Here is a 57,032-nt window from a genome sequence, read left to right on the forward strand (position 1 = left end):
GGCGTATCTCAAACACGCTGGAAGCAGAGTTTTGCGTCGATGCGCTGAACGAAGCCATCCATAAGTTCGGCCCGCCAGAAATTATGAACACCGACAGTCATACGATTGATACCAGTTCTCGGATGGTTTGACTCAAACACTGATCGACCATTCGCTGGGTTGGTGCCGCATGGCTTCTCGGTTTGGTTTGACCCAAACAGCGACCGACCTGACACGTGTCTTTCCCTGGACCTGTCGATCATCCGGGAACGCCTGCGGCGAGCTTGTCTCAAAGGTGCTGCCGTGACCCAAGAAGGGCCTGACCATCCGGTCTCATGACTGTCCTGTCCCTGCATTCATCGAGGCGATGCTCGTTCTCTTGCCGCAGAAAAGGATCGTCAAATGGCCAACAACCCAGAAACGTCTCACGTCGTCGGAGGCGTAGATACCCACAAGGATTTACATGTTGCAGCTGTCGTAGACCATTACGACCGGGTGCTCGGCACCGAGAGCTTTCCCACGACCCGTCATGGCTATCGCTTGATGTTGAACTGGATGCGGTCTTTCGGGGATCTGCAACGCGTCGGCATCGAATGTTCGGGCAGCTATGGCGCAGGGTTACTGCGCTATTTGCAGACAGCTGGCGTCGAAGTTCTGGAGGTGGTTACTGCCCCTGACAAAAATGAGCGCCGTCGCCGCGGCAAGAACGACGACTTCGACGCAGAAAGTGCGGCCCATGCCGCCTTCACCGAACGGCGCACTGTCACACCGAGAAGCCGTGACGGTATGGTCGAAAGCCTCCGTGTTCTAAGGGTTTGCCGAAAGACAGCCGTTCAGGCGCGCCGCATTGCTTTGCAAATGATCCAGACGACGATCGTCTGTGCCCCCGACAGATTGCGAGAACCCCTGCGTAAGATGACGCGAATGCAGTTAATCCGCACACTGGCAGCTTGGCGGCCCGATCTCACGGCCTTTCGGCAGATCGAAGAAGCCTATCGCATCGCGCTCAAATCCCTGGCGCGGCGTTACCTCGAACTGCATGACGAGATCGCCGATCTGGATGACATGATTGAAGCCATCGTCAAGGACCTTGCTCCTGAGCTGCTCAAACAGACCGCGATCGGCCTGAACAGCGCGGCGCAATTATTGCTGACGGCTGGCGACAATCCAGAGCGGTTGAAATCCGAAGCCAGCTTTGCCGCCCTTTGCGGCGTCAGTCCCGTGCCAGCGTCTTCTGGCAAAACTGTCAGGCACAGGTTGAACAGAGGCGGTGATCGCGCAGCCAATAGCGCGATCCACATTATCGCCATCGGACGTTTGCGACTGGACCCACGCACTCAAGCCTACGTTGCCAAACGGATCGCTGCCGGAAACTCAAAGCTGGAAGCCATTCGCAGCCTCAAACGTTACATCGCGCGCGAAGTCTTCGGCATCATCATGCGCCGCTACAAAGAGATCAACCAGACACAAATCGCCGCTTGACTCTTAGAAGGGCGTCCAGGGCAGCCAGTTCACGTCATTCGCCTGGACGGACCGGTTGCGCCGATCCGGCGTGCGTATCTCCATGGATGGCAAGGGGCGGTTCCTCGACAACATCTTCGTGGAACGGCTCTGGCGATCTCTGAAATACGAATGCGTTTATCTGCATGCATGGGAGACCGGATCAGAGGCCAAAGCTGGCGTCAGTAAGTGGATCGCGTTCTACAACCACAAGCGCCCTCATTCCGCCCTTGGCGGCCAACCACCCGCTGTGATCTATTGGCAGCGAAATGAAACAACCCAACCCGATCAGCAGGTGCAAAGAGTAGCTTAAACTACGCCAGATATTGTCCAATATATGGGGAGTAGCTCATTTTCTCTGGCCCTGATGAGTTTGAGTGGTACAATCCTGGCGTCGAGATCATTCCCACGGTTGCATCAAATGCGGAGGACTATGTTGGTGACGCTATGTTCTCCCTGCTCACGCATGGAGCAGCCGTTTTTGCCGATGGCCGCATCATTACTGTAGGTGATGTATTTGATTATGCCGATGGAATCAGTACATCCATTCCGTATCTCTTGGGTGATGGATATGACGGAGGAAGCGATTTCTCCAGCGCTTCAGATGTATTTGTGAATGAAAATGGGCTTTATAACAGTGGCCTCCTCATCAATGAGGCTGCGTATTTCATGACACCCCATTCCCAAATCCCGTTCATGTACCACTCGGGCCAGACCCTTTGGGAGGGCGTTTGGGTATGAAACCTGATTTGTTCCGCAATTGGAGCCAAATCGCAATCTGCGCATTCGGGCTCGCGCTCACGGATGTCGCTGCGCATGCAGAGCAGAATGAGACCTCGACTTTACCTGACGGGCTTATTGAGTCTCACATCCTCGCAGGCCCAAAAGCAGCCAGAGAACGACAAAGTGAGCCTCCCGAGGGATACCAACCCGCACACTCTGCGCTCAACATGAAAATGAGCACTCGTCAGCTTTCCGGCAAACCGCCGATGGTCGTTTCCGACGCCATCATCGAAAGCGGCGACAAGATATGGTTCCCGCATGGGGTATATCAGTTTGATAATCTGACCATTTCCATGGATGCGGATATCGCCTTCGACGGCACACTGACGATCTTTACCGATTACATTGACTTGAGCGAAGCACGTCGTGCCAAAAACGCTGTTTTCGAAAAGAATGGAGGGCGACTGGTAAGATATCACGCCTGTCGCTTAGATCCGAGAACCCATATTACCGTCGAGAACCTGAAAATTATCGGCACGGGAACATCTCCTTTCCGAATGAACCCCCAGATCAGTGGAGATGAACTTTCCAGGTGCGGACAAGTGGTGCCCATGTTTGTACTGATTGCCAAAAACGGGCGGGTCAGAATGCAGGATAACTATGGCCGCTATTTTGAAACCTATGTTTCCGAACTGAATACCGAGGCCCTCTCCTACATCGAATACACCATAGATCCCCTTTTGCCGGAGGGCGAATAAAGTCTTTCGCAGAAGGCGGAAAAGCTCTTCACGTGTTCATTTCCGGCCCGGGTTCTCGGGACACCTTTGGCTTTGTCAAAATACCCTGCCACCCGCGGCTTGCACCATTGCCTGGCTTCCTAAACGGGATCACGCCTTCGCAAAAGAAAAGGCTCCGCGTTTGCGGAGCCTCTCTATTCTCAACCGGAGTGGGTTCTCGTGATCTTTTGCGAGCAAAAGACACTGTCACCCACCGGTCAGAGTTTCTTACAGAAACTCGACCCGATTATTCGATGATTTTGGACACGACGCCCGAACCGACGGTGCGGCCACCTTCGCGGATGGCGAAGCGAAGACCTTCTTCCATCGCGATCGGGGCGATCAGCTCAACCGTGAATTTCAGGTTGTCGCCCGGCATCACCATCTCGGTGCCTTCCGGAAGAACGACCGTCCCGGTCACGTCCGTCGTGCGGAAGTAGAACTGCGGACGGTAGTTCGCGAAGAACGGGGTGTGACGGCCACCTTCTTCCTTGGTCAGAATGTAGACCTCGGATTCGAATTTGGTGTGCGGGTTCACCGAGCCCGGTTTACACAGAACCTGTCCACGCTCAACGCCTTCACGGTCCACACCGCGCAGCAGAGCGCCGATGTTGTCGCCGGCTTCACCGCGGTCGAGCAGTTTGCGGAACATTTCCACACCGGTACAGGTGGTTTTCTTGGTGTCGCGGATCCCGACGATTTCGATCTCGTCGCCCACGTTGATCACACCGCGCTCCACACGGCCGGTCACAACGGTACCGCGACCGGAGATCGAGAACACGTCTTCGATCGGCATCAGGAACGGCTGGTCGATCGCACGCTCGGGTTCCGGGATATAGGCGTCGACGGCTTCCATCAGCTCGCGGATTTTGTTTTCGCCGATTTCCGGGTCACGACCTTCCAACGCGGCCAGAGCGGAGCCCGCGATGATCGGAATATCGTCGCTCGAGAAGTCGAATTCGCTTAGCAATTCGCGAACTTCCATTTAGACGAGCTCCAGAAGCTCTTCGTCGTCCCCCTGATCGACATTGTTCAGGAACACCACCAGAGCCGGCACGCCGACCTGACGGGCCAACAGGATGTGCTCACGGGTCTGCGGCATCGGGCCATCAGCCGCGTTCACCACCAGAATGCCGCCGTCCATCTGGGCCGCACCGGTGATCATGTTCTTCACGTAGTCGGCGTGGCCGGGGCAGTCCACGTGCGCGTAGTGACGGTTCGGCGTCTCGTATTCAACGTGAGCGGTCGAAATCGTGATCCCGCGCGCTTTCTCTTCCGGTGCGCCGTCAATCTCGTCATACGCCTTGAAATCACCGAAATACTTCGTGATCGCCGCCGTCAGTGTCGTCTTCCCGTGGTCAACGTGCCCAATCGTACCGATGTTCACGTGCGGTTTGTTACGCTCAAACTTACCTTTAGCCATATCGTGGCCTCCTGTGTAATTCGTGGTGGGGACCGGATAATCCGGTCCCCGTGTTGGGCTTAGGCGTATTTCGCCTGGATTTCTTCCGAGATGTTGCTCGGCACCGGTTCGTAATGGTCGAACTGCATCGTAAACTGCGCGCGGCCCGAGGACATGGAGCGCAGGGTGTTGATGTAGCCGAACATGTTGGCGAGCGGCACGAAGGCGTTGATCGCCACCGCGTTGCCGCGCGGTTCCTGACCGGTCACCTGCCCACGACGGGAGGTGAGGTCACCAATGATGCCACCGGTGTATTCTTCCGGAGTGATCACTTCGACTTTCATCATCGGCTCGAGCAGTTTCGCGCCGGCCTTTTTGAGACCTTCACGCATGCACATACGAGACGCGATTTCGAACGCCAGAACCGAGGAGTCGACGTCGTGGAACTTACCATCGAGGAGCGCCACCTTGAAGTCGATCACCGGGAAGCCCGCGAGCGGACCGGAGTCCATCACGGATTTGATGCCTTTTTCGACACCCGGGATGTATTCCTTCGGCACGGCACCGCCGACGATACGGGACTCAAAAGAGTAGCCTTCGCCCGGCTCGGTCGGAACGATCTCCAGTTTCACCTCAGCGAACTGACCGGAACCACCGGACTGTTTCTTGTGGGTGTAGGAGTGCTCGATCTTGTGGGAGATGGTCTCACGGTAGGCCACCTGAGGCGCACCGATGTTGGCTTCCACTTTGAACTCGCGCTTCAGACGGTCCACGAGGATGTCGAGGTGAAGTTCGCCCATGCCCTTCATGATGGTCTGACCGGACTCGAGGTCGGTTTCGACGCGGAAGGACGGGTCTTCGGCGGCAAGACGCGCCAGACCTGCGGACATTTTCTCCTGGTCACCCTTGGTTTTCGGCTCGACCGCAATCTCGATCACCGGATCCGGGAAGGTCATGGTTTCGAGCACGACCGGATCCTTGGCGTCGCAAAGCGTGTCACCGGTGGTCGTGTCTTTCAGACCGGCCAGAGCGATGATGTCGCCGGCAAAGGCTTCCTCGATCTCCTCACGGTTGTTGGAGTGCATCATCATCATACGACCGATGCGCTCTTTCTTACCTTTGGTGGAGTTCAGGATGCTGTCGCCTTTGTTCATCACGCCGGAGTAGATCCGGGTAAAGGTCAGCGAACCCACGAACGGGTCGTTCATGATTTTGAACGCGAGACCGGCGAAGGGCATGTTGTCGTCCGCACGGCGGGCGATGTTGCGCACCTCTTCCTCGTCGCCCGGTTTGAAGCCCATGTAATCCGGGACATCCAGCGGGGACGGGAGGTAGTCGATCACGGCGTTCAGGAGCGGCTGCACGCCTTTATTCTTGAACGCGGACCCGCCGAGCATCGGCACGAAGGACATCGACAGGCAGCCCTTGCGGAGCAGCGCGCGGAGCGTCGGAACGTCCGGCTCTTCACCTTCGAGGTAGGCCATCATCGCGTCGTCGTCCATTTCGACGGCGGCTTCGATCATCTTGCCACGCCATTCGTCGGCCTGATCCTGAAGCTCCGGACGGATGTCTTCGAGAACCCAGGACGCGCCGAGGTCGTCGCCTTTCCAGAGCCATTCCTTCATCAGAACGAGGTCGAGGAGGCCCTCAAGCTCGGTCTCGGCACCGATCGGGATTGCAACCGGAACCGGACGGGCACCGGTGCGGTCTTCGATCATGCGCACGCAGTTGAAGAAGTCGGCACCGATCTTGTCCATCTTGTTGACGAACACGATACGCGGAACCTTGTAGCGGTCGGCCTGACGCCACACGGTTTCGGTTTGCGGCTCAACACCGGCGTTGGCGTCGAGCACGGCAACCGCACCGTCGAGCACGGCGAGCGAACGTTCCACCTCGATGGTGAAGTCCACGTGGCCGGGGGTGTCGATGATGTTGAAGCGGTGCTTCGGGGTCTGGGCGGTTTCACCGTCTTCGGTGCGCTCCCAGAAAGTGGTCGTCGCAGCCGAGGTGATGGTGATGCCGCGTTCCTGCTCCTGCTCCATCCAGTCCATGGTGGCTGCACCGTCGTGCACCTCACCGATGTTGTGGGACTTCCCGGTGTAGTAGAGGATGCGTTCCGACGTGGTGGTCTTGCCAGCGTCGATATGCGCCATGATACCGAAGTTGCGGTACCGGTCGAGGGGATAATCGCGTGCCATGGGGCTCGTGTCCTTCGGTTTTGTTACCAGCGGTAATGGCTGAACGCTTTGTTCGCGTCGGCCATCTTATGGGTGTCTTCGCGCTTTTTCACAGCAGCGCCACGGCCATTTACCGCGTCGAGCAGTTCACCGGCAAGACGTTCTTCCATCGTGTTTTCATTGCGGGCGCGGGACGCGTTGATCAGCCAACGGATGGCCAGAGCTTCGCGACGCTCGGTACGCACTTCGACGGGCACCTGATAGGTGGCACCGCCCACACGGCGGGAGCGCACTTCGACGGACGGTTTCACGTTGTCGAGGGCTTCGTGGAAGACTTCCACCGGAGCTTTTTTGAGTTTCGTCTCAACGCGATCGAGCGCGTTATAGACGATTTTCTCTGCGACCGACTTTTTGCCGTCGATCATCAGGTTGTTCATGAATTTGGTCAGCACGCGATCGCCATATTTGGCGTCGGGCAGAACTTCGCGCTTCTCAGCGGCGTGACGACGAGACATTCTGAGATCTCCTTACTTCGGACGCTTCGCGCCGTATTTCGAGCGACGCTGTTTACGGTCTTTGACGCCTTGGGTGTCGAGGACACCACGGAGGATGTGGTAACGCACACCCGGAAGGTCTTTTACACGGCCGCCGCGGATCAGAACCACGGAGTGTTCCTGAAGGTTGTGGCTTTCACCGGGGATGTAGGAGATGACCTCGAAACCGTTGGTCAGGCGGACCTTGGCAACTTTCCGCATAGCGGAGTTCGGTTTCTTCGGGGTGGTGGTGTAGACGCGCGTGCAGACGCCGCGCTTCTGGGGGCATTGTTCCAAGTGCTGCGACTTGGAAACCTTACGTTTGGGCTGACGCGGTTTGCGGATCAGCTGCTGAATCGTCGGCATAGGGCTCTTTCCCGTTTCCTAGACTTCTGTGAACCTCGGCTTTTGCCGGGGCGATTACGTTGGTTGTGTCACGCGACATGCGCATAACACGAAAACCCGCAATCGTTCCCATTCCGAGGCGAACGACGCGGTGAGTTCCCAGAGGATGAGAGCCTCAAAGTGGCTCGCATCTTGATCACTACGATTTGAGAGTCGGCAAACAGAGTCAGACCCTGAGCCGGATGGGGCGCGGTATAGGTAGAGTCGACAGGCTTGTCAACAGCCGCCGCCCTCTCTTCCTGCCCGGCGTTTCAACCGCGCCTCGCGTAGCACCGTGTAGATGCCCGTCGCTGCAATCGTGCCCGCGCCTGCCAGCGCCAGAAGGTTCGGCCATTCCCCGAAGGCGAAGAAGCCGATCACCAGCGCCCAGATCAGCGCGGTATAGCGAAACGGCGAAATGAAAGACATCTCCCCCACCCGCATCACCGCGACGGAAAGCACATAACCGACGAGGACAAAGGCGGCGGAGCCGAAGAGCTGCACGGAGGTTTTCACCGTCATCGGCGTCCAGTCGATGCCCAGAGACAAAAAGCCAGTGATAATCCCGACCGCCACGATCGCACCGAAGGTCACCGTGGAATTGGGTACGCTCTGATGCATCTTGCGCACGATGATATCGCGCAACGTGACACAGAGCATCGCCGCCACGGCCCAAAGCCCATAGGCGCTGAACCCGTCCGTTCCCGGTTGCACGATCATGAGCACCCCGAGGAACCCGATGAAGATCGCAATCATCCGCCGCCAACCCAAAGGATCGCGAAACAGCAACCAGCCCGCGATGGTGATCGACAGTGGCATGGTTTGCATGATCGCCGTGGCATTGGCCAGCGGCACATGTTTGAGCGCGGTGAGAAAACACATCGCCGCCCCCACTTCGGCCATAGAACGCAGGATGACCAACGCCCAGTCACGACGGGAGAGGTCAAACCGCACCGGCCCGATGATCAGCGTGAGCACAAGATAAAGCATCGCAAGGTTCAACACCGCGCGCAAAAACAGCGCCTGAAACAGCGGCACCTCGACAAGAACGCCCTTCATGAAACTGTCATTGGTGGTGAAGGCCGCCATGGAGAGCGACATGAGCACCGCACCGCGGGTGTTGTCGGGCAAGCGTGAGAGCAGGGTCATCATGAAGCGTCCTTTCCGCCCCCCGCTATCATCGACCGACAGGCCAGAAAAGAGGGATCGTCACAGAGCGAATACGCGCGGCTTGCTCTCCGCAGGAGGCCATGCATAGTGAGGCACGGAAGAGTGCGATTTCAGGTGGGGTAAATGGGCGAGCGTCTCGTCGTCACGACCATGCGCAACGAGGGACCGTTCATCCTTGAGTGGGTGGCCTGGTATCTCATGCTGGGCTTCGATCATCTGGTCGTGTTTTACAACGATTGCACCGATCATTCGCCGGAGTTGTTGCAGGCCCTCGACGCGGCCGGCGTCATCACCGCCGTGCCCTATGTCCCGAAGCCGGACCGCCCGGTGAAACAGACGACGCTGAAGCTGATGTCGGATCACCCGCGCATCCGGGCGGCGGAATGGGTGTTCAACATCGACGTGGACGAATTTCTGGTGGTACATGTGGGCGACGGGCTGCTCGACGATCTTCTGGCGACGTTCGATATGGCCGAGACCCATGCAATCGCCGTGCACTGGCGCTGTTTCGGCGACAGCGGTCAGGTGCGCTGGACAGACGATCTGACCCATCGCAGGTTCCTCCGGGCCTCGGAACGGCGCCACAAAGGCAATGTCTTTTTCAAATCACTGGTGCGCTGGCCGATGGATTTCTGGCGGCTCGGCGTGCATTCCCCAAAAGGCTGGCGGGGCAAGGGGGCCTGGGGCGCGCGGCCCAATCAGCTCAAACGCTGCGACGGGGCGACCATGCGGCGGTATCATCCGAAAGATAACCCGGTGATGATGACAAAATCCCGCTGGATCACCCATGATTACGCCCAGCTTAACCATTACGCCTCGCGCACATGGGAAAGCTTCGCGCTCAAGATGGGCACGCCCTCCTCCGTGGCAGGCAAGGATCGCTATACCGAGACGTTTTTCAAGGGCAAGAACCGCAACGAGGAACTGGACGAAAGTGCGCTGAAATACTCGGAGCGGTTCGATGCGGTTTATGGCGAGTTCACCCGCGAGCCGGAACTGATGCGGCTACACCATCTGTGCTGCATGGATTACGTCGAACGACTGGCCGAGGTACACGGGTTCGAGGCGGAGGAAGACCCGCGGTGGGTTCATCACCGGGACGAAGCAGTGCGGTTGGGGTGAACCAAGCTATCAAGCGATTAAAACCAGAAAGCAAACAATTCGAGCAATCGGGAAAGTCGAGATATGAGCGACAAAGACAGGCTTGAAGAACTCATTCATTTGACCAACGGCGGTGGATTGGGTGATACAGAAGTACGTGAGTAATACGAGCGCGAGAAATCAAGCATCTACAATTTAAGTTCGCTCAGCATAACAACATTAAAATCGGTATTTTTGCTGCGCTTATAGGTGCCGCAACGACAGTTATCTCATCTTTGCTGATTAAGCTTTTCTTTGGCTAATATCCTCCCGCCCTCACAAAGAAGGTGTATGCGTCAAATTGGAATTTACCCAAACCCAAAAGGCCCCGCGTTTCCGCAGGGCCTTTCGTTTTTCCATACCGGATCGACTTATTCGTCGGAACCTTCCGGGGTCTCGACGAAGAGCGTGTCTTCGGTGTCGTCGCCCATCACATCCATGACCGGGGCCGCCAGCTGTGCGGCGGCTTCGGCCTCTGCACGGGCTTCCTCGATCACCACGTTGTCGCGCTCGGCGGCAATACGGCGGACGCGTTGGGTGGCGCCACCGGTGCCGGCCGGGATCAGGCGACCCACGATGATGTTCTCCTTGAGACCGACAAGCTTGTCGCGTTTGCCCTGAACGGAGGCCTCGGTGAGAACACGGGTGGTCTCCTGGAACGATGCCGCCGAGATGAAGGAGCGCGTTTGCAGCGAGGCCTTGGTAATCCCGAGGAGGATCGGCTGACCTTTCGCCGGACGCCCGCCCTTGCTTTCCGCTTTCTCGTTGGCTTCGTCGAACTCGACCTTATCGACCGCTTCGCCCTTGAGCAGAGTAGTGTCCCCAGAGTCGAGGATTTCCCATTTCTGCAGCATCTGGCGCACGATGACTTCGATGTGCTTGTCGTTGATCTTAACGCCTTGCAGACGATAGACCTCCTGCACCTCGTTGATCATGTAATCGGCTAGAGCCTCGACACCCATGATCGCGAGGATGTCGTGCGGCGCCGGGTTGCCGTCCATGATATAGTCGCCCTTGTGCACGAAGTCGCCTTCGGCCACCGGGATGTGCTTGCCTTTCGGCACCATGTATTCGACGGGCTCCTTGGTGTCGTCCGACGGTTCGATGGTGATGCGGCGCTTGTTCTTGTAGTCCTTGCCGAAACGCACGTAGCCGTCGATCTCCGCGATGATCGCGTGATCTTTCGGACGACGGGCTTCGAAAAGCTCGGCCACACGCGGCAGACCCCCGGTGATGTCCTTGGTCTTCGCACCCTCGCGCGGGATACGAGCAACCACGTCACCGGCCTGGATGTCCTGACCGTCCTCAATGGAGAGGATGGCGTCCACGGACATCAGATAGGTCACAGGGTTGCCAGCTTCATTGCGCACCGGTTCGCCATCTTCGCCGAGGATCAGGATCTCCGGTTTCAGATCGCCGCCACGCGGCACGGAACGCCAGTCGGACACGATCTTCTGGGTCATGCCGGTCGCATCGTCGGTCTCGTCACGGACGGAAAGGCCCGTAATGAGGTCGACGAATTTCGCCTTACCGGATTTTTCAGCGATGATCGGAAGCGTGTACGGGTCCCATTCGAACAGTTTTTCGCCACGACCGACAGTCTGACCATCGGTGACGAAAACCTTGGTGCCGTAACCGAGTTTGTAGGAAGCGCGTTCCACACCGTTCTCGTCCATGATCGCAAGCTTCATGTTGCGGCCCATGACGATCTGCTCCCCATGCTTGTTCTCAAGCAGGTTCGCATCACGGAACTCGATCTTGCCTTCCTGGTTGGATTCCTGGAAGGACTGCTGACCACCCTGGGCAACGCCGCCGATGTGGAAGGTCCGCATCGTCAGCTGCGTGCCCGGTTCACCGATGGACTGGGCCGCGATGATACCGACGGCTTCACCCTGGTTCACCAGAGTACCGCGGGCAAGGTCACGACCGTAACAAGCGGCACAGACGCCCTCTTCGGCTTCACAGGTCAGCGGGCTGCGGATGCGCAGCGACGCCACACCGGCGGCCTCGATCGCGTCGGCCTTGCGTTCGTCGATCAGCTCGTTCTTGGACACCAGCACCTCGTCGGTGCCCGGACGCAGAACGTCGTCGGCGGACACACGGCCAAGGATACGTTCGGCAAGCGTCGCCACGACCTCACCGTCGTTAACGGCGGCTTCCGCGGTGATCGCGTTTTCGGTGCCACAGTCGACTTCGCGCACGATGCAGTCCTGTGCCACGTCAACGAGACGACGGGTCAGGTAACCGGAGTTCGCCGTTTTAAGCGCCGTATCCGACAGACCTTTCCGCGCGCCGTGAGTCGAGTTGAAGTACTCGAGCACCGACAGACCCTCTTTGAAGTTCGAGATGATCGGCGTTTCGATAATCTCGCCCGAGGGTTTCGCCATCAGGCCGCGCATCCCGCCCAGCTGTTTCATCTGGGTCACGGAACCACGGGCCCCGGAGTGGGCCATCATGTAGACCGAGTTCGGTTCCTGTTCGGCTCCGTTCTCGTCGTACTTCGGCGCCGAGATGGTGTTCATCATCGCCTCGGTGACCTTGTCGTTACACTTGGCCCAGGCATCCACGACCTTGTTGTACTTTTCGCCCTGGGTAATCAGGCCATCCATGTACTGTTGTTCAAAGTCTTTCACCTGATCGCGGGTGCCATCGACGATGGTCCACTTGTTGTCCGGGATCACCATGTCGTCCTTGCCGAAGGAAATCCCGGCCTTGAACGCCTCTTTGAACCCGAGCGACATGATCTGGTCACAGAAGATCACCGACTCTTTCTGGCCGCAGTAACGGTAAACGGTGTCGATGACGCGCTGCACGTCTTTCTTCCGCAGAAGCTGGTTGACCAGTTCGAACGGCGCTTTCGCGTTGAGCGGCAGAAGCGAACCGAGACGCAGACGACCCGGAGTGGTCTCGTAGCGTTTCCAGACTTCCTGACCGTGCTCGTCGATCTGCTTGATCCGCGCGGTGATCTTGGCGTGCAGGTGCACTTCACCGGCGGTCAGAGCGTATTCGACTTCCTCGATGTCGGAGAAGACCATGCCTTCGCCCTTCATCCCCTCACGCTGCATCGTGATGTAATACAGGCCGAGGATCATATCCTGCGACGGCACGATAATCGGCGCGCCGTTGGCGGGCGACAGCACGTTGTTCGTGGACATCATCAGGACGCGGGCTTCAAGCTGGGCTTCAAGGCTCAGCGGCACGTGAACGGCCATCTGGTCACCGTCGAAGTCGGCGTTGAAGGCCGAACACACGAGCGGGTGAAGCTGAATGGCCTTGCCTTCGATCAGCGTGGGTTCGAACGCCTGAATGCCGAGACGGTGCAGCGTGGGCGCACGGTTCAGCATGACCGGGTGTTCGCGGATCACCTCGTCGAGGATATCCCACACTTCCGGACGTTCTTTTTCCACCAGTTTCTTGGCTTGCTTCACGGTCGAAGACAGTCCTTTGGCCTCAAGCCGCGAATAGATGAACGGCTTGAACAGTTCGAGCGCCATCTTCTTCGGCAGACCACATTGGTGCAGCTTCAATTCTGGCCCGGTCACGATGACCGAACGGCCGGAGAAGTCGACGCGTTTGCCCAAAAGGTTCTGACGGAAGCGACCCTGTTTGCCTTTGAGCATGTCGGAGAGCGACTTCAGCGGGCGTTTGTTCGCACCGGTGATGACGCGGCCACGACGACCGTTGTCGAACAGAGCGTCAACGGATTCTTGCAGCATCCGTTTTTCGTTGCGGACGATGATGTCCGGCGCACGCAGCTCGATCAGGCGTTTCAGACGGTTGTTCCGGTTGATCACACGACGGTAGAGATCGTTGAGATCGGAGGTCGCAAACCGGCCACCATCGAGCGGCACCAGCGGGCGGAGTTCCGGCGGGATCACGGGGATCACGGTCAGAATCATCCACTCCGGGCGGTTGCCGGATTCGAGGAAGCTCTCGACGATTTTCAGACGCTTGATGATCTTCTTGGGCTTGAGCTCGCCGGTCGCTTCCTTGAGGTCTTCCCGCAGTTGTTCCGCAGTGGATTCAAGGTCGATGTTGGCGAGCATCTTACGGATCGCTTCGGCGCCGATGTCGGCTTCGAACGCATCCATGCCGTAGAGATCCTGCGCGTCCATGTACTCTTCTTCGGTCATCATCTGACCGTAGGAGAGGTCCGTCAGACCCGGTTCGATCACCACGTAGTTTTCGAAATAGAGCACACGCTCCAGATCGCGCAGCGTCATGTCGAGCATGAGGCCGATCCGGCTCGGCAGCGATTTCAGGAACCAGATGTGGGCGACGGGCGCGGCCAGTTCGATGTGGCCCATGCGCTCGCGACGCACTTTCTGGAGGGTGACTTCAACACCGCATTTTTCGCAGACAACGCCGCGATATTTCATGCGCTTGTATTTACCGCAGAGACATTCATAGTCTTTGATCGGGCCAAAGATACGCGCACAGAACAGACCGTCACGCTCCGGCTTGAACGTCCGGTAGTTGATGGTCTCGGGCTTTTTGATTTCCCCGTAGGACCACGACAGGATGCGCTCCGGGGACGCCAGAGAGACCTTGATCTCATCGAACGTCGAGGGCTGCGCCAGCGGGTTGAACGGGTTGGTTGTGAGTTCCTGGTTCATCTATTGAGTTCCTCAGATTGTCTCGAAAAGGGAGGGAGAGTAAGGGCGCTAAGCCCTTACTCCTCACCCTCCGAGTCCAGGAGTTCCATGTTGAGGCCGAGGCCACGGACTTCTTTGACAAGCACGTTGAAGCTCTCCGGCACGCCGGCTTCAAAGTTGTCTTCGCCCTTGACGATCGACTCGTAGACCTTGGCACGACCGGCCACGTCATCCGACTTGACGGTAAGCATCTCCTGCAGCGTATAGGCGGCGCCATACGCTTCGAGAGCCCAGACCTCCATCTCCCCGAACCGCTGACCACCGAACTGTGCCTTACCACCGAGCGGCTGCTGGGTGACGAGGGAGTACGGCCCGGTCGAACGGGCGTGGATTTTGTCGTCGACGAGGTGGTGAAGTTTCAGCATGTACTTCTTGCCAACCGTCACCTTCCGAGCGAACTGCTCGCCGGTGCGACCGTCGAACAGGACGGACTGACCGGAGGTGTCGAACCCGGCACGGCGCAGAGCGTCGTTGATGTCGGCCTCTTTTGCACCGTCGAAGACCGGAGTCGCGATCGGCACACCGTTGACGATGTTCGATGCTGCCTCGATGAGAAGATCGTCGTCCATGCCGGCGATGCCCTCTTCATAGACTTCTTCGCCATAGACGAATTTCATCGCATCGCGCACCGGGGTCATATCGCCAGAACGACGGTATTCTGCCAGAGCGTCATCCACCTGGATGCCGAGACCGCGTGCGGCCCAGCCCATGTGGATCTCAAGAATCTGACCGACGTTCATCCGCGACGGCACACCCAGCGGGTTGAGACAGAAGTCGACCGGGGTCCCATCGGCGAGGAACGGCATGTCTTCCATCGGAACGACGCGCGACACCACACCTTTGTTACCGTGACGACCGGCCATCTTGTCGCCCGGCTGAAGCTTGCGCTTCACGGCGATGAAGACTTTGACCATTTTCATCACGCCCGGCGGCAGATCGTCGCCACGACGGACTTTCTCGACCTTGTCTTCGAAACGGTGCTCAAGAGCACGTTTCTGGGCTTCGTACTGCGCATTCAGCGCCTCGACGATCTGGGCGTCAGATTCCTCTTCGAGGGCAAGCTGCCACCACTGGCCACGGGAGAGCTGACCGAGCAGGTCTTCGTCAACAGTCACACCGGATTTGACGCCCTTCGGACCTTTCGCGATCACTTTGCCCATGATCAGGTCTTTGAGACGCGCGTAGATGTTGCGGTCCAGAATGGCCATCTCGTCGTCGCGGTCACGCGCCAGACGTTCGATTTCCTCACGCTCGATTTGCAGCGAACGCTCGTCTTTCTCGACGCCATGACGGTTGAACACGCGGACTTCCACGACCGTACCGTAGTCACCCGGTTTCACGCGCAGCGAAGTATCACGCACGTCGGAGGCTTTCTCACCGAAGATGGCGCGCAGGAGTTTTTCCTCCGGCGTCATCGGGCTTTCGCCCTTCGGCGTGATCTTACCGACGAGAATGTCACCCGGCTCGACGTGAGCCCCGATGTAGACGATCCCGGCTTCGTCGAGGTTGCGCAAAGCTTCCTCACCGACGTTGGGAATGTCGCGGGTGATCTCTTCCGGCCCGAGCTTCGTATCACGAGCGGCGACCTCGAATTCCTCAATGTGCACCGAGGTGAAAACGTCGTCACGCGCGATGCGCTCGGAGATCAGGATGGAGTCCTCGTAGTTGTAGCCGTTCCACGGCATGAAGGCGACGATGATGTTCTTGCCGAGTGCCAGTTCCCCCATATCGGTGGACGGGCCATCGGCAATCACTTCGCCCTTCTCGACCCGTTGACCCACGTTTACCAGCGGACGCTGGTTGATGCAGGTGTTCTGGTTCGAACGCTGGAACTTGCGCAGACGATAGATGTCCACACCCGCATCACCCAGTTCCAGATCCTCGGAGGCCCGGATCACGATCCGGGTCGCGTCGACCTGGTCGATGATCCCGGCACGTTTCGCCTGAATGGCAGCACCGGAGTCGATGGCGACCTTGGCTTCCATCCCGGTGCCGACGAGCGGCGCCTCGGCACGCAGAAGCGGCACGGCCTGACGTTGCATGTTCGCGCCCATCAGAGCGCGGTTGGCGTCGTCGTTCTCCAAGAACGGGATGAGCGCCGCACCGACGGACACAAGCTGTTTCGGCGACACGTCGATCAGGTCGACGTTGAGCGGCGGGTTCAGCGCGTGTTCACCGGACTGACGGGTGGACACGAGATCGTTGGTGAACCGCCCCTCTTCGTCGAGCTCCGCGTTGGCCTGCGCCACGGTGTGACGCATTTCCTCGGTGGCGGACATGTATTGCACTTCGTCCGTCACCTGACCCTCGATCACCTTGCGATACGGGGTTTCGATGAAGCCGTATTTGTTCACGCGGGCAAAGGTGGCCAGCGAGTTGATCAGACCGATGTTCGGCCCTTCCGGCGTTTCGATCGGGCACATACGACCATAGTGGGTCACGTGCACGTCGCGGACCTCAAAGCCCGCACGTTCGCGGGTCAGACCGCCCGGCCCGAGGGCCGAAAGACGACGCTTGTGCGTCACCTCAGACAGCGGGTTGGTCTGGTCCATGAACTGCGAAAGCTGCGAGGAACCGAAGAACTCACGCACGGCGGCGGCGGCCGGTTTCGCGTTGATCAGATCCTGCGGCATAACCGTGTCGATCTCGACGGAGGACATCCGTTCCTTGATCGCACGTTCCATACGCAGAAGGCCGACGCGGTACTGGTTTTCCATCAGCTCGCCGACGGAACGCACACGACGGTTGCCGAGGTGGTCGATGTCGTCCACGTCGCCATGGCCGTCACGCAACTCAACAAGGCCCTTGATACAGGCGATGATGTCGTCGCGCCGCAGGGTGCGCTGAGTATCCGGCGCATCCAGATCGAGACGCATGTTCATTTTCACGCGGCCCACGGCGGAGAGGTCGTAACGCTCGCTGTCGAAGAACAGGCTGTCGAACAGGGTCGAGGCAGCTTCAACGGTCGGCGGTTCGCCCGGACGCATGACGCGATAAATGTCCATGAGCGCGGTTTCGCGGTTCATGTTCTTGTCGGCTTCCATCGTGTTGCGGATGTACGGGCCAACGTTCACGTTGTCGATGTCGAGCACCGGAATGTCGGTGATGCCCGCGTCCAGCAGTTCCTTGAGGGAGCCACCGATCACATCGCCGTCCTTGTCCATCTCAAGCGTCAGCTCATCGCCCGCTTCGACATAGATCGCGCCGTTTTCTTCGTTGATGATGTCTTTCGCGACGAACTTGCCCACGATGTGTTCGAAAGGCACCAGAAGCTCGGTGATCTGACCTTCGTCGATGATTTTCTTCACCGCGCGCGGGGTCATCTTGTCGCCCGCTTTGCAGATCACTTCGCCGGTGGCGGCGTCCACAAGGTCATAGGTCGGACGCGTGCCGCGCACACGCTCGGGGAAGAACTTGGTCACCCAACCCTTGTTCTTCTCCAACTTGAAATCGACGGTGTTGTAATAGGCGTCGCAGATCGCTTCCTGATCGAGACCCAGCGCATAGAGCAGGGTCGTCACCGGCAGTTTGCGGCGACGGTCGATACGGGCGAAGACGATATCCTTGGCATCGAATTCGAAATCGAGCCAGGAACCGCGGTACGGGATGATCCGGCAGGCGAACAGCAGTTTGCCCGAGGAGTGAGTCTTGCCCTTGTCGTGGTCGAAGAACACGCCCGGCGAGCGGTGCATCTGAGACACGATCACGCGCTCGGTGCCGTTCACAATGAACGTGCCGTTCGGCGTCATGAGCGGCATATCGCCCATGAACACGTCCTGTTCCTTGATGTCCTTCACGGACTTCGCGCCGGTGTCTTCGTCCACATCGAACACGATGAGGCGGAGTGTGACCTTCAGCGGGGCGCTATAGGTCATGTCGCGCTGCATGCACTCTTCGACGTCGTATTTCGGCGCTTCCAACTCGTAGCGCACGAATTCGAGCACAGCGGTTTCATTGAAATCCTTGATCGGGAAAACCGACTGGAACACACCTTTGATGCCTTCGCCGTCTTGCGGTTCGGGAGCATCACCGGATTTCAGGAAGAGTTCGTAGGAAGATTTCTGAACCTCGATGAGGTTCGGCATTTCGAGGACTTCGCGGATTTTGCCGTAAGAGCGGCGGAGCCGTTTCTGGCCAAGGAAGGACGATGCCATAAGCGTCTAAACCTTTCGAATTTTCGCGAGCGACAATCACCGTTGGGTGCCGGCGGCTGTGCCCTGACGAAACAGAGGGGTTCGGTCTATTCCTGCCCCCGACCCAAAGGGGGCTCCCGACCTTTGAACCTCTCCTGAGAAAACACCCTTTCACGCGGCGCTGCCGCAAAGGCCCTTTCTAAGACAGGTTAAGCTGGACCCGGGAACACCCCGGGTCCAGCCCATGATTTCATTGGCCCTGAGGCCGAGGCAATTAGGCCAGCTCGACGGTCGCGCCAGCGGCTTCGAGTTTGCCTTTGATGTCTTCGGCTTCGGCTTTGTCGATGCCTTCTTTGATTTTGCCGCCGGCTTCAACGAGCTCTTTGGCTTCTTTGAGGCCCAGGCCGGTGATGCCGCGGACTTCTTTGATGACGTTGATTTTGGAAGCGCCAGCGTCTTTGAGAACGACGTCGAATTCGGTCTTCTCTTCAGCAGCAGCACCGCCAGCGTCGCCAGCCGGGCCGGCCATCATCACAGCGCCGCCAGCAGCGGGCTCAATGCCGTATTCTTCTTTGAGGATTTCTTTCAGCTCTTGAGCTTCGAGAAGGGTGAGACCAACGATCTCTTCAGCAAGTTTCTTCAGATCAGCCATTGTACTGTTTCCGTTCGTTTGAGTGTGTTCCAACATGGTGCCTTTGCGGCCCACGCAGGTTCAAAGGGTTGCTCAGGCAGCCTTTTCCTCGATGGTGGAAAGGATGCCCGCGATGTTCGAAGCGGGTGCGCCAATTGCGCCTGCGATGTTGGCTGCCGGTGCGCCGATGCAGCCCACGATCTGAGCCAGAAGCTCTTCGCGGGACGGCATTTTGGACACACGGGTCACACCGTTGGCGTCAAGACCTTCGCCGCCCATTGCGCCACCGAGAATTTCGAGTTTCTCGTTTTCTTTGGCGTAATCCACGACCACTTTCGCAGCTGCGACAGGGTCTTCGGAATAGGCGAGAACGGTCATGCCGTTGAGAAGATCGCTGATCGGTTCGTTCGGCGTTCCTTCAAGGGCGATTTTGGCGAGCCGGTTCTTGGCAACGCGAACTGCACCACCTGCGTCACGCATTTTCGCGCGCAGATCCTGCATTTCAGCAACCGTAAGACCTGCGTAGTGTGCAACGACGACCACGCCAGAGCTTTCAAAGATCTGACCGAGTTCCTCGATCACCTTTTCTTTTTGTGCTCTATCCACAGTTTTACTCCAAGTATGGGAGGGTCGCCCCTCCCGGCTCAATTCTACCTCCGCCATATGGCATCGGCTCGAAGTCCGTATACGGGGCTGCGCCAAAGTCGCCCGAGGAACACCTCGGAGAAACTTATCGTCTTTCCCGTCTCAGGCAGGAATTATGAGCGGCATATTCCGATCACCCACCGTCTAGGACGAAATGCAAAACAGCGCACGACGAATCGCACGCTGGGCTGCATGAGGGTGTTTAGAGGGGATTAATGGGGAGTGCAAGGGACTGTTTCCAGCACCTTGCTATCTCATCGCCTCCGCGAACATCCGCCTTGCCGGAACTTCCAGGCAATCCTCGATCACGATAAGCGCGCCCTGATCACGCAGGCGCTCCAATTTTTCCGCATCGGCACGGAAGAATGCGCTGTAAATCTCGGCAAGAACCGCATCGCGCTCCGCAGTTTCCAGAGCAGCCTGAATGTGCTCCTTGATCGCCGGGGCGAAGCCCCAACTGTCCATTCTCCACGCGATCTTGTCTTTCCAAACCACCTCATCCTCGCCCAGAAGATGGATCAACATCGCATCTTCGCCGGCTGGAACCAGGCGCTCGCGGAAGGCCTCCCCTTCGCGTGGCGCGGGCCAGTGCTGTCTTAACTTTCTCACGTCAAGACCAGAACGAATAACCGATTTACCCTCTGGATGACCAACCAGACCGCCCCGGAAGCGAGCAAAATATTTTGCCTCTTCGCCATACACCGTCTTGAGCGCATCCCGATCCATTTGCGCCCGCAGACAGAGATGCGCCTTTCCCTCAGACAACAGAAGCTCCACCGGCCCGATACGCACGTAATCGGCATCTTTCGGCTGTTCCGCCAAGAAAGCGTCCATTCCCTTCGCGATGTACAACAACTCATCGGCATCGACGTTGAGCAACCAATCCTGCTTCGTTCTTCGATAGATATACGTAATCCCGGCATTCTGGCGCCGGGTAAAGCGCGCTTGAGGCCGTACTCCGACCTCTTTTTTCCAAAAATCCTCCGTGCAGGGCAGACACTCGACGCGAGGCATATCCCTCAATATCTCGATCGCTGGATCATTCGGGTCGTCGAACAATAGAGTGATCCGGTCGGCCCCCATATCGAGGTACCAGGCCACAAAGCGCAAGGTAACCTGGAGGTCTTCTTTCAAAATACAGGCAACCTGCCATGTCTCGCGCATTATCTACCGCCTCACTCACATTTGACGCGACACTAACATAGCCGTCCGACCTGTAAAGCTACGCCCAATTCCAAAGAGCATCCCGAGAGCAATCTTAACGCACAAAAGAAAAGGCGCCCCGAAGGAGCGCCTTTCAAATCTTAAACCAAGCGTAAAACTCAGTTGCCGGTCGCGGAGTCCACGGACACCGAAACACCCGGACCCATCGTCGAAGAAAGGGAGACTTTCTTCATGTAGGTGCCTTTGGCGCCGGTCGGCTTGGCTTTCTGGACCGCATCCACGAAAGCGCGGATGTTCTCAGAAAGTTTGGCGGCGTCAAAAGATGCTTTGCCAACGCCACAGTGCACGACACCGGCTTTCTCGGCCTTGAACTGCACTTCGCCGCCTTTGGCAGCTTCGACAGCCGCTTTGACGTCCATGGTCACGGTGCCGACTTTGGGGTTCGGCATCAAGTTGCGCGGGCCGAGGATCTTACCCAGACGGCCGACGATCGGCATCATGTCCGGGGTCGCGATGCAGCGATCGAACTCGATGGTGCCGCCCTGGATGGTTTCCATCAGGTCTTCGGCGCCCACGATGTCTGCACCGGCTGCGGTCGCTTCGTCGGCTTTCGGGCCACGGGCGAACACGGCCACACGGACGGTTTTGCCGGTGCCGTTCGGCAGGGACACAACGCCGCGGACCATCTGGTCTGCGTGGCGCGGGTCGACGCCGAGGTTCAGCGCGATTTCAACGGTCTCGTCGAATTTGGCGGTCGCGTTGGCTTTGATCAGCTCAACGGCTTCCTCGACGGTGACGTTCTCTTTGCCGGCGAAAGCTTCGCGGGCCGCACGGGTACGTTTGCCAAGTTTCGCCATCACTTCACCTCGATGCCCATGGATTTCGCGGAGCCGACGATGATCTGCATTGCGCCTTCGATGTCGTTGGCGTTCAGATCTTTCATCTTCGCTTCGGCGATCTCGCGCACCTGCGCAATGGTCACGGAAGCGATGGTTTCACGACCCGGAAGCGCCGCACCTTTGGGGCGGTTGCGTTTGCCGACGGGTTTGAGACCGGCAGCCTTCTTGAGGTAATAGGACGCCGGCGGCGTCTTGATATCCATCGAGAAGGATTTGTCGGAGTAGTAGGTGATCACGGTCGGGCACGGCGCACCGGCTTCCATATCCTGCGTCTTGGCGTTGAACGCCTTACAGAATTCCATGATGTTGATACCACGCTGACCGAGCGCCGGACCCACGGGCGGGGACGGGTTCGCCTGACCGGCGGGCACTTGCAGCTTCATCTTGCCTGCGAGTTTCTTAGCCATTGGCTTTTCCTTTCCAACGGTCGCAAAACGCGTCTTGCGACCACTTCGTTGTGTGGTCTGGTCCGGACGACGCGTCGCCCTCGCCTCCCACGGCTCACATGCGGACCATAAGGTCCGCCGTCATTCAGGCCCGTTTGTTGACCTGAGTGAATTCCAGTTCGACCGGGGTGGCCCGGCCAAAGATCGACACGGAGACTTTCAGACGCTGGTTGGCGTCGTCCACCTCCTCGACCATCCCGTCGAAGCCCTCGAAAGCACCCTCGGCGACGGAGACCTGCTCGCCGACCTCGAAGGTGATCGTGGAACGCGGCTGCTCCGCGTTTTCCTCGACACGGCCCAGGATCGCCTGAACCTCACTGTCACGCATCGGCATCGGCTTGCCGAAGGACCCGAGGAAGCCGGTCACCCGGTTGATCGAGTTGATCAGGTGGTAGCCCTGATCGGTCATTTCCATGCGGACGAGCACATAGCCCGGCATGAAACGACGCTCAGTCGTCACCTTTTTGCCCCGGCGCACCTCGATGACCTCTTCGGTCGGCACCAGAACCTCTTCGATCTGATCCTGCAGGCCCTTTTCTTCCACGGCCGTCTTGATCGCTTCGGCGACTTTTTTCTCGAAGTTCGAGAGAACGCTCACCGAATACCAACGCTTCGCCATGGTGCCTTTGCCTTTTCGTTTCTCCGGCTTTCACCGGGTCTCGTTAATTCCCAACCGCAGCTTGCGCTGCGTCTCTGCGAAACAATAAAGCGGCGCGCAACTCGAATCGCTGCACGCCCGTCTCGCAAGAGTGCGCCCGCTCTATACGCTCACGGACACAAGTTCAACCCTTTAGGCTGTCAGCGACCGCCTCGAACCCGGTGGGCAAACCGTCCTGCGATACGAGATTTTTCTGTTCGAGATATTCTGCGATTTCGGCATCGCTTTTGCGTTCGCTCCAATCGCGCAATGTCGACCGCTCGCCGGTATACTCAAAAAACGGCACACCGTAGCCGCAGGAGCTTTGTGTCTCCTCCACGGTCAGCACAACGATCTGTCGACTGCCCGGCAAATCTTTGCCATCAAAATAATTGTTCAGAAGCGTGTCGAACTCTTCCGTCCCTTTCAGAACCGAGCGCCCCGTGCCGAAAAAGCGGATGATCATCGGCTGTTCCTCGAAGGAACAGAACATCATGGTCATCCGACCGTCCGCCCGTAAATGCGCAGCGGTTTCCGCTCCAGAGCCTGTCATATCGAGATACATCGCCTCGTTCGGCCCGGTGATCCGCAACGTATCGGCGGTCGGACGAGGTGAGACGTTCACCCGTGCGCCTTCGGCGGCAGTCGCCACAAAGAAAATCCTCTGGCGCTCGACAATACGGCGCAGAGTATCCGTGATGGTTTTGAAAAACTTGGCCATGCGAAACTCCTTCCGAGTTCGCATATAGCCGAAACGGACTTATCCGAACAGGTTCAGGAAACCCGTCAGACCGGTGCGGATGATCAGGTCCACGAGGAAAAAGAAGGTCGCGGTCAGCGCGGCCATGATAAACACCATCAACGTGGTCAGCATCACCTCGCGACGTGTCGGCCAAACGATCTTCGCCGCCTCTGCACGCACCTGCTGGATGAACTGAATCGGGTTGGTTTTCGTGGCCATCTTTTCGTCCTGAACCTCTGATTACCCGGCGCAGATACGCGAGCGGGACGGCAATTTCAAGCCCGCATGCCCGCCGCACGTACATATTGAGAATAATGTCCGGTGAAATGGCAGGGGCAGCAGGGTTCGAACCCGCGACCTACGGTTTTGGAGACCGTCGCTCTACCAGCTGAGCTATACCCCTAAGGCCGAGCGATGAGATAGACAAGCCGCACGCCCTTTGCAAGCCCGTTTTCGTGGCTTTTCGTTTCTCACCTTCCATCTCAGGCCAAAAGCACCAGCGTCAGCCCCAGCACCGAGACAAAAACCCAGGCCACAGCCCCAAGCATCAACGGGCGCACGCCCTTTTGCCGCAGCCGCGCAACATGGGTTTCAAGCCCCATCCCCGCAAGCGCCATGGTCAGGAAGAAGGCCGTGACATGGGCAAGCGCCTGGCTTGCCATCGGCGGCACGTCGACCAGAGAGTTAAGCACCACCACGGCGATGAAGCCGAAGACGAACCACGGCATGGGCGCCCGCCCACCTGACACACCTTCGTCCTGTTGCGCCAGAGCGCCAAGCGCAAGGATCAGTGGCGCGAGCATCAGGACCCGGCTGAGTTTCGCGATTGTCCCCGCCTGTCCGGCGGCATCGCCATGGGTGAAGGCCGCGCCCATCACCTGTGCCATTTCATGCACCGTCGCCCCGACCCAAAGCCCATAGCTCTCCGGTGCCATTGCCAGAAATCCGCCCATCACCGGCATGATCAGCATGGAGAGCGTGCCGAAAACCGTGACACAGGCAATGGCATAGGCCACATCCTCGTCCTCGCCCCCCGTCACCGTGTTGACCGCGATCACCGCCGACGCGCCACAGACCGAGGTGCCCGCCGCGATCAACTCGCCCAGCTTGCGTTCGACACCGAGCACGCGGGCCATCGCTTTGGTGAATATGAACGTCGCAGCCAGCACCACGACGACGATCAGGACACCATTCAGACCAATGCCCTCAAGCTGGCCCAGCGTGAGTTGAAACCCCATAAGCACGATCCCGGCACGCAGGATTTTCCTGACCGAGAGGCTCACCCCCGGCACGAGCACCGATGCGAACCCAAATGCGTTGCGCAGCACGATCCCCGCCACCATCGCCAGAACCATCGGACTGAGATAAGGCACCCCGATCCAGCGCTGAGCCAAAATCGCCAGCGCCGCCAAAGCCCCTGTCGCCATCAGCCCCGGCAGGTAGTGCCAGAGCCTCGCCATCCGGTTGTCCCGGTTGTCAGGGAATGTGATCTCGCTTGCATCCGCCATGGCTTGCTCCTCTGTTCAAAGGGTATGCCATTGCTATGCCGCATTACGTTTCATAAATCTAAACGATTATTATTGTTATTTCGTTCGATTTTATGAATGAATTAACCATGACCTTTGAGCAGCTCCGCATATTTCTCGCCGTCGCCGCGCGCAGCCATGTAACACAGGCGGCGAGCGCATTGAATCTGACGCAATCTGCCGTGTCCTCCGCGATTGCCACGCTTGAAGCGCAGCATGGCGTGAAGCTTTTCGACCGGATCGGACGTGGCATCGTGCTGACGGAAGAGGGGCGGTTGTTCCTGCCCGTTGCGCAACGTGTGTTGACCGAGGCGGAAACCGCGCGGAATGCGCTCGACGATCTGGCGGCAGAACCACGCGGCACGCTTCGGGTCTTTGCCAGCCAGACGGTCGCGAGTTATTGGCTACCGCCGCGCCTGATGGCGCTTCATGCGCGACATGCTGGCCTCAGGATCGCGCTAACCGTCGGCAACTCGACACAGGCGGCCAAGGCGGTGAGTGAAGGCACCGCCGATCTGGGTTTTGTCGAGGGTCCCCTGCCCGAAAGCGATCTTCAACACCAGGTGGTGGCCCGCGACGAATTGGTTCTGGTGATGCGCGACACACGTTCCATGGCCGGGTGTGAGAGTTTCTCCACCGACGATTATCGCGCCTTCACATGGGTGCTGCGCGAGACCGGTTCGGGTACACGTTCGGAAAGCGAGACGCATTTGTCCGGGATGGGATTGTCGGTCGATCAGCTCGATGTGGCACTGGAATTGCCCTCGAACGAGGCCGTGCTAGCGGCCATTGCCGCCAGCGATGCCGTTAGCCTTGTCTCACACCGTGCCCTGCGGCACTCTGCGTTCGGCCATGTGAGAGGGCATCGCATCACATGGACCGCCCCCTCTTTACGCCCTTTCGCGATGATCACCCATCCGCACCGGCATCGCACTCGTGCGGCAAGCGCCCTCATTACGGTGATTTCAGAGATGCGCGGTGACGCTGGGTCAACAAGTGAGCTGCCTCGTTCTTAGGAGAGGGTGTCTTTCAGTTTGCTTTGAAGTGACCTCGCCCACCGCGGCCCCGGGTTCTCGGGACACCTTTGGCTTTGTCAAAATACCCTGCCACCCGCGGCTTGCACCATTGCCTGGCTTCCTAAACGGGATCACGCCTTCGCAAAAGAAAAGGCTCCGCGTTTGCGGAGCCTCTCTATTCTCAACCGGAGTGGGTTCTCGTGATCTTTTGCGAGCAAAAGACACTGTCACCCACCGGTCAGAGTTTCTTACAGAAACTCGACCCGATTATTCGATGATTTTGGACACGACGCCCGAACCGACGGTGCGGCCACCTTCGCGGATGGCGAAGCGAAGACCTTCTTCCATCGCGATCGGGGCGATCAGCTCAACCGTGAATTTCAGGTTGTCGCCCGGCATCACCATCTCGGTGCCTTCCGGAAGAACGACCGTCCCGGTCACGTCCGTCGTGCGGAAGTAGAACTGCGGACGGTAGTTCGCGAAGAACGGGGTGTGACGGCCACCTTCTTCCTTGGTCAGAATGTAGACCTCGGATTCGAATTTGGTGTGCGGGTTCACCGAGCCCGGTTTACACAGAACCTGTCCACGCTCAACGCCTTCACGGTCCACACCGCGCAGCAGAGCGCCGATGTTGTCGCCGGCTTCACCGCGGTCGAGCAGTTTGCGGAACATTTCCACACCGGTACAGGTGGTTTTCTTGGTGTCGCGGATCCCGACGATTTCGATCTCGTCGCCCACGTTGATCACACCGCGCTCCACACGGCCGGTCACAACGGTACCGCGACCGGAGATCGAGAACACGTCTTCGATCGGCATCAGGAACGGCTGGTCGATCGCACGCTCGGGTTCCGGGATATAGGCGTCGACGGCTTCCATCAGCTCGCGGATTTTGTTTTCGCCGATTTCCGGGTCACGACCTTCCAACGCGGCCAGAGCGGAGCCCGCGATGATCGGAATATCGTCGCCCGGGAAGTCGTATTCGCTTAGCAATTCGCGAACTTCCATTTCGACGAGCTCCAGAAGCTCTTCGTCGTCCACCTGATCGACCTTGTTCAGGAACACCACCAGAGCCGGCACGCCGACCTGACGGGCCAACAGGATGTGCTCACGGGTCTGCGGCATCGGGCCATCAGCCGCGTTCACCACCAGAATGCCGCCGTCCATCTGGGCCGCACCGGTGATCATGTTCTTCACGTAGTCGGCGTGGCCGGGGCAGTCCACGTGCGCGTAGTGACGGTTCGGCGTCTCGTATTCAACGTGAGCGGTCGAAATCGTGATCCCGCGCGCTTTCTCTTCCGGTGCGCCGTCAATCTCGTCATACGCCTTGAAATCACCGAAATACTTCGTGATCGCCGCCGTCAGTGTCGTCTTCCCGTGGTCAACGTGCCCAATCGTACCGATGTTCACGTGCGGTTTGTTACGCTCAAACTTACCTTTAGCCATATCGTGGCGCCTCTTGGTTTGAAGGGCCGGAGAACTGGCCCGAAATTAACATCGCGGGCTAGGTAGTGGCTTCGGACAGGAAAATCAAGCGTCAGTTGCCATTTGCGACCTCACTCGCCGCCTCGGGTGCGAGAACTTCGAGGGCAGCTCTGGCTTCGTCCGCATCCGAGCTCTCCGCCTCGACCGGATCGACCCCGAACCACTGGCCATTTTCCTGCAGCCAGCGCTCGACTTTCATCGCCGCATTGCGGCTCAGAATCTCGAGCTGTTCCTCTTTCGTGCGGGTCAGACCGGAGCCGACGAGAGTGGCCCCGGAAGCGCCTTCGAACACGGTCAACAGCTTGGGCTTGTCGGTGAGTTTCTTGGCCTGCGAATCGTCCCAGACATTGACCGACAGCACGAAGACGGATTTCGGCGTGAACAGAACCGGGATGCCGGGCGCAGCCAGACCGTAAGCATCCACCTTGATCCCGATGTGATAGAGCTTGTCGCCATCGTAGCGGCCAAGCCGCGCCTGCATCGCGGATTTCAGTGCGGTTTCGATTTCCTCCTCGGTGGCGGTGCGCGAAAAGGCTGCTTTCTGCGCATCCTTGGCGACCACCACGTTATGTCCGAAGGAAAAATCGCCGAGGTTCACCAGTGGCGTCTCATCCGTTACCGCCTTGGCGTCCGCGCAAGCGGTCAGGGCGAGAAGCGTGAGGCCTAGAAATGCGCGACGGGCGGTATGGAACACGAAACAGATCCTCCTGATGGGTCGGTGCAAAGTGGTAACGGCAAAGCCGTCAGGGCGCAACGCTGTTGCTTTTGCTCTTTTTATCACTGCTCTCATCGCCGCAGATCGCCCGCAACTCGCGCCATGCGAGCGGGGACATAAACGGCGCATCGCTGGCTTCGAAACCCACGGCAGCCTCTTCGGCCCGCGTCACGCGGTCGCCAAGCTTCGGGTGAGAGGCAAGATGGGAGGCAATCCCTTCGCTGTCGCCGTATTCCTCCCGCAACCGCTCGAACAACGGGGCCAGCGCGCCCGGAGACACCCCGGCTTTGGGCAAAAGCGCATGGGCATAGGCGTCGGCGGCACTTTCGGCACCTTGGGAATATTGCGCATTCACCAGTTGGTTGACCCCCAGAAGCACCACCGTGCCCCCCGCGAAATCGCCGAACACCAGTGACAGCACCCCAAAGGTCCCGACCGAGCGCAGGGCGTGGCGGGTGGGATCGCGGTGGGCGACATGACCCATCTCATGCGCGATTACGGCGGCCACCTCCTCGGGCGCTTCAGAGGCGTCGATCAGCCCGCGCATGACAACGATCCGCCCACCCGGAAGCGCAAAGGCATTGATCATGTCGTGATCGAGAACGGTAAGCTGTACCGCCTCACGGTCGAGATCGGACACCGCAAGGAGTTTGGCTTCCATTTCCCTGAGCGCCAGAACACCCCTTTTTCCAGTACACTCGTTCAGCGGCAGGACCGTGCCGAGACTGTCGCGCACCTGCTGGTAGGTCTTGTCCCCCAACGCACGCTCTCCCTCGATCGGCAGGCCCGCCGCAAGTTGATCCGCGATCAGCGGAATGAGCACGAAGACGATGAAGGCGACAGAGGCCACCGCCCCGGCGATCAACCCCGCCAAACGTCCCTTTCCGGTCATCGGCGTCTTACGCCGGAGATTCGGCGCATCCGTCTCAAGTGCCGCCCGCAGACGCCCGTCGCGCACATAGAGCCGCGCGGTCGGCGTCATCACATTGGTATAAACCCCCAACGGTGCCTGCCCCCATTTCAGATCGCTCTGTCCCTCGACATGGCGCAGATGCGACAAGGGCCAGTTCCAGCGCAACTCGACGCCTTGCTCGTTCGTGTAGGACAGATCGAGCGCCGCCTCACCTTCTCGCAGGAGCGCATAGACCACATGGCGGGCTGCCGTCTTGCCATCGACCAACTCGCAACGCACCCCCTCGGGGATCGGCGCCCAGGGACCCGCGCCACTCATATCGCCGCCCCCAGATCGAAGGCCTCTGCGATGCCCTCCGCCTGTCCCGCCTCATCTCGGTCACGTTGACGGATTTGCGCCAGATGTTCCCCACCGGTCAGCGACAGCGTGCTGGCGTAATGGCGCCATGTGGGAAAGACGACGAAACACTGGCGGAAAACGGAAAAGAACAGGAAGGTCACCATATAGAGAAACAAGGCGAAAAAGACGGTGATCTCGGCGGAGGGCATACCCTCCTCACCGATGGAGGTGCCCTCGGACACTGCGCCGGAGGCGAAAATGCCGAAATCGGAAAGCCCCGGAAAAATCACGACAAGGATGAGGGAGGCCAGAGCGCCAACGACGAAGGTCGCCGCCGCCGTCGCGAGGTTCGTGAGGATATAGCCGCCGAGGTTGATGCCGAGAATGCTCGGAAAGGACAGGTTTGAGATCAACCCGACGCTCCCCGCCGTCTTGTGATTGGCGAGATAGCGCAGAGCAACGACCCGGTAGCGGGTGTAAAAGAACAGCGCAGCGAGCATCCCAAGGAAGATGAGAAACGGGATCAGACCGATCATCAGGGCATCGTCTTCCGTCATATCAGAGAACCGCCAAGCGATGAGTCCGCCAGCAATCGCGGGTCCCCAGACGCTAAGCAAAACCGGCAGGAAGGGTGGCAGAAGCCCGGTCCACTTGCCACCCTGCTGCAAACGCTGATCGCCGAAAAACGTGCGATCCGTGCGGAACTTCTCCAGCTTGAACGTCATCCGTGGCCACAGGAGACCAAGGCTCACGAGCGTCAGAAGAAGATGCCCCATGGCGACAAGCGCATATTTCCCCGCCGCCGGTTCCAGCGCGAAGCGGATGCCCCGCCAACGGGTGCGCGCGTAGACGTAGCGCTTGGCACGATAGGAGGCGAAATAGATCAGCGGCACGGCGATCAGAGCCGCCACCAGATAGGCCTCGAAATCCTCGTTGAACAGGACATAGGAGGCATAGACCAGCAAGAGCGCCAGCACCCCGATCAGCAACGCCAGAAACACGAGCGCGATGAGGAAACCGGTGAATTTCTCGATCCCCTTGCCGACATATTCAAGCGGCGTGCCGTCCGGACGCACGGCGGCCCAGAAATGCCGCCGGAGCCGGGTTTTCATCCAGAAGCGGTAAAATCCCAGCGTGAACACGGTGAAGATCGCGGTCCAGAGCGACAGCCGCAAAACTGGCCCCACCCGTCCCTCGAATTCCGTGTTCAACAACTGCGCCATTTAAATCACCTGTCTGCAATCACCCGTTATGCTCTCAGCTGAACTTGTTGTCCCGCGGGAAGCCATGCGGCGGTGCCTTACCGACACCGGCGCGTTTGCCGAGCCACTGGGTCAGGTCTTTCTCGGTGCGGGTGTTGCCCCCGCCCATGGTCCAGCTCAGCCCCTGCTCCCAATCGAAAGTCGTCAGATCGCTGAGGCCGCCGTCAAGCTCAAGCATGCCCTGCGCGCCCCGCGCCTGATTGTATTTCTGAAGCCGCACGCCCTTGCCGCGCCCGAGTTCGGGCACCTCATCGAGCGGGAAGACAAGGAAGCGGCGGTTCTGCGAACAGACGGCGACGTGATCGCCCTTGATTCGATGAACGATCACCGCTTTTTCGTCGTCCTTGACGTTGAGCACCTGCTTGCCCGTTCGGGTTTGGGCCACCACGTCTTTCTCGGCGATCTGGAAGCCGTTGCCCGCATTCGAGGCCACGAGCAGCTTGCCTTCGGGATCGTGTTTGAAGATGTCGACGATCTCCACCTCGTTGGGCAGGTCAATCATAAGTCTAACTGGCTCACCCATACCCCGCCCACCGGGCAGGTTGGCAGCCGACAGCGTATAGAATCGCCCGGTCGAGCCCATCAGAATGAGTTTGTCCGTGGTCTCCGCATGGAAGAGAAAACGCGGGCCATCGCCGTCCTTGAACTTCAACTCGCGGGTCAGGTCGATGTGACCCGACATCGCCCGAATCCAACCCATTTGCGACAGCACGACAGTGATCGGCTCGCGCTCGATCATTGCTTCCAAGGGCACGTCCTCGACCTCGGCAGCCTCGGCGAATTGCGTCAGACGCGCGCCGCGGGGGCCGTAATCCTTGCCGAAGCGCTTCTTGGTTTCTTTCAGCTCATCGGAAATGCGCACCCATTGCAGCTCTTCCGATCCGAGCAATTCCACCAGCCCGGCCTTTTCGGCCAAGAGCGCATCACGTTCGCGGATCAGTTCGATCTCTTCGAGACGGCGCAGAGAGCGCAGACGCATGTTGAGAATCGCCTCGGCCTGCACCTCGGTCAGTTCTCCCTGCCCTTCAGGCGCAGGCAGCGGGCTTATGTAATCCTTCTCCGACATGGCGCGCGGCACGTCGCGGCCCCAGATTTCCGCCATCAGGGCGGCTTTCGGGTCGTCGTCGTAACGGATGATGTCGATCACACGATCCAGATTGAGGAAGGCGATGATGAAGCCTTCGAGCACCTCAAGACGGTGGTCGATCTTTTCCAGACGGTGCGTCGCGCGGCGCTGCAAGACGACACGGCGGTGATCGAGCCAGGCACGCAGCACCTCCTTGAGCGAACAGACTTTCGGCGTCCGCCCGTCAATCAGCACGTTCATGTTCAGAGAGAAGCGCGTCTCAAGATCGGAGTTGCGGAACAGCGTGTTCATCAGCACGTCCGGATCGACGTTTTTCGACTTGGGCTCAAGGATCACGCGAATGTCCTCGGCGCTCTCGTCGCGCACATCGGCCAGAATCGGCACTTTCTTGGTCTGGATCAGTTCGGCCAGTTTCTCGATCAGCTTCGATTTCTGAACCTGATAGGGAATCTCGGTCACGACAATCTGCCAGACACCGCGACCCAGATCCTCGACCTCCCACTTCGCCCGCAGACGGAACGATCCGCGCCCGGTGGCATAGGTCCTCGCCATGCTCTCGCGCGGCTCAACGATGATGCCGCCGGTGGGGAAATCCGGACCTTTGACATAATTGAGCAGCGTATCGTCGCGCACGTCCGGCACTTTGATCATGTGCAGAGACGCGTCGATCAACTCGGCAATGTTGTGCGGCGGGATGTTCGTGGCCATACCGACCGCGATCCCGGACGAGCCATTGGCCAACAGGTTCGGAAAGGCGGCGGGCAGGACCTCCGGCTCGCGCAGCGTGCCGTCGTAATTGTCGCGATAATCGACCGCGTCCTCGTTGAGCCCTTCGAGCAGCGCCTCGGCGGCAATCGTCATCCGCGCCTCGGTGTAGCGCGAAGCCGCCGGGTTGTCGCCGTCGATATTGCCGAAGTTCCCCTGCCCGTCCACCAGCGGGTAACGGACGTTGAAGTCCTGCGCCAGGCGCGCCATTGCGTCATAAATCGCGGCATCGCCATGCGGATGATAGTTGCCCATCACGTCGCCGGAAATCTTGGCGGATTTGCGGAAGCCCCCGGTCGCGGACAGGCGCAGTTCGCGCATCGCGTAAAGGATGCGCCGGTGCACAGGTTTCAAACCGTCGCGCGCATCGGGCAGTGCCCGGTGCATGATCGTAGAGAGCGCATATTGCAAATAGCGCTCACCGATCGCACGGCGCAAAGGCTCGAAGCTTTCGCCCAGCGGCGCGTCTTCGTGTTCGGGGTCTTGGGTCAAATCACTGCTCATGAGGATGATGAATAGCCGCCCCTCCCGGACCGGGCAAGCGCATCTGATCCCACCCCACCCCAGAAATCAGGTTAGGTGGAAGAAAGCGGAACTTTTCCCCATTCGGCGCGTTCACTCATCAGATAGTTTACAAAAACCGAAACGGGGGGCCTGACGGTGTTACGGATTTTGAGTCTGACGACAATGACCTTATTGGGTCTATGGACCGCCTTGATGGTCTTTGGTCGCGATTTGTCTGCCGAAGAACAGGCAGAATACGACGCGCGGCGAGCCGTCAGGGTTTCCCTTGTGTCACAAATGTCGGACACATTTTACGAGACTTTTGTCGGGCCGAGCAAACGTCAGGGCGACTATGTTCCCACTCTGGCCGAATTGAGAGCACAGACCCCCGACCGCATTGCGCGCAACAACACAGCGCCCGGAACCGTACAATTGGCGAGCCTCAATGCCGATGAGGAAATGGTGCGCGCAGCAATCGTCGTCAATGCCGCGACAACCGTTGTAAGCGATCCGTCGAAAATGGCCGGCTTCCTGGCCTCGCCGCAACCGACCCCGTCCCCGGCTCAGGACCTCGTCCTGAAAGAAGTGACCGGAAGCCGTGTCAACGTCCGCTCCGGCCCCTCCACAACCAATGAAGTTCTGGGGCAGGTGATACGCGCGGAGATCGTCCGGGTGATCTCCCCGGTGGAGAATGGCTGGGTCAAAATCTCCGTCGAGGGCGACGGGGTGGAAGGGTACATGTCCGCGAAATTCCTTGCCGAAGTCTCCCACTGAGACTGTAGTTATCAGGCGAAAGTCGTTTCCTTCGGCGACTTTCATAAGGTAAGCCTTTCCCGACCCTCTCGGGAAAGGCTTTCTCATGCGCACCATTTTGATCACGGGCTGCTCCAGCGGCATCGGGTATCATGCGGCCCATCATCTGAAATCGCTAGGCTGGCGGGTATTTGCCACCTGCCGGGCAGAGGAGGACGTGGCGCGTCTGAACCAGGAAGGGCTGGAAAGTCTGCGGCTCGATTACGAAGAGCCCGCTTCGATTGAGGCGGCCTGGACCGAGGTCATGCGACGCACCGACGGCACGCTCGACGCACTATTCAACAACGGCGCCTATGCGATCCCCGCACTGATCGAGGACCTGCCCGTCGTCGCCCTGCGCCAGCATTTCGAGGCCAATCTCTTCGGCTGGCACGATCTCACGCAACGCGCCGTCAGAGTGATGCGGGAGCAGGGACATGGGCGGATCGTGCAATGTTCCTCTGTACTGGGCTTCATGACCACGAAATTTCGCGGTTCCTATTCCGCGACGAAACATGCGCTTGAGGCGATGACTACCGCTCTGCGTCTGGAAATGCGCGGCACGGGGGTGCATGTCTCGCTCATTCAACCCGGCCCGATCCGTACCGATTTCCGGCTCAATTCCCGCAAGCAATTCGACCGCTGGATTGACTGGCGGGCCAGCCCGCAATCCGCGCGCTACGACAAACTCACTCAACGGCTTTATGCCGAGACCGCAAAACCCGACGCCTTCGAGCTTGGCCCCGAGGCGGTCACAGAAAAACTGCTGCGCGCGCTTGAGGATCACAATCCAAAGGCCCGTTATCCGGTGACGAAAGTCACGGTGTTCACGGCGCTCGCCCTGCGCGTCCTGCCCGCGCGTCTCAGCGAATGGATGATGTCCAAAGGCTAGGCTCCGACGCGCAAACGCGCTATCTCTGAGGAAACGCCCCTGAAATCGACAGGGAAATCAGCGAGGAGGAGCCGCTCATGTCCGATACATTTCTTTATGTCATTGGCGCCGCCTGTCTCGTCGTCGTGCTGATTCTCGCCTTTGGCATCGCCCAGTTCGGACGCGGCGGTGTCGAGGGGGCGAAACGCTCCAACAAACTCATGCAGGCCCGTATCCTCGCGCAACTGGGCGCGGTGATCCTTGTGGTGATTTACGTGGCCCTGCGCCAATCTGGAAACTGACATGGTTGTTCTGAACAAAATTTACACCCGCACCGGCGACAAGGGCGACACCTCTCTGGGCGATATGTCCCGCGCACCGAAACATTCGACACGCGTGTCCTCCTACGGCACTGTGGATGAGGTGAACTCGGTCCTCGGTCTCGCCCGGCTTCATGCCCAGGGTGACACGGACGCGGCCCTTTCCCGCATTCAAAACGACCTGTTCGATCTCGGCGCGGACCTGTCACGCCCAAAGATGGAAAAGGACGGCGAGGCGGGCTATCCGGTATTGCGCATCGTCGACGCACAGGTCACACGACTGGAGACCGAGATCGACGCGATGACCTCCGTGCTCGAACCGCTCAGGAGCTTCATCCTTCCGGCGGGATCGCCCCTGTCGGCACATCTGCACCATGCCCGCACCGTCGCACGGCGCGCCGAGCGGATCGCGACCGAACTCTCCGCCGAAGAAAACAACGACGTGAACCCGGCCGCGATCAAATATCTCAACCGGCTATCCGATTGGCTGTTCTGCGCCGCGCGCATGGCGAATGACGATGGCCGGGCGGATGTTCTCTGGGTTCCGGGGGCGAACCGGTAAGCCATTTCCCCGAAATGACGCTGCGACACAAAATGTCCCGAACGTGACGTTCAGGATGCGTCTTTTTGCCGTTAGGGGCTATTTTCTGCAAAAGCAAACGGCTAACAACAGGGCCGGAGAGCTTTTTAGCGCCCTGCGGGGCAGACAGCTATAGGGAGTTTGCTCATGAAGGTATTGGTTCCCGTGAAACGGGTTATTGACTACAACGTGAAAGTCCGTGTGAAGGGTGACGGGACGGGTGTCGATCTTGCGAATGTGAAGATGTCGATGAACCCGTTCGACGAGATTGCGGTTGAGGAGGCCATTCGTCTGAAGGAGGCGGGTGTTGCCAGTGAGGTTGTGGTTGTTTCGATCGGCGAGAAGAAGGCGGTGGACACGCTGCGCAACGCGCTCGCGATGGGGGCGGATCGCGGCATTCTCGTGACCGAGGATCAGGGCGTCGAGATCGAGCCTCTGGCGGTCGCGAAGATCCTCGCGAAGGTGGTCGCGGAGGAGGCGCCCGAGTTGGTGATCCTCGGCAAGCAGGCGATCGACAACGACATGAACGCCACCGGTCAGATGCTCGCGGCGCTTCTCGGCTGGGGTCAGGCGACCTTTGCCTCCGAGGTGCTGATCTCCGAGGGCAAGGCGGTCGTGACCCGTGAGGTGGACGGCGGGTTGCAGACCATTTCCGTGGGCTTGCCGGCGATTGTGACCACCGATCTGCGTCTCAACGAGCCGCGCTATGCCTCTTTGCCGAACATCATGAAGGCGAAGAAGAAGCCACTCGATGAGAAAACCGCCGCTGATTACGGCGTCGACACCACGCCGCGCCTGACGGTGGTGAAGACCGAGGAGCCCGCCGCGCGTGAAGCCGGGATCAAGGTCGGCTCGGTCGATGAACTCATTGCGAAACTCAAAGAGGGAGGTCTCGTCTGATGGCTGTTCTTTGTCTTGCGGAAGTGGCGGGCGGCGCGGTTGCGCTCGACGCCACCGCGAAAGCCGTGTCGGCTTCGGCGAAACTGGGCGATGTGACGCTTCTGGTCTGTGGCGCAGCAGGCGACGAGGCCGCGAAACTGGCGGGCGTGTCCAGGGTTCTGGTCACGGAGGATGCCGCCTATGCCCATGGGCTGGCGGAAAACCTGGCCGCACTGATCGTGTCGCTGGCGGGCGATTATGCGCATATCACCGCCCCCGCGACGACCACGGGCAAGAATGTCCTGCCGCGGGTTGCGGCGCTTCTGGATGTGATGGTTCTGACCGATGTGACCTCCGTGGTGGATGCGGATACGTTCCAGCGCCCGATCTATGCCGGCAACGCGATTCAGACGGTACGCTCGAAAGATGAAAAAAAGGTTATCACCTTCCGTACCTCGACGTTCGAGGCGGCGGGCCAGACCGGTTCCGCGGCTGTCGAGGCGACGGCGGGCGCGGGCGACACCGGCCTGTCGGCCTTTGTCGAGGACAAGGTGGCGGAAAGCGACCGCCCGGAACTGACCTCGGCGAAGATCGTCGTCTCCGGCGGGCGCGGGGTCGGCTCCGAAGAGGACTTCGCGATCATCGAGAAGCTCGCCGACAAGCTCGGCGCGGCCGTGGGCGCATCGCGCGCCGCCGTCGACAGCGGGTTTGCCCCGAACGACTGGCAGGTCGGCCAGACCGGCAAGGTCGTGGCCCCCGAACTCTACATCGCCTGCGGCATCTCGGGCGCGATCCAGCACCTCGCGGGCATGAAGGACTCCAAGGTCATCGTCGCCATCAACAAGGACGAAGAGGCCCCCATCTTCCAGGTCGCAGACTTCGGCCTCGTCGCCGATCTCTTCCAGGCCGTACCCGAATTGACTGAAAAGCTCTGAACCTCAGAGCGACAACAAAACAAGAAGCCCGCCGTTCTGGCGGGCTTCTTGCTGTCCGGCTTGCTCTTTGGTGTTTACACATAGGGGGCAAGCGCATCCTGAAGCGCTGTTGCAACCTTGGAATGAACGACGGGGCCCAGCATCTCGCGGGCCGCCGGAGCATCCAGATCGGAATAGACCATGAGATCGTAACCCTGCTCAATCTCCTCGTGTGTGGCGATCACCTCCACCACGTCTTTGACCAGAGGGCGAATTTCCTCAATCATCTTCCGATTGACGAAAAGCGGATCGGCACCGATGGCCTCGCAAGCCACCTCATCATCCGCCGAATGGTCGGAAATCCAGAGCAACACAATCTCACCGCGAAGCTTGTCCGCCATGGTGCGCATCCGTGCCACCCAGGCGTCGCGCAGTTCCTGACGCACCATGACGAATTTCTGCTCTGACACATGAGCCAGCGCCTGAAGCAAATGGCGCGTGAAGTTGAAATCGGTAAAATCGACCCCGCGATAGATCGTTTGCAACAGGGTCGAAGCACGCAGAAAACGGTCGTTGCGGCGCTGATGCACGGTATAGAAGCGGTTCGACATGCTCTGTGCGCCGGGGATTTGCAGCACAGTTATTTTCGCTTTCTTGCAGATGTCGAGTACGGTTTCATCGCTCAGAAAGGCATCCACGCCAGCATTGACGCAGCCGAGGTTTACGGTCTCGATGCCCGCGCCCGCCTCGATCAAATCGGCAAAGGGCATTTCGACATATTTGCCATAGGTTTCCGTCCCGCCAAGCAAAGCAACATAGGGCTCGTTGAGGTCCTTTTGCGGCCCCCGAAACAGAAGCTTCGATGTGCCATAGCGGCACGGATTGTAGTTCAGGGCCCCTTCGCCCATGTTCTGGTAAGCCATATGTCCACCCACTGGTTCGTATTTTCACCCGGAGACCAGAATCGCAGACACAGGTTGCGAAATCGCTAAACAGACAATTCGTCATGTATTTTACAGGTCAGTCTCGCTGTCTTACCCCTTGAACCCGGCGCGACGTGGAGCGTAAGCTCTGGCCAAATTGTTACAGCGAGAAGTGTCTGGGAGAAGCGGCATGAGCATCAGCAAAGTGGGCGTCGTAGGCGCCGGTCAGATGGGCAACGGGATCGCGCATGTCTTCGCGCTCGCGGGCTATGATGTGCTCCTGAACGACATCTCGCAGGACGCCCTCGACAAGGCGATCATCACCGTAACGCGCAACCTCGACCGGCAGTTGTCGCGCGAAAAAATCACGCAGGACGAACGTGATGCCGCGCTTGCACGGATCGCTACGACGCTCAAGCTCGAAGAACTCGGACAAACCGATCTGGTGATCGAGGCGGCGACCGAGCGTGAGGACGTCAAGAACGCCATTTTCGAGCGCTTGCTGCCGCATCTCAAACCCGAAACGATCCTGACCTCGAACACCTCGTCTATCTCGATCACGAGGTTGGCCTCGCGCACCGACCGGCCGGAGAGATTCATGGGGTTTCACTTCATGAACCCGGTGCCGGTAATGAAGCTCGTCGAACTCATCCGCGGCATCGCCACAGATGAAGAGACCTATCAGACGCTTCTGGGGGTGGTCGAATCGCTCGGCAAAACCGCCGCCTCCGCCGAGGATTTCCCGGCCTTCATCGTGAACCGCATCCTGATGCCGATGATCAACGAGGCGGTTTATACGCTTTATGAAGGGGTCGGATCGGTCAAATCCATCGACGAGTCGATGAAGCTTGGCGCGAACCATCCGATGGGGCCTTTGGAACTGGCGGATTTCATCGGGCTCGACACCTGTCTCGCGATCATGAACGTGCTCCACGACGGGTTGGCGGACACGAAATACCGACCCTGTCCGCTTTTGACGAAATATGTCGAGGCCGGGTGGCTCGGGCGCAAGACCCAGCGCGGGTTCTACGATTACCGAGGCGAAACGCCGGTGCCGACACGGTAAAGAAAAGGGGCCTAAGAGGCCCCTTTTTTACGACCGAATGGTCGTCGGGATCAGGGTTAGTCAATCCGTACGCCCGCCCAGAGCCAGCGTATGCAAACGCATCCAGTCCATGAACTCGCGGGTCTTCGATTGCCACGGTTCCAGATCGACAGGCGTCAGCGGATCGCCGATGATCGGGGATTGCGGCTTGTCGAGCGCATGGGCGATCTCATGCAGCAACAACCCCTGACGGAAGCTCGCGGAAATCTTGTCCGCGATCTGATAGAGTCGCGTGTTGCGGCCCGGGAAATAGATCGGCAGCACGGTCGCGCCCGATTTCAACACCATTTTGGCGGTGAACGGATTCCACGGCTTTTCCTTCACCGGCCCCCACCAGGTTTCCGACGAGGCCACAGCACCGGCGGGGAAGAGAATGATCACGCCGCCCGCCTTGAGCGTCGCCATCGCCTCGTTGCGCATCTTGATCGACTCGCGGTGACTGTCGGGCTCGTGCGGGAAAGGCACAGGCAACATGAATGGGTCGATCTCCTGAATACCGGTCAGAAGCGAGCGGGTCAGGATTTTGTAATCGGTGCGCACCTGGCCGATCAGTTCGGCCATCACCAACCCGTCCACCAGACCGTGCGGGTGGTTTGCGACCACCACAAGCGGTCCGGTTGCGGGAATCTTGGCGATCTGCTCGGACGGCGTCTTGACCTCGATACCCATGACCTTCAGCGCCTGGGTAAAGAACGGCTGACCCATCGGCGTCCCCATCCGCTCGAACCGGCGGATACGGCGCAAGAGGGGCAATTTGCCGGTCAGCCATTCGATGGTCCGGATGATCGCAACTTTCGAAGGGTCGGAAAAGGTCCCGGCATAGGACAGTTTGCGCCCGTCATAGCGCACGAAATCGGGATCACCGGGTTTTGGGGCGTGGATCTCCGTCCCTTGGTCTTCGGGGTGAGACACTTTACATATCCTCGCCAAATCTGTCCTTGATCAGGGCTTCAAGCGCATCGGCCAGAGCCTCCGCATCGGCACCCGTCGTGGTGACGTCAATAGTCGTTCCTTTCGAGGCTGCCAACATCAAAAGCCCCATGATGCTGTCACCGCCGGTGCTCAGACCGTCTTTCGAGACATGAGCCTCGGCGTCGAATTCCTCGACCGTTTCCACGAATTTCGCCGACGCCCGGGCATGCAGCCCCTTCACGTTCACGATCTCATGAGTGCGTGTCACAGACGTCATGTGCTCTCCTCAGCCTGTTCTTCTCCGGTCAGCGGCCCTGCACATCGAAACTGTCGATGTATTTCCGTCCGGCATCCAACGCGTTGCCGACCGCTTCCGCAACCGATTTGTGACGCGATTTGGCGAGCTTGATCAGCATTGGCAGGTTCGCGCCGTAAATGATTTTCCTGTCGTCGTGATGACAGGCCATCAGGGAGAGGTTCGACGGGCTGCCCCCGAACATATCGGTGACAACGACGACACCGTCGCCGGTGTCGACCTCATCCGCCGCTTTGCAGATCTCGCGCTGTTTCATGGAGCGGTCGTGATCCGGCTCGATGGAAATCGCCTCGATCCCCGTCTGCTTGCCCACGACATGCTCTACGGCGGCCAGATATTCTCTGGCCAGCCCCCCATGCGCGACGATGACGATTCCGATCACGCCCTTACCCCGATCAGTTGCCGCCCTGGCGGCGTTCAAGTTCCCTGTGTCTTATTGACACCGGCCAATTGTGTTCCGCAAGGGCTTTGGAGAGAATTTCAGCCAGCGTTACCGATCTGTGTTGTCCTCCGGTACAGCCGAACGCAATGGAGAGATGCTTTTTTCCTTCTTCCTTATACGCCGGTAGCAAAAGGAGCGTCAGTTCCAGCACCTTGTTGAAGAACGCCGTAAACCGCGGGTCGCTCTGTACGTAGTCCTGAACCTGCGCATCCGTCCCGTTGAGCCTACGCAGACTCTCGTCCCAATAGGGATTCGCCAGAAAGCGCACGTCGAACACCATATCGACACCGCGCGGCATGCCACGTTTGTAAGAGAAACTGTGGACGGAGACAGCCATTTCCGCCTCCCGCCCCTCGGCGAACCAGCGCTCGATCTCGTCACGCAACTGATGCGGCGTCATCTCGGAGGTGTCGATCAGGATATCGGCCCGCGCCCGGACCGGCACCAGAAGGTCGATCTCCCGCGCCACCCCATCCTGCACGGTTTCGGCAGGCGCGAGCGGATGGCGGCGGCGGGTTTCGGAATAGCGCCGGATCAGCATCTCGGACGAACAATCGAGATAGAGCACCTCCGCCTCGTAGCCGGGGTTCCGGCTCAGATCGTCGATCACCTCGATCAGCCCGTTGACGGAGAAATCGCGGTTGCGCACATCGAGACCCAGCGCCAGAGGACGGCTCAGCCCTTCACCTTCGAGCAGGCGGGGCAGGATCGACATCGGCAGGTTGTCGATCACCTCGTAGCCGAGATCCTCCAGCGCATTGATCGCAGTCGATCGCCCGGCACCCGACGGGCCGGTGATCAGAACCACACGCTGCGGCGTTTTGGTCTGGGCGATCTGGCCATCGCTGGGCATGTTCACGCGACTCGGCCTCCTTTGAGCCATTGGATCAGGGCAGGGGCAAAACCGGGCCCATCGACCCTGAAAAACATGGGAATCGAGATACCGATGAGAGCCTTTTCCCGCACGGGAGGCAAGCGGTCGGTTTCAGATTGCGACAGATCGACCAAAGCCCTGATGCGTGTATGTGACAACGGAGTGGCGGACAAAAGTCCGACACCGCGGGCTTCAATCATGCCGGAGATTGTGGCGGGAGCAGTCGCAACAAGGGTCTCGCCCTCGCGCCTGAGCCCAGTGCGATCATCGGACACCAGATGTGCCCCGAAACCCATGAGCGTGAGCGCCAGCGTGGATTTGCCGCAGCCCGAGGGACCGGTGATCAAAAGACCGGAGGTCTCGTCCAGCGCGACGCAGGAAGCATGAAGATTGAGAGGGACACTCTCCTCCACGCTCTTCTGCATGGCTCAGACCGGCAGACCGACGACGAAACGCGCGCCCAGCGGATCGGAGGTGATATCGGCATCGGTCGGACGGATGTTCTCCGCCCAGATCACGCCGCCATGCGCCTCCACAATCTGTTTCGAGATCGCGAGACCCAGGCCCGAGTTGTTGCCGAACTGGCCCGCGGGACGCTCCGAGTAGAAGCGTTTGAAAATCTTGGTCAGTGCCTCTTCGGGAATACCCGGACCGGTGTCCTCGACCACGATCAGCACGCGGTGATCGCGTTTGCGGACCCAAACCCGGATCGCGTCGCCATCCTCGCAGAACGAGATCGCATTGGTGATCAGGTTGACGAAGACCTGTGCCAGACGCGCCTCAAGACCGGAAATCACAATCGGCTTGTCGGGCATGTCGGAGATGAATTCGACACCTTTCTCCTGCGCTTCCTGCGACAGGTAGTCGATCAGGTTGGTCAGCATCTGGATCAGGTTGAACTCTTCTTCCTCCTCTTTCACCAACTCGCTGTCGAGGCGGGAGGCATTGGAGATGTCGGAAACCAGACGGTCAAGGCGGCGCACGTCATGTTCGATCACATCGAGCAACTTGGCACGGTGTTCCTCTTTCTTGATCATGCGCAGCGAACCCACGGCGGAACGCAGCGAGGCCAGCGGGTTCTTGATCTCATGCGCCACATCGGCGGCGAATTGTTCGTTCGCGTCGATCCGGTCGTAAAGCGCGGAAACCATGCCACGCAGCGCCGAAGACAGCCGTCCGATCTCGTCGGGGCGGCCCGAGAGGTCGGGAATGCGCACACGACCCGGCGCCACCTTGCGGCTGTTCTTGTCACGACCGATTTCGGCGGCGGCCGCGAGATCGGCCAGCGGATTGGCGATGGTGGAGGCCAGAACGAGGCTGAGTCCGATGGAGACCAGGATGGCGATGACGAAGACCTGAAGGATCTGTTCACGCTCGACCCGGACCAGATTGTCGATCTCGCCCTCGCCGGAGGTCAGACCAATGGCACCGATGGTCTTTTCCCCTTCGGCGGTGTCGACGGTGATCGGCGCGGCAACCGTGAAGACGGTGAATCCCTCGGCATTGACGCTGGTGTTGACGTGAATTTCGTTGTTGAGCGCCTGGCTTGCAAAGTCCGCGACGTGATCCGAAACGTCGGAATTCGCTTCGCCCTGCGGCTCTCTGGCAAAGGTCACGGCAGACCAGATACGGTTGAGGAAATCGGAAATGACGGTGGAACGGTCGCCACGATCAACCCCGGCAACCTGAGCCATTTCGACGCGAGCCAAACCCTCCGTCGACGCAATCAGCGTGCCGGTTGCATCATAGACATAAACATGTTCGCGCGGGGGCAACTCCAGCACCTCCAGAACGGAGATGATATCATCCGTGCCCTCATCCTCCGCAACGAGCACCCCGTCCTTGCCCACAGTGAGCTCCAGCATGTCGGCGACTAGCGCCGCCTCGGTGACCATGGCCATTTCGCGCTGGGACACGAGGCTGTCGCGGAACGGGTTGAGGTAAAGAATACCCGCAACCATCAGGATGATTGCGACGAGGTTGAAGGTAATGATCTTCTGCGCCAGCGGAGAGCGGTTCACGGCAATGAAACGACGGCGTTCGCGCTTGGCCCGCAACTCGGCATCTAGTGTGCGCGGCGCAACCCAGTCGTCGCCGAGCACGACATCCATGTCATCGGTGCTGCGCTTGCCTGCGCGATCCATGCCGGAAGAAAGCGACATTATTCCTCGTTATACCTGTAGCCGATGCCGTAAAGCGTCTCGATCGCAGAGAAATCCGGGTCCGCAGAGCGCATTTTCTTGCGCAGGCGCTTGATGTGGCTGTCGATGGTCCGGTCGTCGACATAGACCTGATCGTCATAGGCGACATCCATCAACTGATCGCGGGATTTCACGAAACCCGGGCGTTGCGCCAACGCCTGAAGCAGCAGGAATTCGGTGACAGTCAGGGTCACATCCTTGCCTTTCCAGGTCACGGCATGGCGCAGCGGGTCCATTTCAAGCTCGCCTCGCACCATGACCTTGGTATCCTCGGTCTCGGTCACGTCGATGCCGGCAATCGCCTCCTGACGGCGCAGGAGTGCCCGGATACGTTCGACCAGAAGACGCTGGGAAAACGGTTTCTTGACGTAATCGTCGGCGCCCATGCGCAGACCCAGCACCTCGTCGATTTCATCGTCCTTCGAGGTCAGGAAGATCACCGGCATGTTGGTTTTCTGACGCACGCGCTGCAACAGATCCATACCATCCATACGCGGCATCTTGATGTCGAATACCGCCATATCCGGCAGACGCTTGTTGAACGCATCCAAAGCCGATTGGCCGTCGTTATAAGTCTCTACTTCGAAGCCTTCGGCCTCAAGAGTCATGGACACGGAGGTCAGGATATTCCGGTCGTCGTCAACCAAGGCGATACGAGACATGGTCGGTTCCCTTCAACTGCTCAACTGGTTCATTTTTTTGTGCCATACTCCGTGTTTCGTCAGGTCAAATCAAGCGAAACCGCGAATCAGTTACGGCACTGAGAGCCATGGGAAGACAAAAAACACAAGGAATGACTAATATGTCTCACCGCACCACTTTGACTGCATGCATTTTATGCCTGCATCAGAAGGGGATGGATCTGTTTGCGCTACCTCGCCCATGGTTGCGCTAACCTTGACCTGTGTCCTGTTTACGACAGGGACAACCGTGATATAGCACACCCGTCGGGCGCGAAGCCGCCCGGGCGCGAATGGCCCTTTCGCGCCATCGAATTTTATCCACAAACGCCGTCAAGGACACGGCGAGGGAGCTTTGCACATGACGACCGGACGCGTGAACCCGGCTTTCACTCTTGAGGACCAAGGCATTACCGGGCTTGGCAATGTCTATTACAACCTGCTTGAGCCCGCGCTGATCGAAGAAGCGATCAAACGTGGCGAAGGCGAGCTTGGCCAGGGGGGCTCTTTCCTCGTGAGCACCGGCGAACATACCGGTCGTTCCCCCAAAGACAAATTCGTGGTGCGCACCCCGGACGTGGAAGACACGATCTGGTGGGAAAACAACAAACCGATGGATCCGGCGAAATTCGATGTGCTCTATGCCGACATGATTGAGCACATGAAGGGCCGCGACTTCTTCGTCGAGGATCTCTATGGCGGGGCCGACCCGGAGAACCGCCTCGACGTGCGCACGATCACCGAGCTTGCATGGCACGGTCTGTTCTGTCGCACCATGCTACGCCGTCCGGAACTCAATGAGCTGGACGATTTCACTGCCGATTTCACCGTCATCAATTGCCCGTCCTTCAAGGCCGATCCGGAACGTCACGGTTGCCGTTCGGAGACCGTCGTCGCGCTGAACTTCGAGAAAAAGCTGATCCTGATCGGCAACACCGAATATGCCGGCGAGAACAAGAAGGGCGTGTTCACGCTTCTCAACTACATCCTGCCGGGCAAAGGCATCATGGCGATGCACTGCTCCGCCAACCACGCCCCGGGCAACCCGGTCGACACGGCGATCTTCTTCGGTCTCTCCGGCACCGGCAAGACGACGCTTTCGGCCGACCCGTCCCGCGTGCTGATCGGCGACGACGAACATGGCTGGTCCGACAAGGGCACCTTCAATTTCGAAGGTGGCTGCTATGCGAAGACAATCAACCTGTCCGCGGAAGCGGAACCCGAAATCTACGCCACGACCTTCAAATTCGGCACCGTGGTCGAGAACATGGTTTACGACCCGCACACCAAAGTGCTCGATTTCAAGGACAGTTCTCTGACCGAGAACATGCGCTGTGCCTACCCGCTGGAGTATATCTCCAACGCGTCTGAAACCGCGATGGGTGGCCATCCGAAGAACATCATCCTTCTGACCTGTGACGCGTTCGGCGTTTTGCCTCCGATCGCACGCCTGACTCCGGCGCAAGCGATGTATCACTTCCTCTCCGGCTTTACCTCGAAGACTCCGGGCACCGAGGTGGGCGTCGTGGAACCGATCCCGACCTTCTCCACCTGCTTCGGCGCGCCGTTCATGCCGCGTCGTCCGGAAGCCTACGGCAACCTGTTGCGCGAAAAAATCGCGAAGCACGGTGCGACCTGTTGGCTCGTGAACACCGGCTGGACCGGCGGTGCCTTCGGCGTCGGGTCGCGGATGCCGATCAAGGCGACCCGCAACCTGCTGCACGCGGCGCTCGACGGCTCGCTGCATGACGTTGAATTCCGCACCGACCCGAACTTCGGCTTCGAAGTGCCGGTTTCCGTGCCGGATGTGGCCGACGTCCTGCTCGACCCGCGCAAGACTTGGAGCGTGAACGAGGAATACGACGCGCAAGCCGAAAAGCTCGTGAAAATGTTCAAGGAGAACTTCGAGCAGTATCTGCCCTATATCGACGACGACGTGAAAGCCGCCGCGATCAAGTAATCCTTGCCGCACGGCAACATTCTGCGCCCCGGTTCTTTTGGACCGGGGCGTTTTCTTGTCGGGCACGCGGAGCGGCGTCACCGAATTGTCACCGCGCTCTGGCAATAAGGAAGTATGAAATACCTGCTCGCTTTCACAGTTTTCGCCCTGCCGGTCCTCGCGCAGGAGGTTGATCTTTCGGACCCTGCCCTGATTGCGACGGGGCAGCAGGCGTTTCTGGACTATTGCTCCGCCTGTCACGGCGAGGAAGCACTGGGGGAAAACGGGCCGGATATTCAGGGGTCGATCCTGAAAGACGTCAGGCAGGCGGTGAAGGGCATCGACCAGATGCCTGAAATCTGGCTTGAGGACGGCGAACCGGAGGCGATCACGGCCTTTCTCATGTCGCTCAACCCGAAGGTGGCGGAAATCAAGTTGCGGCTGGAAGCGGCGAAGCGGAATTAAAGCGCTTCGCGTAAAGTCTTAGAACAGCCCGCGCCGGATCAGGTTCGCCCCCGCGATCAGCAAGACGAACAGCGTCGCGCGTTTGAATTTCTTCTGGTCCAGCCGATCCTGAACCCATTGTCCGAGGGTCATGCCGAGAAGCGCCGGAACGAGCAACATCGCGGAAAGCGGGATGGTCTGGGCATTGAGCACACCGGAATGCAGATGCGCCAGAAGCAGCGTCACGGCCCCCGCACCGAAGATCACGCCAGTGATCTTGATCTGGAGCTTTTTCGGCGTGTTCACGGCGGTCAGATAAGCCACGGTCAGCGGCCCCCAGACCCCGGCGATACCGCCGATTACGCCGGAAATCGCGCCAAGGCCCAGATCGTAGAAACTGCGGTGATGCTCAGGGATATGCAACGCGCGCCCAATGAGCAGGTAACTCGCCAACACCACGACAATGATGCCGAGCGAAAGAAAGACCACGGATTGCGGCAGGATCACCACGAGCTGCGCCGAGAGGACGATCATCACCAGAAGAGCGCCGATGTAGAGCTTGTAGCGGACCGCAGCCTCCACCGCCTCTCCCACGCCGCCACGCAACGCCTGCCAGACATTAGAGACGACGGTCGGAAAAATCAGCCCCGCCAGAGCCAACTCCGGCGACAGGAAGGAGCCAAGCCCGGAGAGAATAATCATCGGCATGGCAAAACCTGTGGCGCCCTTCACGAAGCCCGCCAGAAGTGCGATGGCGATGGCTGCAAGGACCTGCGGAAAGGAAAGGAGTGTCAGGAGGCTGTCGATCATGCCCCCTGATAGAACCGGAACGTCACCGCTGTACAGGGCCAACCCAACCCCCCATGCGTCCAGCAGCCCGGTTTTATTGGTCCAGAGACAAGAATCAATTCAATGCGACACATTAAGTCGCAAAAAAACATTTAGTGAAAATATTATTGCGCTGCGACTGCGAAGAGATTAGACAGGCACAAGACCCCGAGGAGGAGAGATTCCCATGGCCCTTGATCAACAGGAGCTGACCATGTCGAACCCGATTTTGCCCGATCTTCTGACCCTGACGGCGGCCTCCGTCGGTCCTGCCGAAGCGCTTCTGGACCGTGCCCGCGCCGCTCTGCGCACGGAATTTCTGGACGGTGAACGGATCTCGGGGCGCAAACTGGAGGCCAATCAGACCGCGGCACATGGGCTCGCGTGGCTCGCCACCTATGTCGAGAGCCTGCGGCAGATGCAGAAATGGGCCGAGGCCCTGTCAGGGGAAGGTAAATTCGGCGAGATGGAGCAACTGATCCATCAAATCGCCTTCGGGGAATATCTCAGCCAGATTTACGGCGGCATCCCGATGAATCAGGGTGAGATTTGCCGCCTGGTCGATCTCGGTCTCGGCATCGTGCAGCCGAGCCATAACGAGGTGGTCAAGCTGATGCTCGACGGAAATTCCATCGGCGCGCGCACACGGCTTGTGGAACTGATGCGGGACAATTCCGGCCACGCGACCTTTGGAGCTTCGGGACTCGGTGACGAGCTTGAAATGATCCGCGACCAATTCCGCCGTTTTGCCGATGAAAAGGTTGTGCCTTTCGCACATGAATGGCACCTCAAAGACGAATTCATCCCGATGGAGATCATCGAGGAGCTGGCGGAGCTTGGCGTCTTCGGCCTCACCATCCCGGAGGAATACGGCGGGTTCGGCTTCCCGAAAGCGGCGATGGTTGTCGTTTCCGAAGAATTGTCGCGCGGCTATATCGGCGTCGGCTCTCTTGGCACGCGCTCGGAGATCGCAGCCGAGTTGATCCTTGGGGGCGGCACCGAAGAGCAGAAACAGCAATGGCTGCCGAAACTCTCCTCGGCGGAGATTCTGCCGACCGCTGTTTTCACCGAGCCGAACACCGGATCGGACCTTGGAAGCCTGCGTACCCGCGCGGTGAAAGAGGGCGAGACCTACACGATCACCGGCAACAAGACTTGGATCACCCACGCCGCGCGCACCCATGTGATGACGCTTCTGGCGCGCACCGACCCAAACACCACGGATTACAAAGGCCTGTCGATGTTCCTCGCCGAGAAGACGCCCGGCGATGACGAAAACCCCTTCCCCACCCCTGGCATGACCGGTGGTGAGATCGAGGTGCTGGGCTATCGCGGGATGAAAGAATACGAGCTGGGCTTTGACGGGTTCAAGGTGAAGGCCGAGAACCTTCTGGGGGGCGAAGAAGGCAAGGGTTTCAAACAGCTCATGGAGACGTTTGAGTCCGCCCGCATCCAGACTGCCGCCCGCGCCATCGGTGTGGCACAGAACGCGCTTGAGGTCGGGATGCAATATGCCGAGGACCGCAAGCAGTTCGGCAAGTCCCTGATCGAATTCCCGCGCGTGTCGGGCAAGCTCGCGATGATGGCGGTGGAGATCATGGTGGCGCGTCAGCTCACCTATTACTCCGCCTGGGAAAAGGATCACGGCCATCGCTGTGATCTCGAAGCCGGGATGGCGAAGCTTCTGGGCGCGCGGGTCGCGTGGGCCGCGGCGGACAATGCGTTGCAAATCCATGGCGGCAATGGGTTTGCGCTCGAATATCAGATTTCCCGCATTCTCTGTGATGCGCGCATTCTGAACATCTTTGAGGGAGCCGGGGAAATTCAGGCGCAAGTGATTGCGCGGCGTTTGCTAAACTGATCGCGCCTGAATGACCCTAGAAAGGCGGTGCGTCCTGCACCGCCTTTTTCGCGAGCCGGTCGAGAAAGCGATCACGGGCGGCAGGCAAGGCCTTGTCGGACAGCTCCGCAGCGATCCTGGCGAGGAAATGACCCGTGGTCAGGAGCCCCTGCCCAAGCTCGGTGAAATCCAAAGACGACTGCCCCAAAAGACATTGCGGCAAGGGCAACAAACGATCCGCCCAGTCCCCCGCCCCCTGCCGCGACACAGCACGACCGGTTTTGGGAGAAACGTAGATCAGATCGTCCGGCGATCCGGTCACGGCACAGGAGGAGAGATCGAGACCGAACCCCAGTTCTTCGAGCAGAGACACCTCCCAATGCAGATAGGCCAATGGCCACATCGGATCGGTGCCGATCCGGTCGAACAGTGCAAGACTGTCGACATAGAGATAGCCATGAGGTTCGCGCTCCGGCAAAAGCTGCGTGAGCATGGCGGTCATCGCACTCATGCCGGCCAGAGCCAGAGGATCACTCAACACATGCGCGCGGCTTTTCACGGGCTCAAAGGTGAAGGCCCCCAGATGATCTTCAATCCGGGCTTTCCACGTCACCGCAACCTGCCCGCCCGGTTGCAAATGCGGCGTCATCTTGCGCGAGATACCACCGCGCACCACGCCCGCATGGCGCCCGTGATCGGGGGTAAACACCTCGACAATCACCGAGGTCTCGCCATGTTTTCGGACGGACAGGACCACCCCTTCATCGCGCCACTCGATCATACGCCTGCTTCTTCTTGCTTGAAATACTCAATCAAGCCTGACCCGCCACGGGCGGAAGGTCAATCGGAGAGGCTCAGTCACTCAGCCCCGGCTCATCCAATAGTGTGCGGCCCTGTCGATCCTCCACCTCGATGATCCAGAGATCGGGGTCGAAACTGCGCTGTTTCGCCAAAGAAGCGTCCACCGCGCGTTCCTCGCCCTCGGCGAGCAGAACCCATTCACGGCGATCTTCCATCAGGTTGAATTCACGCTGAAACGCCTTGGCCTGCCCATCGAGCGTGTTGAGTTTGACCATCACAGCGCCCGCCGTAGCATCGCCCTTTTTCACCACAAAAGCGGGGATATCGGCCAATCGCAAACGTGTCAGATAGGCAGAGACCCAGATGTCGGCGGTTAGTCGCGCCATCAGTTACCGTCTTTGAAATCGAGACCCATTTCGCCGTAGCGCTCGGCCTCTTCGAGCCAGTTCGGGCGCACTTTCACCTGAAGAAACAGGTGAACCTTGCGGCCCAGAAACTCCGAAAGCTCTTCACGGGACGCGCGTGAAATGCGTTTGATTGTCTCGCCCCCTTTGCCAAGGATGATCCCCTTGTGGCCGTCCCGAGACACGTAGATCACCTGATCGACACGGGCGGAACCGTCCTTGCGCTCCTCCCATTGCTCGGTCTCGACGGTGAGCTGGTAGGGCAATTCCTGATGCAGGTTGAGGGTGAGTTTCTCGCGGGTGATCTCGGCGGCGATCATGCGCATGGGCAGATCGGCGATCTGATCTTCGGGGTAGAGCCACGGCCCCTCGGGCAGCTCGCGGGCGAGCCATTTGCGCAGGTCGTCGACACCACGACCCTTCTCGGCAGAGATCATAAAAGTCTCCACGAAGGTACGGCGCTCGTTCATGTCCTTGGCAAGGGCGAGAAGCTTTTCCACGTCCACCATGTCGATCTTGTTGATCGCAAGGGCGATTTTCTGTTTCGGGTTCGAGTGCTCATCCAAAGCGGCCAAAATGGCCTCGACACCTTCGGTGATACCCTTATGCGCCTCGATCAGAAGCACAACGACATCGGCATCGGCGGCCCCGCCCCAGGCGGCACTGACCATGGCGCGGTCGAGGCGGCGTTTGGGTTTGAAAATACCAGGCGTGTCGACGAAGACGATCTGGCTGTCGCCTTCCATCGCAACACCGCGAATGCGGGCGCGGGTGGTCTGCACCTTATGGGTGACGATGGAAACTTTTGCACCCACCATGCGGTTCAAAAGCGTGGATTTCCCGGCATTGGGTTCGCCGATCAGGGCGACAAAGCCCGCGCGTGTGGTCTCAGCCATTTGATCAGCCATGTGCGGCCTCCAGTTTTTGCAAAAGCGCCTTGGCGGCGGCTTGTTCGGCCTGACGTTTGGACGGAGCCTCGGAGCGCTCAGTTTCACCGCTTTCCAGCGTCACTTCTATGGTGAAGACCGGCGCGTGATCCGGCCCCTTGCGAGAAACCTCGACATATTTCGGCGGCTTCTGGCCCCGGGCCTGCGCCCATTCCTGAAGCGCGGTCTTGGCGTCGCGAGCGTCGTCCTCGACCCGGTCGATGCGCTTGCCCCAAAGCCTGCGCACGAGAGCTTTCGCCACATCGAAACCTGCATCGCGATACACAGCCGCGATCACCGCCTCCATCGCGTCCGCCAGCAAAGCCTCCTTGCGGCGCCCGCCCGACATCATCTCGGAGCGACCGAGTTTGAGCACAGCACCAAGGTCGATCTGGCGCGCGACATCGGCACAGGTTTCCTTGCGAACCAAAGCATTGAAACGGGGCGCAAGCTGGCCTTCGGAGGCGGTCTTGTCGGCCTCGAACAGCGCCTCCGCCATGGTCAGGCCCAACACCCGGTCACCCAGAAATTCGAGGCGCTGGTTGTCGGGCCGGGTCGGTGAGGAGATCGAGCTGTGGGTGAGGGCGCGCAGCAGCAATTCGGGCTGAGAGAACTCATGCCCGAGCCGCGTCTGGAACGCCTGGATATCGGCGGAAATCTTCACTGCAACGCCTTAAAGAAGCGGTCTTTGCGCCAAGTCCAGAAATAGACGAGGCGAGAGCCGGCGGAAGAGAACATCACGCGGCTGACCTTGCCGATCAGATATTCTTCGGGCACGAACCCGACGCCACCCGCCGATTGCGCCAGACGGCTGTCGGCGGAGTTGTCACGGTTGTCTCCCATGAAGAAATAATTGCCTTCCGGCACGGTGTAGACCGGCGTGTTGTCCAGCGAGATGTTGCGGATATTCAGGACGGAATGCTGACGCCCGCCCGGCAGGGTTTCGATATATTTTTCCTTCACGCAGTCGCCACCCTCGCCCGGGGTGTTGGAGCAGGCCGGGTAACGCCCCGCCGCGCCTTGCTTTTCGAAGGTCTCGACGAAAGCGCCATCGGGGGTCTGCGGAACTTCTTCACCGTTAAGGAAAATCACGCCATCACGAAGCTGCACCTGATCGCCGGGCAGGCCGATCAGGCGTTTGACGAAGGTGCGGTGCTGGGTCGGATGCTCGAAGACGACGATGTCACCACGCTCGGGCTCGGAGTCGAGGATGCGCCCGGAGATCGGGCAGAGGAAATTCACCAGCTTCGGACAGGACCATTTCGAATAACCGTAGCTCATCTTGTTGACGAACAGGAAATCGCCGATCAACAGCGTGTCCTTCATCGACGAGGACGGGATGAAGAAGGGCTGAAAAAACAGCGTGCGGAAAATCCCCGCGATCAACAGCGCGTAGACCACGGTTTTAATGGTTTCGACCAGACTGTCCTTGGTGCTGCTCATCTTCTCGTCCTTAAGGGAAACGGTTTTGCGTCATGCGGGATATGAAAGGCGCGCGGGAGGGAGTCAAGGCAAACGCCCGTGAAGGCGAGGTTTTAAAGGTTCAAGCCGCAATCCGGCGGGCCTCGATCACCACGAAGGCCTGCGCCCAGGGGTAATCGTCGGTGAGCGTGACATGGATGATCGCCTCATGACCCGGAGGCGTCATCTCGTCGAGCCGCTCTTTCGCCCAGCCTGTGACCTCCATCACCGGTTGCCCGGTGCGGAGGTTTTTGACCGCCATGTCCTTCCAGGAAATCCCCATGGCGAGGCCGGTGCCCAGCGCCTTGGAACAGGCTTCCTTGGCAGCCCAGCGTTTGGCGTAAGTGCCCGCCACATCACGGCGACGCTCGGCCTTGGCCTGTTCAACCTCGGTGAACACACGGTTTTTGAAGCGCTCGCCAAAGCGCTCAAGCGTCGCGGAGATGCGGTCGATATTGGCAAGATCGGAACCGATGCCGAGGATCATTGGCCGCGCACCTCTTCGGAAACGAAGAGATCGGGTGTGCTCTGGTCGATCCGCACGGTGAGGATCACGGAAACGGCCTCTTCCCCCCTGTATCTCTCCCCCGGAAGGCGCAGAGTCAGACCGGTCGCGGGATCATACTCCCCGCTCAGTGACGCAAAATCGAGTGTGGTATAGCCGGTGTCCTTCTCTGCCGAAATCACATGGCACTGCCGCTCACCGAGTGCGGTGTAGGGCGGGGTCAGGACCAGAAGATGAAAAGCCGCAGCCGCCGGTTCGACCGTATCGAGAAGCGCCACCCGGATCGCACCATTGGCGAAGCCGCGGCTGTTGTCTTCCCACGGTTCCACCAGAGCCGCGCTGGACGCGCGCCAGTCGCAGGGTGTGATCTCCGCGGCAAGGGCGGGAGAGGCAGCAAGGGCAAGGAGCAGAGAAAGCTGTTTCATGGCGTTCAATCTATCGCGCTGCAAAAGCCGGGGAAACGGCAAACTCAATCCTGCGATTGCGCGCGCTTCCTGGCATCCGCCTTGAGCCAGTTCTTAGCCGTTTGAGCGAAAAACCACCCGCTTGCATAGTAAACCACCAGAAGCAGCACAAGCGACACAGCGGCCATGATGAGCAACACGCTCGGTTCTCGCAACTCCGGCATGGCAAAAGCCACGAACCACACCACGACGACGCCAAAGATCAGATTCACCAGCGTTGCCATACGGGCAAACGCACGTTTCTCCGATTTGTCAGGAACGCGACTTTCTTTCTTGGCAAAGAAATTACCCTCGAAAGAAGCCGCACCGATAACCGCAGCGATCCCGGCCGCAGAACCGCCGTTGAAACCGAGCAGGCTTTCCAGAAACGTCAGGACAAGCCCAACCAGAATGGAGAGCCCAATCAGAATTCCAGTGTAGCGTAAAATCTTCATATCGTTACCCTTTTTTACGTTTTAACCTGCACGTACCTCGTCCATCAGGCGGCGCATTTCCTGAATGGCCTGAATGATACCGCGAAAAATCGCTTCGCCGATCAGGAAATGCCCGATGTTCAGCTCGGCGATCTCCGGCAGAGCGGCGATCGGCTTCACCGTGTCATAGGTCAGGCCGTGACCTGCGTGCACTTCAAGCCCGAGCGAATGCGCGAAGGCAGCCATATCGGTCAGGCGTTTCAACTCGTCGTCACGCTCAGCGAATTTGCCCTCTGCATGGAGATCGCAATAGGCGCCGGTGTGCAGTTCGACCACGGCAGCGCCGATGCGATGCGCCGCTTCGATCTGTGGCTGATCGGCGGCGATGAAGATCGAAACACGCGATCCGGCGTCGCGCAGGGGTGCGATGAAATGAGCAAGACGATTTTCCTCGCGGGCGACTTCCAGACCGCCTTCGGTGGTGCGCTCCTCGCGCTTCTCGGGTACGAGACAAATCGCATGGGGTTTGTGGCGCAGGGCGATCTGCTGCATCTCGTCGGTCGCGGCCATTTCGAGGTTCAAAGGCACGGAGAGGTTCGAGACCAGCGCCTCGATGTCCGCATCGGTGATGTGGCGACGATCTTCGCGCAAATGTGCGGTGATGCCATCGGCCCCCGCCTCCTCGGCGAGTTTCGCCGCACGCACCGGGTCCGGGTAGGCCGAGCCGCGCGCATTGCGCACGGTAGCGACGTGGTCGATGTTCATGCCAAGACGGAGTTTCTCACTCATGATCTTATTCCCAGACGGTTTGCGTTCGAGCGGACCATAGCGCGCGGGTCGGGAAAGAAAACCGACAATTTCTGATGAGGACGATCAGGGCTTGTGCGAAGCCTTCTTGGCCTGCTTCTTACGGCGCAACTCCTCAAGTTTGGCCTTGAGCTTACCACGTCGGCGCGCCTGATAAGCGGTGATCATCGGCAGGGTGATGTAATAGGCGGCCAGCCCCGCCAGAAGACCCGGAATGATACCACCGACGAGATAAGGGAAGAAAATCTCGTGCAGAAAGCGGATCAGCGCATCCCAGTTTGTATCACGGTCGGTAAACAGCGCGAGAAAGTTACGCCAAAAATCGTCGGCGGCATCGAAGAACTTGCCGATAAAACTGCGCTCATGATGCGGATCGAACCGGGTGCCGAGCAGGAAATGCCCCATCTTGAGCGAGAGCACCCCGATCGGCACATAGGTCAGTGGATTGCCCACGAAGGTCGCCAGAAGGGCGGCGATGACATTGCCGCGCATCAGCTTCGCGAGAAGAGCGGCGATGATGAAATGCAGACCGAAGAACGGGGTGAAGACGGTGAAGACGCCGGCAAAGACACCGCGGGCAATTTTATGGGGCGTGTCGGGCAGACGGTGTAGTCGGTGTTTCATATAACGTGCGGCCCGCCCCCAGCCGCGCTTCGGCCAGAGGGCTTGCGCCAGCCATTGCTGCGGCGTCAGCTTATCCCGGCGTTTGAAAACCAATGTCTCTCCCGTAGCGCCCGTCAGGGCCGCCTGTCCAAGTTCCTGTACCGGCGCACCCGTGCCACGTCACTTTCCGCTTCGAGTGCCAGCATCACCGCATGGAGATGCTCCACATCCCGAAGGTCCACGTCCACGATCAGACGATAGAAGTCGGGCTTGCGATCCTCAAAGCGCAGATCGGAAATATTCGCCTTCTGCTCACCGATCAGCGTGCATATCCGCCCCAGCACCCCGGTGTCGTTCGAGATCGTGATGTCGAGCGACACGGTATAATCTGGTGCGTGCGGCCCCGAATGCCATTGCAGGTCGATCCAGCGGTTGGTCTCCGT

The 57,032-nt window shown here is 59.2% G+C and carries 55 protein-coding genes, 1 tRNA gene and 2 pseudogenes (1 of these 58 running past the window's edge); 16 read left to right on the forward strand and 42 right to left on the reverse strand.

The annotated features are described in order from the left end of the window. The first annotated feature begins 381 nt into the window (after positions 1-381). From C8N42_RS04655 to C8N42_RS04670, 4 genes and pseudogenes are all read left to right on the forward strand, one after another. Complete coding sequence (locus C8N42_RS04655) at positions 382-1,461, forward strand: IS110 family RNA-guided transposase (RefSeq protein WP_107815393.1); 1,080 nt, start codon at positions 382-384, stop codon at positions 1,459-1,461. 16 nt (positions 1,462-1,477) lie between these two features. After that, positions 1,478-1,792 (forward strand): annotated as a pseudogene (locus C8N42_RS04660) (transposase); the annotation flags it as partial. 134 nt (positions 1,793-1,926) lie between these two features. Next, a complete protein-coding gene (locus C8N42_RS04665; protein WP_107815394.1) occupies positions 1,927-2,220 on the forward strand; it encodes a hypothetical protein in 294 nt (97 codons plus the stop codon). After that, positions 2,217-2,960: a hypothetical protein gene (locus C8N42_RS04670; protein ID WP_146168239.1), complete on the forward strand. Its 744-nt coding sequence runs from the start codon at positions 2,217-2,219 to the stop codon at positions 2,958-2,960. The genes C8N42_RS04665 and C8N42_RS04670 overlap by 4 nt, the downstream gene beginning before the upstream one ends. A 265-nt stretch (positions 2,961-3,225) precedes the next feature. Here C8N42_RS04670 and tuf (C8N42_RS04675) read toward each other — a convergent pair. From tuf (C8N42_RS04675) to C8N42_RS04695, 5 genes and pseudogenes are all read right to left on the reverse strand, one after another. Further along, a pseudogene (gene tuf, locus C8N42_RS04675) lies at positions 3,226-4,401 on the reverse strand (elongation factor Tu). Between the two features lie 59 nt (positions 4,402-4,460). After that, positions 4,461-6,578, reverse strand: coding sequence for an elongation factor G (gene fusA / locus C8N42_RS04680; RefSeq protein WP_107815396.1), 2,118 nt, complete (start codon positions 6,576-6,578; stop codon positions 4,461-4,463). A gap of 23 nt (positions 6,579-6,601) precedes the next feature. Continuing rightward, positions 6,602-7,072 (reverse strand): 30S ribosomal protein S7, encoded by a 471-nt coding sequence (gene rpsG / locus C8N42_RS04685; RefSeq protein ID WP_107815397.1) that lies wholly within the window; start codon positions 7,070-7,072, stop codon positions 6,602-6,604. Positions 7,073-7,084: 12 nt separating this feature from the next. Next, positions 7,085-7,456: a 30S ribosomal protein S12 gene (gene rpsL, locus C8N42_RS04690; protein ID WP_008204009.1), complete on the reverse strand. Its 372-nt coding sequence runs from the start codon at positions 7,454-7,456 to the stop codon at positions 7,085-7,087. Between the two features lie 255 nt (positions 7,457-7,711). Further along, positions 7,712-8,626, reverse strand: coding sequence for a DMT family transporter (locus tag C8N42_RS04695; protein ID WP_245889965.1), 915 nt, complete (start codon positions 8,624-8,626; stop codon positions 7,712-7,714). A 141-nt stretch (positions 8,627-8,767) separates the two neighbouring features. Here C8N42_RS04695 and C8N42_RS04700 point away from each other — a divergent pair, with 141 nt between their 5' ends. Next, positions 8,768-9,766, forward strand: coding sequence for a glycosyltransferase family 2 protein (locus C8N42_RS04700; protein ID WP_107815398.1), 999 nt, complete (start codon positions 8,768-8,770; stop codon positions 9,764-9,766). Positions 9,767-10,155: 389 nt separating this feature from the next. On the opposite strand, the gene rpoC is transcribed toward C8N42_RS04700, so the two are convergent. The 12 genes from rpoC to C8N42_RS04760 form a co-directional block, all read right to left on the reverse strand. After that, positions 10,156-14,400, reverse strand: coding sequence for a DNA-directed RNA polymerase subunit beta' (gene rpoC / locus C8N42_RS04705; RefSeq protein WP_107815399.1), 4,245 nt, complete (start codon positions 14,398-14,400; stop codon positions 10,156-10,158). A gap of 56 nt (positions 14,401-14,456) precedes the next feature. Then, positions 14,457-18,593 carry a DNA-directed RNA polymerase subunit beta gene (rpoB, locus tag C8N42_RS04710; RefSeq protein ID WP_107815400.1) on the reverse strand — a complete coding sequence of 1,379 codons (4,137 nt, stop codon included), beginning with the start codon at positions 18,591-18,593 and terminating at the stop codon, positions 14,457-14,459. A 253-nt stretch (positions 18,594-18,846) separates the two neighbouring features. Beyond that, positions 18,847-19,224, reverse strand: coding sequence for a 50S ribosomal protein L7/L12 (rplL, locus tag C8N42_RS04715; RefSeq protein WP_107815401.1), 378 nt, complete (start codon positions 19,222-19,224; stop codon positions 18,847-18,849). Positions 19,225-19,296: 72 nt separating this feature from the next. Continuing rightward, positions 19,297-19,809: a 50S ribosomal protein L10 gene (rplJ, locus tag C8N42_RS04720; protein WP_107815402.1), complete on the reverse strand. Its 513-nt coding sequence runs from the start codon at positions 19,807-19,809 to the stop codon at positions 19,297-19,299. 288 nt (positions 19,810-20,097) lie between these two features. After that, complete coding sequence (locus C8N42_RS04725; RefSeq protein WP_107815403.1) at positions 20,098-21,012, reverse strand: glycosyltransferase family 2 protein; 915 nt, start codon at positions 21,010-21,012, stop codon at positions 20,098-20,100. Positions 21,013-21,170: 158 nt separating this feature from the next. After that, positions 21,171-21,869: a 50S ribosomal protein L1 gene (gene rplA, locus C8N42_RS04730; protein ID WP_107815404.1), complete on the reverse strand. Its 699-nt coding sequence runs from the start codon at positions 21,867-21,869 to the stop codon at positions 21,171-21,173. Next, positions 21,869-22,318 carry a 50S ribosomal protein L11 gene (gene rplK, locus C8N42_RS04735; protein WP_107815405.1) on the reverse strand — a complete coding sequence of 150 codons (450 nt, stop codon included), beginning with the start codon at positions 22,316-22,318 and terminating at the stop codon, positions 21,869-21,871. The genes rplA and rplK overlap by 1 nt, the downstream gene beginning before the upstream one ends. Before the next feature lie 124 nt (positions 22,319-22,442). Then, entirely contained in the window at positions 22,443-22,976 is a 534-nt protein-coding gene (nusG, locus tag C8N42_RS04740) for a transcription termination/antitermination protein NusG (RefSeq protein ID WP_107815406.1), read from the reverse strand. Between the two features lie 163 nt (positions 22,977-23,139). Beyond that, positions 23,140-23,715: a pyridoxamine 5'-phosphate oxidase family protein gene (locus C8N42_RS04745; protein ID WP_107815407.1), complete on the reverse strand. Its 576-nt coding sequence runs from the start codon at positions 23,713-23,715 to the stop codon at positions 23,140-23,142. A gap of 39 nt (positions 23,716-23,754) precedes the next feature. After that, positions 23,755-23,955 (reverse strand): preprotein translocase subunit SecE, encoded by a 201-nt coding sequence (gene secE / locus C8N42_RS04750; RefSeq protein WP_066707241.1) that lies wholly within the window; start codon positions 23,953-23,955, stop codon positions 23,755-23,757. Positions 23,956-24,063: 108 nt separating this feature from the next. Further along, a tRNA-Trp gene (locus C8N42_RS04755) sits at positions 24,064-24,139 on the reverse strand. Positions 24,140-24,218: 79 nt separating this feature from the next. After that, entirely contained in the window at positions 24,219-25,244 is a 1,026-nt protein-coding gene (locus C8N42_RS04760) for a YeiH family protein (RefSeq protein WP_245889966.1), read from the reverse strand. A 107-nt stretch (positions 25,245-25,351) separates the two neighbouring features. Between C8N42_RS04760 and C8N42_RS04765 the strand changes: the two genes are divergently transcribed. Then, positions 25,352-26,278, forward strand: a complete 927-nt coding sequence (locus C8N42_RS04765; RefSeq protein WP_107815408.1) for a LysR substrate-binding domain-containing protein — start codon at positions 25,352-25,354, stop codon at positions 26,276-26,278. A 267-nt stretch (positions 26,279-26,545) separates the two neighbouring features. Here the strand turns inward: C8N42_RS04765 and tuf (C8N42_RS04770) are convergent, their stop codons facing one another. From tuf (C8N42_RS04770) to C8N42_RS04790, 5 genes are all read right to left on the reverse strand, one after another. Beyond that, on the reverse strand, positions 26,546-27,721 hold the full coding sequence (gene tuf, locus C8N42_RS04770; protein WP_107815409.1) for an elongation factor Tu: 1,176 nt from the start codon (positions 27,719-27,721) through the stop codon (positions 26,546-26,548). Positions 27,722-27,812: 91 nt separating this feature from the next. After that, positions 27,813-28,454, reverse strand: a complete 642-nt coding sequence (locus C8N42_RS04775) for a hypothetical protein (protein WP_107815410.1) — start codon at positions 28,452-28,454, stop codon at positions 27,813-27,815. Between the two features lie 49 nt (positions 28,455-28,503). Continuing rightward, positions 28,504-29,706, reverse strand: a complete 1,203-nt coding sequence (locus tag C8N42_RS04780) for a M48 family metallopeptidase (RefSeq protein ID WP_107815411.1) — start codon at positions 29,704-29,706, stop codon at positions 28,504-28,506. Then, positions 29,703-30,950, reverse strand: coding sequence for a DUF898 family protein (locus tag C8N42_RS04785; protein ID WP_107815412.1), 1,248 nt, complete (start codon positions 30,948-30,950; stop codon positions 29,703-29,705). Before C8N42_RS04785 ends, C8N42_RS04780 begins: the two co-directional genes overlap by 4 nt. 34 nt (positions 30,951-30,984) lie before the next feature. Then, positions 30,985-33,345 (reverse strand): DNA topoisomerase IV subunit A, encoded by a 2,361-nt coding sequence (locus tag C8N42_RS04790; protein WP_107815413.1) that lies wholly within the window; start codon positions 33,343-33,345, stop codon positions 30,985-30,987. Between the two features lie 213 nt (positions 33,346-33,558). Between C8N42_RS04790 and C8N42_RS04795 the strand changes: the two genes are divergently transcribed. The 6 genes from C8N42_RS04795 (at position 33,559) to C8N42_RS04820 (ending at position 37,722) form a co-directional block, all read left to right on the forward strand. Further along, on the forward strand, positions 33,559-34,119 hold the full coding sequence (locus tag C8N42_RS04795; protein ID WP_170109212.1) for an SH3 domain-containing protein: 561 nt from the start codon (positions 33,559-33,561) through the stop codon (positions 34,117-34,119). Positions 34,120-34,204: 85 nt separating this feature from the next. Next, complete coding sequence (locus tag C8N42_RS04800; protein WP_107815415.1) at positions 34,205-35,029, forward strand: SDR family NAD(P)-dependent oxidoreductase; 825 nt, start codon at positions 34,205-34,207, stop codon at positions 35,027-35,029. 77 nt (positions 35,030-35,106) lie between these two features. Continuing rightward, positions 35,107-35,310 (forward strand): twin transmembrane helix small protein, encoded by a 204-nt coding sequence (locus C8N42_RS04805; RefSeq protein ID WP_107815416.1) that lies wholly within the window; start codon positions 35,107-35,109, stop codon positions 35,308-35,310. Between the two features lies 1 nt (position 35,311). Continuing rightward, the gene (locus C8N42_RS04810; protein WP_107815417.1) at positions 35,312-35,890 is read left to right on the forward strand and encodes a cob(I)yrinic acid a,c-diamide adenosyltransferase; all 579 of its coding nucleotides are present in this window, start codon (positions 35,312-35,314) and stop codon (positions 35,888-35,890) included. Between the two features lie 165 nt (positions 35,891-36,055). After that, a complete protein-coding gene (locus tag C8N42_RS04815) occupies positions 36,056-36,808 on the forward strand; it encodes an electron transfer flavoprotein subunit beta/FixA family protein (RefSeq protein ID WP_107815418.1) in 753 nt (250 codons plus the stop codon). Next, positions 36,808-37,722 (forward strand): electron transfer flavoprotein subunit alpha/FixB family protein, encoded by a 915-nt coding sequence (locus tag C8N42_RS04820; RefSeq protein WP_107815419.1) that lies wholly within the window; start codon positions 36,808-36,810, stop codon positions 37,720-37,722. The genes C8N42_RS04815 and C8N42_RS04820 overlap by 1 nt, the downstream gene beginning before the upstream one ends. Before the next feature lie 74 nt (positions 37,723-37,796). On the opposite strand, the gene C8N42_RS04825 is transcribed toward C8N42_RS04820, so the two are convergent. Continuing rightward, entirely contained in the window at positions 37,797-38,624 is an 828-nt protein-coding gene (locus C8N42_RS04825; RefSeq protein WP_107815420.1) for a DUF6473 family protein, read from the reverse strand. Positions 38,625-38,814: 190 nt separating this feature from the next. Between C8N42_RS04825 and C8N42_RS04830 the strand changes: the two genes are divergently transcribed. Further along, entirely contained in the window at positions 38,815-39,690 is an 876-nt protein-coding gene (locus C8N42_RS04830; protein ID WP_107815421.1) for a 3-hydroxybutyryl-CoA dehydrogenase, read from the forward strand. Positions 39,691-39,750: 60 nt separating this feature from the next. Here C8N42_RS04830 and C8N42_RS04835 read toward each other — a convergent pair whose 3' ends face one another. From C8N42_RS04835 to C8N42_RS04865, 7 genes are read right to left on the reverse strand one after another with little or no spacing between them, the layout of a single operon-like run. Beyond that, positions 39,751-40,641 carry a lysophospholipid acyltransferase family protein gene (locus C8N42_RS04835; protein WP_107815422.1) on the reverse strand — a complete coding sequence of 297 codons (891 nt, stop codon included), beginning with the start codon at positions 40,639-40,641 and terminating at the stop codon, positions 39,751-39,753. Position 40,642: 1 nt separating this feature from the next. Beyond that, complete coding sequence (locus C8N42_RS04840) at positions 40,643-40,918, reverse strand: HPr family phosphocarrier protein (protein ID WP_107815423.1); 276 nt, start codon at positions 40,916-40,918, stop codon at positions 40,643-40,645. A gap of 28 nt (positions 40,919-40,946) precedes the next feature. Then, positions 40,947-41,339, reverse strand: coding sequence for a PTS sugar transporter subunit IIA (locus C8N42_RS04845; protein WP_107815424.1), 393 nt, complete (start codon positions 41,337-41,339; stop codon positions 40,947-40,949). Between the two features lie 13 nt (positions 41,340-41,352). After that, complete coding sequence (gene rapZ / locus C8N42_RS04850; RefSeq protein WP_425430514.1) at positions 41,353-42,234, reverse strand: RNase adapter RapZ; 882 nt, start codon at positions 42,232-42,234, stop codon at positions 41,353-41,355. Positions 42,235-42,254: 20 nt separating this feature from the next. Next, positions 42,255-42,698, reverse strand: a complete 444-nt coding sequence (locus tag C8N42_RS04855) for an HPr kinase/phosphorylase (protein WP_107815426.1) — start codon at positions 42,696-42,698, stop codon at positions 42,255-42,257. 3 nt (positions 42,699-42,701) lie between these two features. Beyond that, entirely contained in the window at positions 42,702-44,435 is a 1,734-nt protein-coding gene (locus C8N42_RS04860) for a sensor histidine kinase (RefSeq protein WP_107815427.1), read from the reverse strand. Continuing rightward, complete coding sequence (locus C8N42_RS04865; RefSeq protein ID WP_107815428.1) at positions 44,435-45,136, reverse strand: response regulator transcription factor; 702 nt, start codon at positions 45,134-45,136, stop codon at positions 44,435-44,437. The genes C8N42_RS04860 and C8N42_RS04865 overlap by 1 nt, the downstream gene beginning before the upstream one ends. A 379-nt stretch (positions 45,137-45,515) precedes the next feature. On the opposite strand from C8N42_RS04865, the gene C8N42_RS04870 reads away from it, so the two are divergent. Next, positions 45,516-47,114, forward strand: a complete 1,599-nt coding sequence (locus C8N42_RS04870) for a phosphoenolpyruvate carboxykinase (RefSeq protein WP_107815429.1) — start codon at positions 45,516-45,518, stop codon at positions 47,112-47,114. A gap of 114 nt (positions 47,115-47,228) precedes the next feature. Beyond that, complete coding sequence (locus C8N42_RS04875; protein WP_107815430.1) at positions 47,229-47,558, forward strand: c-type cytochrome; 330 nt, start codon at positions 47,229-47,231, stop codon at positions 47,556-47,558. Positions 47,559-47,576: 18 nt separating this feature from the next. Here the strand turns inward: C8N42_RS04875 and C8N42_RS04880 are convergent, their stop codons facing one another. Further along, positions 47,577-48,347 carry a sulfite exporter TauE/SafE family protein gene (locus C8N42_RS04880; RefSeq protein WP_107815431.1) on the reverse strand — a complete coding sequence of 257 codons (771 nt, stop codon included), beginning with the start codon at positions 48,345-48,347 and terminating at the stop codon, positions 47,577-47,579. A 205-nt stretch (positions 48,348-48,552) separates the two neighbouring features. On the opposite strand from C8N42_RS04880, the gene C8N42_RS04885 reads away from it, so the two are divergent. Next, the gene (locus C8N42_RS04885; RefSeq protein ID WP_107815432.1) at positions 48,553-50,226 is read left to right on the forward strand and encodes an acyl-CoA dehydrogenase family protein; all 1,674 of its coding nucleotides are present in this window, start codon (positions 48,553-48,555) and stop codon (positions 50,224-50,226) included. Between the two features lie 16 nt (positions 50,227-50,242). Here the strand turns inward: C8N42_RS04885 and recO are convergent, their stop codons facing one another. From recO to C8N42_RS04940, 11 genes are all read right to left on the reverse strand, one after another. Continuing rightward, entirely contained in the window at positions 50,243-50,986 is a 744-nt protein-coding gene (gene recO, locus C8N42_RS04890; RefSeq protein ID WP_107815433.1) for a DNA repair protein RecO, read from the reverse strand. Between the two features lie 73 nt (positions 50,987-51,059). Next, positions 51,060-51,392 (reverse strand): DUF1491 family protein, encoded by a 333-nt coding sequence (locus C8N42_RS04895; protein WP_170109213.1) that lies wholly within the window; start codon positions 51,390-51,392, stop codon positions 51,060-51,062. Further along, a complete protein-coding gene (gene era / locus C8N42_RS04900) occupies positions 51,392-52,318 on the reverse strand; it encodes a GTPase Era (RefSeq protein ID WP_245889967.1) in 927 nt (308 codons plus the stop codon). Before era ends, C8N42_RS04895 begins: the two co-directional genes overlap by 1 nt. Then, complete coding sequence (rnc, locus tag C8N42_RS04905; protein WP_107815435.1) at positions 52,311-53,000, reverse strand: ribonuclease III; 690 nt, start codon at positions 52,998-53,000, stop codon at positions 52,311-52,313. Before rnc ends, era begins: the two co-directional genes overlap by 8 nt. After that, entirely contained in the window at positions 52,997-53,779 is a 783-nt protein-coding gene (lepB, locus tag C8N42_RS04910) for a signal peptidase I (protein ID WP_107815436.1), read from the reverse strand. Before lepB ends, rnc begins: the two co-directional genes overlap by 4 nt. Before the next feature lie 100 nt (positions 53,780-53,879). Beyond that, the gene (gene acpS / locus C8N42_RS04915) at positions 53,880-54,284 is read right to left on the reverse strand and encodes a holo-ACP synthase (RefSeq protein ID WP_107815437.1); all 405 of its coding nucleotides are present in this window, start codon (positions 54,282-54,284) and stop codon (positions 53,880-53,882) included. After that, on the reverse strand, positions 54,281-54,727 hold the full coding sequence (locus C8N42_RS04920; protein ID WP_146168240.1) for a hypothetical protein: 447 nt from the start codon (positions 54,725-54,727) through the stop codon (positions 54,281-54,283). The genes acpS and C8N42_RS04920 overlap by 4 nt, the downstream gene beginning before the upstream one ends. A 44-nt stretch (positions 54,728-54,771) precedes the next feature. Continuing rightward, positions 54,772-55,200, reverse strand: a complete 429-nt coding sequence (locus C8N42_RS04925) for an ABZJ_00895 family protein (RefSeq protein ID WP_107815439.1) — start codon at positions 55,198-55,200, stop codon at positions 54,772-54,774. 21 nt (positions 55,201-55,221) lie between these two features. Beyond that, on the reverse strand, positions 55,222-55,968 hold the full coding sequence (locus C8N42_RS04930) for a pyridoxine 5'-phosphate synthase (protein WP_107815440.1): 747 nt from the start codon (positions 55,966-55,968) through the stop codon (positions 55,222-55,224). A gap of 84 nt (positions 55,969-56,052) precedes the next feature. Then, the gene (locus C8N42_RS04935; RefSeq protein WP_107815441.1) at positions 56,053-56,703 is read right to left on the reverse strand and encodes a DUF2062 domain-containing protein; all 651 of its coding nucleotides are present in this window, start codon (positions 56,701-56,703) and stop codon (positions 56,053-56,055) included. Between the two features lie 20 nt (positions 56,704-56,723). After that, positions 56,724-57,032, reverse strand: partial view of a RelA/SpoT family protein gene (locus tag C8N42_RS04940; protein WP_107815442.1) — the final stretch only. The gene runs 1,809 nt beyond the window's last position; the window shows 309 of its 2,118 coding nt (coding positions 1,810-2,118); its start codon lies off the right edge, out of view; its stop codon occupies positions 56,724-56,726.

It is taken from the genome of Celeribacter persicus (assembly GCF_003050785.1).
GTDB classification, from domain to species: Bacteria; Pseudomonadota; Alphaproteobacteria; order Rhodobacterales; family Rhodobacteraceae; genus Celeribacter; species Celeribacter persicus.

What these genes read in the sequence shown, in the direction of transcription:
- C8N42_RS04655 (WP_107815393.1), top strand. Translation starts at nt 382, where the DNA reads ATGGCCAACAACCCAGAAACGTCTCACGTCGTCGGAGGCGTAGATACC.
- C8N42_RS04665 (WP_107815394.1), top strand. Translation starts at nt 1,927, where the DNA reads ATGTTCTCCCTGCTCACGCATGGAGCAGCCGTTTTTGCCGATGGCCGC.
- C8N42_RS04670 (WP_146168239.1), top strand. Translation starts at nt 2,217, where the DNA reads ATGAAACCTGATTTGTTCCGCAATTGGAGCCAAATCGCAATCTGCGCA.
- fusA (WP_107815396.1), bottom strand. Translation starts at nt 6,578, where the DNA reads ATGGCACGCGATTATCCCCTCGACCGGTACCGCAACTTCGGTATCATG.
- rpsG (WP_107815397.1), bottom strand. Translation starts at nt 7,072, where the DNA reads ATGTCTCGTCGTCACGCCGCTGAGAAGCGCGAAGTTCTGCCCGACGCC.
- rpsL (WP_008204009.1), bottom strand. Translation starts at nt 7,456, where the DNA reads ATGCCGACGATTCAGCAGCTGATCCGCAAACCGCGTCAGCCCAAACGT.
- C8N42_RS04695 (WP_245889965.1), bottom strand. Translation starts at nt 8,626, where the DNA reads ATGATGACCCTGCTCTCACGCTTGCCCGACAACACCCGCGGTGCGGTG.
- C8N42_RS04700 (WP_107815398.1), top strand. Translation starts at nt 8,768, where the DNA reads ATGGGCGAGCGTCTCGTCGTCACGACCATGCGCAACGAGGGACCGTTC.
- rpoC (WP_107815399.1), bottom strand. Translation starts at nt 14,400, where the DNA reads ATGAACCAGGAACTCACAACCAACCCGTTCAACCCGCTGGCGCAGCCC.
- rpoB (WP_107815400.1), bottom strand. Translation starts at nt 18,593, where the DNA reads ATGGCATCGTCCTTCCTTGGCCAGAAACGGCTCCGCCGCTCTTACGGC.
- rplL (WP_107815401.1), bottom strand. Translation starts at nt 19,224, where the DNA reads ATGGCTGATCTGAAGAAACTTGCTGAAGAGATCGTTGGTCTCACCCTT.
- C8N42_RS04725 (WP_107815403.1), bottom strand. Translation starts at nt 21,012, where the DNA reads ATGCGCGAGACATGGCAGGTTGCCTGTATTTTGAAAGAAGACCTCCAG.
- rplA (WP_107815404.1), bottom strand. Translation starts at nt 21,869, where the DNA reads ATGGCGAAACTTGGCAAACGTACCCGTGCGGCCCGCGAAGCTTTCGCC.
- rplK (WP_107815405.1), bottom strand. Translation starts at nt 22,318, where the DNA reads ATGGCTAAGAAACTCGCAGGCAAGATGAAGCTGCAAGTGCCCGCCGGT.
- nusG (WP_107815406.1), bottom strand. Translation starts at nt 22,976, where the DNA reads ATGGCGAAGCGTTGGTATTCGGTGAGCGTTCTCTCGAACTTCGAGAAA.
- C8N42_RS04745 (WP_107815407.1), bottom strand. Translation starts at nt 23,715, where the DNA reads ATGGCCAAGTTTTTCAAAACCATCACGGATACTCTGCGCCGTATTGTC.
- secE (WP_066707241.1), bottom strand. Translation starts at nt 23,955, where the DNA reads ATGGCCACGAAAACCAACCCGATTCAGTTCATCCAGCAGGTGCGTGCA.
- C8N42_RS04760 (WP_245889966.1), bottom strand. Translation starts at nt 25,244, where the DNA reads ATGGCGGATGCAAGCGAGATCACATTCCCTGACAACCGGGACAACCGG.
- C8N42_RS04765 (WP_107815408.1), top strand. Translation starts at nt 25,352, where the DNA reads ATGACCTTTGAGCAGCTCCGCATATTTCTCGCCGTCGCCGCGCGCAGC.
- tuf (WP_107815409.1), bottom strand. Translation starts at nt 27,721, where the DNA reads ATGGCTAAAGGTAAGTTTGAGCGTAACAAACCGCACGTGAACATCGGT.
- C8N42_RS04780 (WP_107815411.1), bottom strand. Translation starts at nt 29,706, where the DNA reads ATGAGTGGCGCGGGTCCCTGGGCGCCGATCCCCGAGGGGGTGCGTTGC.
- C8N42_RS04785 (WP_107815412.1), bottom strand. Translation starts at nt 30,950, where the DNA reads ATGGCGCAGTTGTTGAACACGGAATTCGAGGGACGGGTGGGGCCAGTT.
- C8N42_RS04790 (WP_107815413.1), bottom strand. Translation starts at nt 33,345, where the DNA reads ATGAGCAGTGATTTGACCCAAGACCCCGAACACGAAGACGCGCCGCTG.
- C8N42_RS04795 (WP_170109212.1), top strand. Translation starts at nt 33,559, where the DNA reads ATGGTCTTTGGTCGCGATTTGTCTGCCGAAGAACAGGCAGAATACGAC.
- C8N42_RS04800 (WP_107815415.1), top strand. Translation starts at nt 34,205, where the DNA reads ATGCGCACCATTTTGATCACGGGCTGCTCCAGCGGCATCGGGTATCAT.
- C8N42_RS04805 (WP_107815416.1), top strand. Translation starts at nt 35,107, where the DNA reads ATGTCCGATACATTTCTTTATGTCATTGGCGCCGCCTGTCTCGTCGTC.
- C8N42_RS04810 (WP_107815417.1), top strand. Translation starts at nt 35,312, where the DNA reads ATGGTTGTTCTGAACAAAATTTACACCCGCACCGGCGACAAGGGCGAC.
- C8N42_RS04815 (WP_107815418.1), top strand. Translation starts at nt 36,056, where the DNA reads ATGAAGGTATTGGTTCCCGTGAAACGGGTTATTGACTACAACGTGAAA.
- C8N42_RS04820 (WP_107815419.1), top strand. Translation starts at nt 36,808, where the DNA reads ATGGCTGTTCTTTGTCTTGCGGAAGTGGCGGGCGGCGCGGTTGCGCTC.
- C8N42_RS04825 (WP_107815420.1), bottom strand. Translation starts at nt 38,624, where the DNA reads ATGGCTTACCAGAACATGGGCGAAGGGGCCCTGAACTACAATCCGTGC.
- C8N42_RS04830 (WP_107815421.1), top strand. Translation starts at nt 38,815, where the DNA reads ATGAGCATCAGCAAAGTGGGCGTCGTAGGCGCCGGTCAGATGGGCAAC.
- C8N42_RS04840 (WP_107815423.1), bottom strand. Translation starts at nt 40,918, where the DNA reads ATGACGTCTGTGACACGCACTCATGAGATCGTGAACGTGAAGGGGCTG.
- C8N42_RS04855 (WP_107815426.1), bottom strand. Translation starts at nt 42,698, where the DNA reads ATGCAGAAGAGCGTGGAGGAGAGTGTCCCTCTCAATCTTCATGCTTCC.
- C8N42_RS04860 (WP_107815427.1), bottom strand. Translation starts at nt 44,435, where the DNA reads ATGTCGCTTTCTTCCGGCATGGATCGCGCAGGCAAGCGCAGCACCGAT.
- C8N42_RS04865 (WP_107815428.1), bottom strand. Translation starts at nt 45,136, where the DNA reads ATGTCTCGTATCGCCTTGGTTGACGACGACCGGAATATCCTGACCTCC.
- C8N42_RS04870 (WP_107815429.1), top strand. Translation starts at nt 45,516, where the DNA reads ATGACGACCGGACGCGTGAACCCGGCTTTCACTCTTGAGGACCAAGGC.
- C8N42_RS04875 (WP_107815430.1), top strand. Translation starts at nt 47,229, where the DNA reads ATGAAATACCTGCTCGCTTTCACAGTTTTCGCCCTGCCGGTCCTCGCG.
- C8N42_RS04880 (WP_107815431.1), bottom strand. Translation starts at nt 48,347, where the DNA reads ATGATCGACAGCCTCCTGACACTCCTTTCCTTTCCGCAGGTCCTTGCA.
- C8N42_RS04885 (WP_107815432.1), top strand. Translation starts at nt 48,553, where the DNA reads ATGGCCCTTGATCAACAGGAGCTGACCATGTCGAACCCGATTTTGCCC.
- recO (WP_107815433.1), bottom strand. Translation starts at nt 50,986, where the DNA reads ATGATCGAGTGGCGCGATGAAGGGGTGGTCCTGTCCGTCCGAAAACAT.
- C8N42_RS04895 (WP_170109213.1), bottom strand. Translation starts at nt 51,392, where the DNA reads ATGGCGCGACTAACCGCCGACATCTGGGTCTCTGCCTATCTGACACGT.
- era (WP_245889967.1), bottom strand. Translation starts at nt 52,318, where the DNA reads ATGGCTGATCAAATGGCTGAGACCACACGCGCGGGCTTTGTCGCCCTG.
- lepB (WP_107815436.1), bottom strand. Translation starts at nt 53,779, where the DNA reads ATGAGCAGCACCAAGGACAGTCTGGTCGAAACCATTAAAACCGTGGTC.
- acpS (WP_107815437.1), bottom strand. Translation starts at nt 54,284, where the DNA reads ATGATCCTCGGCATCGGTTCCGATCTTGCCAATATCGACCGCATCTCC.
- C8N42_RS04920 (WP_146168240.1), bottom strand. Translation starts at nt 54,727, where the DNA reads ATGAAACAGCTTTCTCTGCTCCTTGCCCTTGCTGCCTCTCCCGCCCTT.
- C8N42_RS04925 (WP_107815439.1), bottom strand. Translation starts at nt 55,200, where the DNA reads ATGAAGATTTTACGCTACACTGGAATTCTGATTGGGCTCTCCATTCTG.
- C8N42_RS04930 (WP_107815440.1), bottom strand. Translation starts at nt 55,968, where the DNA reads ATGAGTGAGAAACTCCGTCTTGGCATGAACATCGACCACGTCGCTACC.